44 protein-coding genes are annotated in these 46,362 nt (G+C 60.3%); 14 read left to right on the top strand and 30 right to left on the bottom strand.

What is annotated here, in order from left to right; all coding sequences use genetic code 11:
* Positions 1-157 precede the first annotated feature (157 nt).
* On the top strand, positions 158-1,330 hold the full coding sequence (locus BM036_RS10415) for a PDDEXK family nuclease (protein WP_091851433.1): 1,173 nt from the start codon (positions 158-160) through the stop codon (positions 1,328-1,330).
* A 266-nt stretch (positions 1,331-1,596) separates the two neighbouring features.
* Here the strand turns inward: BM036_RS10415 and BM036_RS10410 are convergent, their stop codons facing one another.
* From BM036_RS10410 to urtA, 15 genes are all read right to left on the bottom strand, one after another.
* Positions 1,597-1,971, bottom strand: coding sequence for a hypothetical protein (locus BM036_RS10410; protein ID WP_091851429.1), 375 nt, complete (start codon positions 1,969-1,971; stop codon positions 1,597-1,599).
* A 38-nt stretch (positions 1,972-2,009) separates the two neighbouring features.
* Positions 2,010-2,792 (bottom strand): nuclease-related domain-containing protein, encoded by a 783-nt coding sequence (locus tag BM036_RS10405; protein ID WP_091851426.1) that lies wholly within the window; start codon positions 2,790-2,792, stop codon positions 2,010-2,012.
* Positions 2,793-2,963: 171 nt separating this feature from the next.
* The gene (locus tag BM036_RS10400; RefSeq protein WP_091851423.1) at positions 2,964-3,545 is read right to left on the bottom strand and encodes a HupE/UreJ family protein; all 582 of its coding nucleotides are present in this window, start codon (positions 3,543-3,545) and stop codon (positions 2,964-2,966) included.
* 39 nt (positions 3,546-3,584) lie between these two features.
* A complete protein-coding gene (gene ureG, locus BM036_RS10395; RefSeq protein ID WP_091851420.1) occupies positions 3,585-4,223 on the bottom strand; it encodes an urease accessory protein UreG in 639 nt (212 codons plus the stop codon).
* 196 nt (positions 4,224-4,419) lie between these two features.
* Complete coding sequence (locus BM036_RS10390; RefSeq protein ID WP_091851417.1) at positions 4,420-5,127, bottom strand: urease accessory protein UreF; 708 nt, start codon at positions 5,125-5,127, stop codon at positions 4,420-4,422.
* Positions 5,111-5,638, bottom strand: coding sequence for an urease accessory protein UreE (gene ureE, locus BM036_RS10385; RefSeq protein ID WP_091851414.1), 528 nt, complete (start codon positions 5,636-5,638; stop codon positions 5,111-5,113). Before ureE ends, BM036_RS10390 begins: the two co-directional genes overlap by 17 nt.
* Before the next feature lie 11 nt (positions 5,639-5,649).
* Entirely contained in the window at positions 5,650-7,353 is a 1,704-nt protein-coding gene (gene ureC, locus BM036_RS10380; RefSeq protein WP_091851411.1) for an urease subunit alpha, read from the bottom strand.
* Between the two features lie 277 nt (positions 7,354-7,630).
* Complete coding sequence (locus BM036_RS10375) at positions 7,631-7,936, bottom strand: urease subunit beta (RefSeq protein ID WP_091851408.1); 306 nt, start codon at positions 7,934-7,936, stop codon at positions 7,631-7,633.
* 174 nt (positions 7,937-8,110) lie between these two features.
* A complete protein-coding gene (gene ureA / locus BM036_RS10370) occupies positions 8,111-8,413 on the bottom strand; it encodes an urease subunit gamma (protein WP_091851405.1) in 303 nt (100 codons plus the stop codon).
* Between the two features lie 195 nt (positions 8,414-8,608).
* Positions 8,609-9,505 (bottom strand): urease accessory protein UreD, encoded by an 897-nt coding sequence (locus BM036_RS10365; protein ID WP_091851402.1) that lies wholly within the window; start codon positions 9,503-9,505, stop codon positions 8,609-8,611.
* Complete coding sequence (urtE, locus tag BM036_RS10360; protein WP_091851399.1) at positions 9,502-10,200, bottom strand: urea ABC transporter ATP-binding subunit UrtE; 699 nt, start codon at positions 10,198-10,200, stop codon at positions 9,502-9,504. Before urtE ends, BM036_RS10365 begins: the two co-directional genes overlap by 4 nt.
* A complete protein-coding gene (gene urtD / locus BM036_RS10355; protein WP_091851396.1) occupies positions 10,201-11,025 on the bottom strand; it encodes an urea ABC transporter ATP-binding protein UrtD in 825 nt (274 codons plus the stop codon).
* Positions 11,022-12,158, bottom strand: a complete 1,137-nt coding sequence (gene urtC / locus BM036_RS10350; protein WP_091851394.1) for an urea ABC transporter permease subunit UrtC — start codon at positions 12,156-12,158, stop codon at positions 11,022-11,024. Before urtC ends, urtD begins: the two co-directional genes overlap by 4 nt.
* Positions 12,159-12,221: 63 nt before the next feature.
* Positions 12,222-13,820, bottom strand: coding sequence for an urea ABC transporter permease subunit UrtB (gene urtB / locus BM036_RS10345; RefSeq protein WP_091851391.1), 1,599 nt, complete (start codon positions 13,818-13,820; stop codon positions 12,222-12,224).
* Between the two features lie 151 nt (positions 13,821-13,971).
* Positions 13,972-15,225: an urea ABC transporter substrate-binding protein gene (gene urtA / locus BM036_RS10340; RefSeq protein WP_091851467.1), complete on the bottom strand. Its 1,254-nt coding sequence runs from the start codon at positions 15,223-15,225 to the stop codon at positions 13,972-13,974.
* 724 nt (positions 15,226-15,949) lie between these two features.
* On the opposite strand from urtA, the gene BM036_RS10335 reads away from it, so the two are divergent.
* The 7 genes from BM036_RS10335 to BM036_RS10305 all read left to right on the top strand — a co-directional run bounded on the left by BM036_RS10335 (position 15,950) and on the right by BM036_RS10305 (position 23,551).
* The gene (locus tag BM036_RS10335) at positions 15,950-18,757 is read left to right on the top strand and encodes a monovalent cation/H+ antiporter subunit A (protein ID WP_091851388.1); all 2,808 of its coding nucleotides are present in this window, start codon (positions 15,950-15,952) and stop codon (positions 18,755-18,757) included.
* Between the two features lie 2 nt (positions 18,758-18,759).
* Positions 18,760-19,140 (top strand): Na+/H+ antiporter subunit C, encoded by a 381-nt coding sequence (locus BM036_RS10330; RefSeq protein ID WP_091851383.1) that lies wholly within the window; start codon positions 18,760-18,762, stop codon positions 19,138-19,140.
* Positions 19,137-20,654 (top strand): monovalent cation/H+ antiporter subunit D, encoded by a 1,518-nt coding sequence (locus BM036_RS10325; RefSeq protein WP_091851380.1) that lies wholly within the window; start codon positions 19,137-19,139, stop codon positions 20,652-20,654. Before BM036_RS10330 ends, BM036_RS10325 begins: the two co-directional genes overlap by 4 nt.
* Positions 20,654-21,145: a Na+/H+ antiporter subunit E gene (locus BM036_RS10320; RefSeq protein ID WP_091851377.1), complete on the top strand. Its 492-nt coding sequence runs from the start codon at positions 20,654-20,656 to the stop codon at positions 21,143-21,145. Before BM036_RS10325 ends, BM036_RS10320 begins: the two co-directional genes overlap by 1 nt.
* Positions 21,142-21,411, top strand: coding sequence for a K+/H+ antiporter subunit F (locus BM036_RS10315; RefSeq protein ID WP_091851374.1), 270 nt, complete (start codon positions 21,142-21,144; stop codon positions 21,409-21,411). Before BM036_RS10320 ends, BM036_RS10315 begins: the two co-directional genes overlap by 4 nt.
* Positions 21,412-21,432: 21 nt before the next feature.
* Complete coding sequence (locus BM036_RS10310; protein ID WP_091851464.1) at positions 21,433-21,765, top strand: Na+/H+ antiporter subunit G; 333 nt, start codon at positions 21,433-21,435, stop codon at positions 21,763-21,765.
* Positions 21,766-21,904: 139 nt separating this feature from the next.
* Complete coding sequence (locus BM036_RS10305; protein WP_091851372.1) at positions 21,905-23,551, top strand: fatty acid--CoA ligase; 1,647 nt, start codon at positions 21,905-21,907, stop codon at positions 23,549-23,551.
* 78 nt (positions 23,552-23,629) lie between these two features.
* Here BM036_RS10305 and BM036_RS10300 read toward each other — a convergent pair whose 3' ends face one another.
* Positions 23,630-24,616, bottom strand: a complete 987-nt coding sequence (locus tag BM036_RS10300; RefSeq protein ID WP_091851369.1) for a glutathione S-transferase family protein — start codon at positions 24,614-24,616, stop codon at positions 23,630-23,632.
* A 326-nt stretch (positions 24,617-24,942) separates the two neighbouring features.
* Between BM036_RS10300 and BM036_RS10295 the strand changes: the two genes are divergently transcribed.
* Positions 24,943-25,872 (top strand): LysR family transcriptional regulator, encoded by a 930-nt coding sequence (locus BM036_RS10295; RefSeq protein WP_091851366.1) that lies wholly within the window; start codon positions 24,943-24,945, stop codon positions 25,870-25,872.
* Here BM036_RS10295 and BM036_RS10290 read toward each other — a convergent pair.
* Together BM036_RS10290 and BM036_RS19880 are read right to left on the bottom strand one after the other, a co-directional pair.
* Positions 25,869-26,585 (bottom strand): DUF2057 family protein, encoded by a 717-nt coding sequence (locus BM036_RS10290; RefSeq protein ID WP_245742566.1) that lies wholly within the window; start codon positions 26,583-26,585, stop codon positions 25,869-25,871. The two genes, BM036_RS10295 and BM036_RS10290, sit on opposite strands and share 4 nt — an antisense overlap.
* A 4-nt stretch (positions 26,586-26,589) precedes the next feature.
* Positions 26,590-26,817, bottom strand: a complete 228-nt coding sequence (locus BM036_RS19880; RefSeq protein ID WP_143066595.1) for a hypothetical protein — start codon at positions 26,815-26,817, stop codon at positions 26,590-26,592.
* Positions 26,818-26,880: 63 nt separating this feature from the next.
* Between BM036_RS19880 and BM036_RS10285 the strand changes: the two genes are divergently transcribed.
* Entirely contained in the window at positions 26,881-27,093 is a 213-nt protein-coding gene (locus tag BM036_RS10285) for a DUF6316 family protein (RefSeq protein WP_091851363.1), read from the top strand.
* A 55-nt stretch (positions 27,094-27,148) separates the two neighbouring features.
* On the opposite strand, the gene BM036_RS10280 is transcribed toward BM036_RS10285, so the two are convergent.
* The 8 genes from BM036_RS10280 to glyA all read right to left on the bottom strand — a co-directional run bounded on the left by BM036_RS10280 (position 27,149) and on the right by glyA (position 33,829).
* Complete coding sequence (locus BM036_RS10280) at positions 27,149-27,673, bottom strand: phosphatidylglycerophosphatase A family protein (protein ID WP_091851360.1); 525 nt, start codon at positions 27,671-27,673, stop codon at positions 27,149-27,151.
* A gap of 12 nt (positions 27,674-27,685) precedes the next feature.
* Entirely contained in the window at positions 27,686-28,633 is a 948-nt protein-coding gene (gene thiL / locus BM036_RS10275; protein ID WP_091851357.1) for a thiamine-phosphate kinase, read from the bottom strand.
* A gap of 9 nt (positions 28,634-28,642) precedes the next feature.
* Complete coding sequence (nusB, locus tag BM036_RS10270) at positions 28,643-29,128, bottom strand: transcription antitermination factor NusB (protein WP_091851355.1); 486 nt, start codon at positions 29,126-29,128, stop codon at positions 28,643-28,645.
* A complete protein-coding gene (gene ribH, locus BM036_RS10265; protein WP_091851352.1) occupies positions 29,128-29,604 on the bottom strand; it encodes a 6,7-dimethyl-8-ribityllumazine synthase in 477 nt (158 codons plus the stop codon). The genes nusB and ribH overlap by 1 nt, the downstream gene beginning before the upstream one ends.
* 60 nt (positions 29,605-29,664) lie before the next feature.
* Positions 29,665-30,783, bottom strand: a complete 1,119-nt coding sequence (ribBA, locus tag BM036_RS10260) for a bifunctional 3,4-dihydroxy-2-butanone-4-phosphate synthase/GTP cyclohydrolase II (RefSeq protein WP_091851349.1) — start codon at positions 30,781-30,783, stop codon at positions 29,665-29,667.
* A 68-nt stretch (positions 30,784-30,851) separates the two neighbouring features.
* On the bottom strand, positions 30,852-31,997 hold the full coding sequence (gene ribD / locus BM036_RS10255) for a bifunctional diaminohydroxyphosphoribosylaminopyrimidine deaminase/5-amino-6-(5-phosphoribosylamino)uracil reductase RibD (protein ID WP_091851346.1): 1,146 nt from the start codon (positions 31,995-31,997) through the stop codon (positions 30,852-30,854).
* The gene (nrdR, locus tag BM036_RS10250; RefSeq protein ID WP_091851343.1) at positions 31,994-32,506 is read right to left on the bottom strand and encodes a transcriptional regulator NrdR; all 513 of its coding nucleotides are present in this window, start codon (positions 32,504-32,506) and stop codon (positions 31,994-31,996) included. The genes ribD and nrdR overlap by 4 nt, the downstream gene beginning before the upstream one ends.
* A gap of 66 nt (positions 32,507-32,572) precedes the next feature.
* Positions 32,573-33,829 (bottom strand): serine hydroxymethyltransferase, encoded by a 1,257-nt coding sequence (gene glyA, locus BM036_RS10245; RefSeq protein ID WP_091851458.1) that lies wholly within the window; start codon positions 33,827-33,829, stop codon positions 32,573-32,575.
* On the opposite strand from glyA, the gene BM036_RS19875 reads away from it, so the two are divergent.
* From BM036_RS19875 to BM036_RS10225, 4 genes are all read left to right on the top strand, one after another.
* The gene (locus tag BM036_RS19875; RefSeq protein ID WP_143066594.1) at positions 33,828-34,418 is read left to right on the top strand and encodes a hypothetical protein; all 591 of its coding nucleotides are present in this window, start codon (positions 33,828-33,830) and stop codon (positions 34,416-34,418) included. The genes glyA and BM036_RS19875 overlap by 2 nt on opposite strands.
* A complete protein-coding gene (gene ettA, locus BM036_RS10235) occupies positions 34,394-36,055 on the top strand; it encodes an energy-dependent translational throttle protein EttA (protein ID WP_091851336.1) in 1,662 nt (553 codons plus the stop codon). Before BM036_RS19875 ends, ettA begins: the two co-directional genes overlap by 25 nt.
* Before the next feature lie 145 nt (positions 36,056-36,200).
* Positions 36,201-37,580: a DNA repair protein RadA gene (gene radA / locus BM036_RS10230; RefSeq protein ID WP_091851333.1), complete on the top strand. Its 1,380-nt coding sequence runs from the start codon at positions 36,201-36,203 to the stop codon at positions 37,578-37,580.
* A 436-nt stretch (positions 37,581-38,016) separates the two neighbouring features.
* A complete protein-coding gene (locus BM036_RS10225; RefSeq protein ID WP_091851330.1) occupies positions 38,017-38,385 on the top strand; it encodes a PilZ domain-containing protein in 369 nt (122 codons plus the stop codon).
* 288 nt (positions 38,386-38,673) lie between these two features.
* Here the strand turns inward: BM036_RS10225 and hemE are convergent, their stop codons facing one another.
* From hemE to BM036_RS20295, 4 genes are all read right to left on the bottom strand, one after another.
* Complete coding sequence (hemE, locus tag BM036_RS10220; RefSeq protein ID WP_091851327.1) at positions 38,674-39,738, bottom strand: uroporphyrinogen decarboxylase; 1,065 nt, start codon at positions 39,736-39,738, stop codon at positions 38,674-38,676.
* Between the two features lie 165 nt (positions 39,739-39,903).
* Entirely contained in the window at positions 39,904-41,322 is a 1,419-nt protein-coding gene (locus BM036_RS10215; RefSeq protein ID WP_091851324.1) for an FAD-dependent oxidoreductase, read from the bottom strand.
* 76 nt (positions 41,323-41,398) lie between these two features.
* Complete coding sequence (gene gltB / locus BM036_RS10210; RefSeq protein WP_091851321.1) at positions 41,399-45,850, bottom strand: glutamate synthase large subunit; 4,452 nt, start codon at positions 45,848-45,850, stop codon at positions 41,399-41,401.
* Positions 45,851-46,026: 176 nt separating this feature from the next.
* Positions 46,027-46,362: SPOR domain-containing protein (locus BM036_RS20295; protein ID WP_245742564.1), on the bottom strand; the 336-nt coding region annotated here is incomplete at its 5' end.

Below are 46,362 nucleotides of genomic sequence, written 5' to 3'. Positions count from 1 at the left end.
AACAACCCATGACCCTGGCAGCTTGAGCCGGGAATACAGCCGGATCAGAGCTTAACTGCACCTTCAGGCTGTCCAACTGATGGGGTCCACCTCACTGTTAAGTCCCTCACCGGTGGACTAGGATAGCAAGCAAACTCAGTTAAACAGGACAGGAATCTTGCGGGCTACCCCCTTTCTCATCAACGGCAATTCCGAAACCCGGCCGCTTCTCCGCCTGGCATTCAACGAAGGTTTTTCCGAGCAGTGGCTACAGAAACAGCTGTTCAGGAATCCGCAAAGCCTTCCCTTTGGCGAGATTAATCCAGGATATCGAGAAGTCGTCCCCCTGTGCATGGAAATGAATACCGCCGCAGGCCCCATCGATATCGTCTACGTAACGCCGCAAGGAAAGTTGGTCATTGTCGAAACCAAACTCTGGAGAAATCCGGAAGCCAGGCGGAAAGTGATTGGGCAGATTCTGGATTACGCGAAGGAGCTACAGAACTGGAGCTACTCGGATCTTCAAAGGGAAGTCTCGCGCAGGACTGGAGAGAAGGGGAACGTCCCTTATGAAGTGGTCCGAAACCAGTATCCGATCACCGAAGAAGCCGAATTCGTTGATGGTGTCAGTAACTCGCTGGCACAAGGCGACTTCATGTTGGTGATCGCCGGCGATGGGATCAGAAGCGACACCCAAGCAATGATCCAGTATCTCGACAACACCGCAAACATGAAATTTACACTGGCGGTGATCGAAACAGCGGTCTATCAAACGGAAGATAAAGATCTGACCTTCATCCAGCCTCGGACACTATTCCAAACCAAAGAGATCCAGAGAACGGTATATATCACTGACTTCGGCGAGTCACCATCACCGGAGGGTGATCGAAGTTCCAGCCAACCCTCGCCGTTAATGACGCAATACCATCAATTCTGGAAAGAGTTTATCAACGACCTCAGGCTCGATGATCCAGACCAGCCAATGGCGAACCCGCTGGCCAAAGGCAATGTGTTTTTCACCATGCCGCCGTCCTCAACAACAGCATGGATAACACTCTATTTTTATAAAGCTAAGTCTGAAATCGGCTGTTTCTTGCGCCTGGCCAGCTCGGAAGAAGGGCTGTCGCTTTACCAGGAACTGAAAGACGATGCAGAGGCTATCAATAGTGAACTGCCGTTGACGGTTGAATGGGACGACAAAAACTGCCGGGTCATCACGCATCGGCGAATTGAGGGAGATTGGCCACCGGTCTCGGACGCAAGCGTAAAAGCATTTTTTTCAGAAACGCTGAATGCATTCGTAAACACTTTCCGACCACGTCTGGAAAGTTTGAGTACGTTCGATAGCTGAGCGAAATGCTTAGTGCTTCTTCAACCCACGGTAGTGATCACAGGCCCGACCCCACTCTCGCGCCAATCTGGGATCACTATTCCCCTTGGCTGCAACCGTCGCCGCATTGCAGGCCTGGCGAGCCTCATCCAAACGAGACATCACTGGGAACAAACCGGGACAAATCTATTTTTCAATCTTTTGGAAAATAGATCTGTCCCAGTTTTCGTGTCCCAGTTTTCGCCGTTTTCGGTCCAGTTTTTGGTCCCTAAACGAGCAGCGAACCCTCAACGCAAAGTAACCAACTCCCCTTCGACTTCAATACAGTTATGAGCTGCAGGAAGTCCAAAGAAGCTACCTGGCTTATTCTTCTGCACCTGATCAATCCGCACGTTCACCAGCAGGTCGCCAGTAACGCCCTGATCCTGCCCGTTCTGAATGGCATCATCCATTGCCCGTTGGAGGCGTGAGTCATTCGGCGGCCGACCCACCTGATGACAATCCTCTCCCTGAACCCGGGTGGCGTTGGTCGAATCATAGTCGAGGTTTCTAACGTTAAAGCTTGATGCTGCTGTAAAATGGCCAAGCCGGTACTCAGGGGTTTGGACTGCACAGCCCACCAACAATGAACTCATGGCAACTGCGATAATACCTTTGTTCACTACGACTCCTTATCCTCGATAATTGACTGTTTTATATATCACTCAGACTGAAGGGACAGGGTTCCACGACATTTCGGAAACGCCCCACAACCCCAAAACTCTTTACCGGCATGCTCCCCACGCTTGGTAACCCGCCGAACCATCTCTCCACCACAGTTCGGACAAGCAACAGCAGTCGCCTTTTTCTCTACGATGGTCTTAACGTGCCCCACGTGCTCACGACTGGTCCGGAGCGAGACCTCCAACCGCCCTGAAGCAACCCGCTCAATCACGTCCTCAATCTGCTCTGAAGTCAGCACCTCGTCCCGGTGCGACTTAATAAACCGAAGATACCCACCACCCTGAGTCACATTTGGGGGCATAGGTGTTTTGAACGTGGAATCCCCGACAAACACCACTAGGGAATGCACCTGCTGATCGCTCAGCCCGAGCAGATCCTCCACCGTTTTCAGGTGCTTGTAGTTCTGGTGCAACGGATTCTGAAACTTCTGCGAATGCCGATAGATCTTCTGCGTCCAATACCGCTGCCTCTCCCCACCATAAATCCACCCCTTCATATTCTTGGTCTCCACCACAAAAACCCCATAGGGAGACACGATCAGGTGATCAATCTGGGTAGTTCCATCCTCAGTCGGCAGGGTCACATTGCGAATCAGGTGGTAGGTCTTGTGGTCGAGAAGGAATCGAGCGGACAGGTTAACAACAGCCTCACCCACCCAGCCCTTGAATCGGGCGGAATTGAGGACAGCGACCAGCAAAAAGAGGGGAGCCAGGAACCAGAGTTTTTCCCACAGGGGCTGCAGGATGACGGTAAAATCCATTTTTTCGTCCAGATTAGCTTTATTACTTTTAGTTCACTCTACTCTAGAACATGACGCCTAACCAGTGTGAAAAAATTTGTTAAAGAGCCCCGCTGTGTCGTTACAAGACAATAAAAAAACCCGCCCCGGCAGAACCAGGACGGGCAAAACCTTAAACCGGTCTTTCAGCGGTCACGCTACCATCAGGTAACCACCCACCGCCGCCAGGCCAGCACCTACACCACGGGCAACCCGGTTATCCGCTTTCATCAGCAGCGCCCCAAGTCCACGTCCGGCAAAGGTAATACCCAGCGTCGCAATGGAGAACCCGGCCAGGTAAGCCGCCAGCACGGCACCAGAAGGCATTTCGGTACCGTGGGCATGGCCGTGGAATACCATGAACGCCATCACCAGCGCCGCTCCGACGGCCGTCGGCAGCTTGGCCATGGCGGCAATCAGGATGCCGGCGACGATGACGGACAGGACTATGCCGGTTTCAACACCTGGCAGGCCGATGCCTGCGAAGGCGAGGCCGGCGCCCAGGATCATGCCGCCTACCACGAACAGCGGGGTTGCGTTCTTCATGACATTTCCCTGGCGCACACTCCAGAAGCCGATGGCGGCCATGGCCAGCAGGTGGTCCAGGCCTAGTAGCGGGTGCAGCAGGCCGCTGGCGAAGCCACTGGTGCCATGGTCGTGGCCTGGGTGTGCGACGGCAGCGGTGGCGGTCAGCAGCAGGGCCGTAGTGGTGAGCAGTTTGGTTGTGAGTTTCATGGTGTACTCCTGGTTGTCTGAATTCGGGTTCCCGGCGGCTTAGGCGCTTTCGGCCTGCTTGTTCGGTCTGCGCTCAGGCAGCATGCCCTTCTCGAGAATGAAGCTGATGATCTCTTCCAGCCCTACGCCGTCGTACAGGTTGGTAAACACAAACGGCCGCTCACCCCGCATTTTCTTGCTGTCCCGGTCCATGACTTCCAGGGAGGCGTGGACCTGTTCGGCGATGTCGATCTTGTTGATGATCAGCAGGTCCGACTTGGTGATGCCGGGGCCGCCCTTGCGGGGGATTTTGTCGCCGGCGGAGACGTCGATGACGTAGAGGGTGAGGTCGCTGAGTTCCGGGCTGAAGGTGGCGGAGAGGTTGTCGCCGCCGGATTCGACCAGCACGAGTTCGAGGTCCGGGTGGCGGCTCTGGAGGTCGTCGATGGCCGCGAGGTTCATGGAGGCGTCTTCGCGGATCGCGGTGTGGGGGCAGCCGCCGGTTTCCACGCCCAGGATGCGGTCGGCTTCGAGGGCTTCGTGGCGGAGGAGGAAGTCGGCGTCTTCCCGGGTGTAGATGTCGTTGGTGACGACGGCGATGTTGTAGTGGTCTCGCAAGGCGAGGCACAGTTGGCGCAGCAGGGCGGTCTTGCCGGAACCTACTGGGCCCCCTACTCCTACTCTCAGACAGTGTTTCATGGTGGTGTCCTCTTATCTGTTAGCTCTGGGCGACAGCATTTCGAGCTTCAGGGAGGGCTGCAGGCTGAGATCCCTTTCCGGGACACGCCGTGAATCCGTCCATGGAGGCTCTTCAAAAACGTCCCTGTTTTTGAAGGTCCCGGAAAGGGATCTCAGCCCACAGCCTTCGTACTCTGTTGCAGTCCGCCCCGTTGTTTTAACTCCGGAATAGCCGGGAGTACTGTGTTTCATGTAAGGCACTGGCCAATGCCAGGCCCGGTAAGATCGGTCCGAGTTCTTCGTCGGTTCGGGTCAATGCGTCGTCCACGGCCACCACCAACTGGGGTCGCAACCGTTCTGTCAGTCGTTGCGCTGCCGTGTGGCCCAGGGGGAGTGCTTTGCAGGCCACCGCCAGCTGGTTTTCCAGCCAGGCCCAGGCGAAGCCGAGCAGGGTCTGGCGGACCGGGACGTTGCGCTTGTGGGCGGCCCAGGCGAACAGGGTGACGTAGCCGGGGGTGGCCGGTAGCAGGTCGTTGGTCGGGGCCAGGTTCAGGCTTTTGAGCAGCGTTAGCAGGGCCGCGCCCAGGCGGGTGTCTTCGTCCACCAGTTCGGCGGTTTCCCGGGTGGCGTGTAGCCACTGGTTCCAATGGTTGACCGTTTCTGCTTCCCCTTCGGCCCAGGCTGCCTGTAAGCGGACGAGCAAAGGCAGTTCGCAGCGGCTCAGGCCGTCGTCGAGGACGCCTTCCAGCCATTCGCCCAGCTCTGCCTCATTGTTGACCCAGCCAAGTTCGAAGGCGCTTTCCAGGCCCTGGGACCAGGCGAAGGCGCCGATGGGCAGGGCCGGGCTGACCAGTTGCATCAGGCCCAGCAGGGCCAGGTCAGCCTGGGGGTTTTGAACGCAAGTACCTTCAGTGTGCGTGGCCATGGCTGTGCCCGTGGTCGTGATCATGGCTGTGGCTATGGCTATGGCCGTTACTGTGTCCCTCGCGACCGGCTTTGTCGTAGGCGCCGGGCTCGGGGTCGAAGGGAGCCCGGTGGTGTTCCAGTGTCGCGCCCAGTCGTTCGGCCAGTTCTTCCAGCACGTGGTCCGGCGGGAAGCGGACCCAGCCTTTGCCCTGCCCTTCCATGCCGATGCTCAGCTGTACGTGGCGGTTGCCCAGGTGGTAGCAGAGCTTGGCCAGGGGCAGGCCTGCGTCGATGTGAGCGGTTACTACCGGCTCATCCGCTGCTTTTATACGGATGATCTCGCCGGTGTTGGCCTGCAGGCAGTCACCGTCGCGCAGCACCGGGCCCCGGTCGAGGAACAGGCCGACGTCGTGGCCGGTGTCGCTTGTGGCCCGCAGGCGGCCGCGGATGCGCAGTTCCAGGGGCAGGGTCAGGGTGTCGTGGATTTCCGCCTGTTCCATGGGCTCGATGCGTTGTGTCAGTTCCAGCATTTGGTCATTCCTCAGAACAGGTGGTAGCGCTGGGCCAGGGGCAATTCGGTGGCCGGTTCGCAGGTGAGCAGTTCGCCGTCGGCGTGCACTTCGTAGGTTTGCGGGTCTACGGTCAGGTGCGGGCAGGCGTCGTTGAGTTTGAGGTCGCCCTTGCGCACGTTTCGCACGTTCTTGCAGGCGGAAAGCGTGCTGCGCAGGCCCAGCTCCTTGCCGATGCCGGCATCGAATGCGGCCTGGCTGACAAAACTGAGCCGGGTCTGGCTGGCTGCGCGGCCGAAGGCGCCGAACATGGGGCGGTAGTGGACGGGCTGCGGTGTGGGTATGGAGGCGTTGGGGTCGCCCATGGGTGCAGCCGCAATCATGCCGCCCTTGATGATGGTGGAGGGCTTGGTGCCGAAGAACGCCGGTTTCCACAGCACCAGGTCGGCCAGCTTGCCCACTTCGACAGAGCCGACATCGTGGGCGATGCCGTGGGTGATGGCGGGGTTGATGGTGTACTTGGCGATGTAGCGCCTGGCGCGGAAGTTGTCGGCGCCCCGCGCTTCGTCTTCCGGCAGCAGGCCGCGCTGGACTTTCATCTTGTGGGCGGTCTGCCAGGTACGGCATACCACTTCGCCCACCCGGCCCATGGCCTGGGAGTCGGAGGCGATCATGGAGATGACGCCCATGTCCTGGAGGATGTCTTCCGCTGCGATGGTCTCGCGACGGATGCGGCTGTCGGCGAAGGCCACGTCTTCCGGGATGTTGGGGTCCAGGTGGTGGCAGACCATGAGCATGTCCAGGTGCTCGTCGATGGTGTTGACGGTGTAGGGTCGTGTGGGGTTGGTGGACGACGGCAGCACATAGTCTTTCGAGCACGCGGTGATGATGTCCGGGGCGTGGCCGCCGCCGGCGCCTTCGGTGTGGTAGGTGTGGATGCACCGTTCCTTGAACGCCGCCAGGGTGTCTTCCACAAAGCCGGACTCGTTGAGGGTGTCGGTGTGGATGGCGATCTGGACGTCGTATTTGTCGGCGACGGTCAGGCAATTGTCAATGGACGCGGGGGTGGTGCCCCAGTCTTCGTGGAGTTTGAGGCCCATGGCGCCGTACTTGAGCTGCAGTTCCAGGGACTCGGGCAGGCTGGCGTTGCCCTTGCCGAGGAAGCCGATGTTCATGGGCATGTCGTCGACGGCCTGGAGCATTTTGCCGATGTGCCAGGGGCCCGGGGTGCAGGTGGTGGCGTTGGTGCCGGTGGCCGGGCCGGTGCCGCCACCGAGCATGGTGGTGATTCCGCTCATAAGGGCTTCGTCCACCTGCTGGGGGCAGATGAAGTGGATGTGGGCGTCGATGCCGCCGGCGGTGAGGATTTTGCCTTCGCCGGCGATGATTTCGGTGCCGGGGCCGATGACGATCTGGACATCGGGTTGGGTGTCGGGGTTGCCGGCTTTGCCGATGGCGGCGATTCTGCCGCCCTGGATGCCGACGTCGGCTTTGACGATGCCCCACCAGTCGAGGATCAGGGCGTTGGTGATGACGGTGTCCATGACGGTGTGGTCGGCCCGCTGGCTCTGGCCCATGCCGTCACGGATGACTTTGCCGCCGCCGAATTTGACTTCGTCGCCGTAGTGGGTGGCGTCGCTTTCGACTTCGATCCACAGTTCGGTGTCGCCCAGGCGGACGCGGTCCCCGGTGGTGGGGCCGTACATGTCGGCGTAGGCCTGTCTGCTTATTTTCATTGGGTGCCTCGCTTTCCTTGGTTGAGCGTAGGTGCCATGTCTGTTCTTTGACTCTGGGGGGCAGGAGCCGCTCGGGTGACCCTTTCCGGGACACGCCGTGGATCCTTCCCTGGAGGCTCTTCGAAAACCTTTTTTGCTAATTGCTCCTGCGTCGCAAAAAAGGTCCAGGCCTGGCCTTCCCTGGCCAGACCGTGGAACGCTGTTCGCGTCCCACCCATGTTTTTGAAGGTCCCGGAAAGGGTCACCCGACCGTCTCCCCGGACCTTGGTTGCAGCCCTCAGAGCTTTCCCATTACTTCTGCTCGAAAACCGTAGATCTCTCTTCCGCCAGTGAACGGTATTAAGGTCACTTCTCTCGTTTGCCCTGGCTCAAACCGGATCGCTGTACCAGCCGCCACGTCGAGGCGGTAACCGCGAGCCTTTTTTCGATCGAACCGCAGCGCCGGGTTGGTTTCGGCGAAGTGGTAGTGGGAGCCGACCTGAATCGGGCGGTCGCCGGTGTTGGCCACTTCGACGGTGATGCGTTCTCGGCCGGCACAGAGTTCGATGTCGCCGTCCTGGATTTGGTATTCGCCGGGAATCATAAGAAAAAGCCTCCGTTAAAGGCGGATGAGAAGCGTTGGCAAGGCAGCCAATGCAAGCGGATCGCCGCCCGGGCCAAAGAAGGCGAAAAAGCGCAGTTTATGCATGTATAAATGAGCATTTTGAGCCTTCTTTTAACGCCGCAGTGGCAACGCAGGTAGCTTCTCATCCGGCTTTCAGACTATGGGGTTGTGGACCGTGACCAGCTTGGTGCCGTCTGGAAAAGTCGCTTCCACCTGGACTTCGTCCACCATTTCCGCCACGCCTTCCATGACGTCGTCACGGGTGAGCACTTCGCGGCCGGCGCTCATCATGTCGGCGACGCTGCGGCCTTCCCGGGCGCCTTCCATGATTTCGGCGCTGATGAGGGCGACGGCTTCGGGGTAGTTGAGCTTCAGGCCCTTGGCCTTGCGTCGTTCCGCCAGCAGGGCGGCGGTGAAGAGCATCAGCTTGTCTTTGTCTCTGGGTGTCAGTTCCATCGTTTTGCTCCGATGTGTCCGGTGTTCGGCTTTAGCCCCTCTCCCTTACGCGGGAGAGGGGTTGGGGAGAGGGGGGGACTACCCGCACGGTGTTTGCGGCCTTGGGCGCCTTTGGCGCCTCCCCCTCACCCCGGCCCTCTCCCTCCAGGGGAGAGGGGGGTTAATGCTTCAATTTTGTGCCAGGTCCGCTAACTGCTAGGTCAGCCAGATTCTTGGTACATGGGCCGGCTGGCCGGTCAGTCTTGGCCTCAGTATTTCCCAGGCCTGTTGGCAAATGGCCCAGGCTTCGTTGCGTTGGTTACCCAGGTAGCGCAGCAGGAGGACGCCGCCCCGCCGGGTGACGGCCCAGCGGGGGTTGTCCGGGAGTTCTGCGCGCAGGTGTTCGATAGCGTCGGCCTCGTTGTCCAGCCCTACGGTCCACAGGGTGGCCTGTACGGTGTGGCCGCCCTGCCCCCATTTGCCTTTAAAGCGGCGGTGTTTGGGGTCGAGGGTCTGGCGTTCCTGCCACACGGGGGTACCGTCGCGGGTCAGGTGGAAGCGCTGTTGCAGCTGGCCGGTGGCGAAGGGCAGTTCGCTGGCTGGGCGGCCGAGGGCGAGCACTTCCCAACCGATGAAGCGGCTGCGGCTGCCCATTTCAATGGTGGTGGTCTGGGTGCCACGGGAACCGTCGAAGGCGAGGGTTTCCTGGGGCAGGTATTCCAGGGTGCCGCCGTCGTCCACAGTCAGCTTTGTATGCTGGGCCCAGGCGACGCCGTGGCTGTCCGCCTTGTAGAGCTTGGCGGCGGCCGGGGTGGTCAGCAGGGCATGGGCACCGGTGCCAACACTGGCATTGATCTGTAACGCATCACCGCTGACCAGTCCCCCCGGTGGGTGCAACAGGTAGACGTGGCAGCAGCCGTGGCGGCCTTCCGGGTAGAAGGGCCGCTGCACCCGCAACGGGCCGCAATGGCGAGCGGTGGTCATGCGGGTCACCGGGCGGCCGTCCTGTTGTCGGCCCTCAAAGCCCAGGGTCAGGCTGGCGGCCCAGCGGCGGCCCTGGTCGAAGCGGTGGCCGGAATCGGCCATCTCCGGTAGTGGCTGATAGATGGTCATACTGTCAGGTACTGCTTGATGAGTTCATCGGACAGCTCGCCGATTTCGCCCTCGGCCATGCGCCGGCCCCGGTCGAGGATGGCGAAGCGGTCGGCGTATTTGCGGGCAAAGGGCAGCTTCTGCTCCACCAGTAACACGGTCAGGCCATCTTCCGCGATCAGCTTGCGGATGACTTCGCCGATCTGGGCGACGATGTTGGGTTGGATGCCCTCCCCCGGCTCGTCCAGGATCAGCAGCCTGGGCTCGATGACCAGCGCGCGGCCGATGGCCAGTTGTTGTTGCTGGCCACCGGAGAGGTCGCCACCGCGACGGTTCTTCATTTCCCTGAGGACCGGGAACAGTTCGTAGATCCGCTCCGGGATGATTTTCTGGCCATCGCCCCGGGCCGCGAGGCCGGTGCGCAGGTTTTCTTCCACGGTGAGCAGCGGAAAGATCTGCCGGCCCTGGGGCACGTAGCCGATGCCCAGCCGGGCCCGCTGTTCCAGGGGTTGCTTGATGAGGTCCAGTTCGTCGGCAAAGCGTATGCTGCCGCTTTCAACCTTTTCCTCGCCCATGATGCATTTCATCAGGGTGGTCTTGCCGACGCCGTTGCGGCCCATCACGCAGGTGCACTGGCCCTGGGGCACGTCCAGGTCCAGGTCCCAGAGGGTGTGGCTCTCGCCGTAGTACTGGTTGAGTTTCTCGATCTGCAACATTCAGGCGTCCTCCCCCAGGTAGACCTTGATCACTTCCGGGTCGTTGGAGACCTGGTCCATGGTGCCTTCTGCCAGCACACTGCCCTGGTGCAGGACGGTGACCTTGCGGGCGATGGAGCGGACAAAACCCATGTCGTGCTCAACCACCACCACGGACTGCTTGCCCGCCAGGCTGGTGAGCAGGTCGGCAGTGCGCTCCATTTCCTGTTCCGTCATGCCGGCCACCGGCTCGTCCACCAGCAGCAGGCGCGGGCGTTGCATCAACAGCATGCCAATCTCCAGCCACTGTTTCTGGCCGTGGGAGAGAATGCCGGCGGGATGATCCCGCAGGTCTTTCAGGTGGATGGTTTCCAGCACGGCATCGATGCGCTCCCGGTGCTCCGGTTTCAGGGTGGCGGTCAGTGTGGGGAATACCCGTTTGTCTGCAGCCATGGCCAGCTCCAGGTTCTCGAAGACGCTCAGGGCCTCAAACACCGTGGGCTTCTGGAACTTTCGGCCGATGCCGAGGCTGGCAATATCCGGCTCGTTCATCTGCAGCAGGTTGTGGCGGCTGCCGAACCAGACAGAACCAGTATCGGGCCGGGTCTTGCCGGTGATGATGTCCATCATGGTGGTCTTGCCGGCGCCGTTGGGGCCGATAATGCAGCGCAGCTCGCCGTCATCGATGGTCAGGTTGAGGTTGTTGATGGCCTTGAAACCGTCAAAGCTGACGTTGACGTCCTCCATATACAGGATCGGGCCGTGGCGCACGTCCACCGGGGAGTCCGTGGGCGTAAGGAAGCTGAAGACCTGATCCCGGTTGGCCAGTTCGGACATGATGCTCATGGCGTGGCCTCCGCGGCAGTGGCGGGTTGCGACGGCCCGGAGCCGACATCGATGGGCTTGCGGCGCTTCTTCAACAGGCCGGCGATCCCCTGGGGCAGGAACACCGTGACCAGCACGAACAACGCCCCCAGGGCAAACAACCAGGCATCCGGCATCACACCGGTGAACACGGTCTTGGCGTAGTTCACCAGGATGGCGCCGATGACCGCACCGTAGAGAGTGGCGCGACCGCCTAGGGCCACCCACACCACGATCTCGATGGAGAACAGCGGCGAAAACTCGCTGGGGTTGATGATGCCCACCTGGGGCACGTAAAGCGCTCCGGCCACACCCGCCAGCATGGCGGAGACCACGAATACGAACAGCTGGACCCGCTCTACCCGGTAACCCAGGAAGCGGGTGCGGGCTTCGGCATCCCGGCAGGCGACGCTGACGCGGCCCAGCTTGCTGGTGACGATAGCCCGGCACACCAGGTAGCCGAGAGCCAGTGCGATACCCGTGGCGATGAACAGTCCCAGCCGAACCTCGTCGGTGCGCAGGTTGAAGCCCAGGATGTCGCGGAAGTCGGTCAGGCCGTTGTTGCCGCCGAAACCCATTTCGTTGCGGAAGAAGGCCAGCATCAGGGCGAAGGTCAGCGCCTGGGTGATGATGGACAGGTAGACGCCGGTCACCCGGGAGCGGAACGCCAGCCAGCCGAAAACCAGCGCCAGGGCCCCGGGCACCAGCAGCACCATGGCGAAGGCAAACCAGGCCATGTCGAAGCCGTACCAGTACCAGGGCAGCTCCTGCCAGTTCAGGAACACCATGAAGTCCGGCAGGACGGGATCACCATAGGTGCCCCGATCGCCGATCTGGCGCATCAGGTACATGCCCATGGCGTAGCCACCCAGGGCGAAGAAGGCGCCATGGCCCAGGCTGAGAATGCCCAGGTAACCCCATACCAGGTCCACAGCCACCGCCAACAGGGCGTAGCACAGGTATTTACCCAGCAGGGTGACGGTGTAGGCACTGACATGCAGGGCATGCCCTTCCGGCAGCGCCACGTGCAGCACGCTGACCACCAGCAGTGCCATGAAGAGGATTCCGAGGAACAACTGAGTCGACCGTTCCTGTAGAGGTCTGGTTAGCCACATAACAGGTGTCCTGTCTTGCTAATTGTTTGATTGGCGCGGATATAAGTGGTCATAAAGGGCATCCTATGCCTCTGCCGCTCGGCCTTTCTGGGGGAAGAGCCCCTTCGGCCGTTTCTGGATAAACAGGATGATGAACACCAGCACGATGATCTTGGCCAGTACCGCACCGGCCCATGGCTCGAGCAACTGGTTGATGGTGCCCAGGGTCAGGCCCGCCACCAGGGTGCCCCAGAGATTGCCCACACCACCGAACACCACCACCATGAAGGAGTCGATGATGTAGTTCTGGCCCAGGTTGGGACCCACGTTGGTGAGCTGGGACAGGGCCACGCCCGCCAGCCCGGCGACGCCGGAACCCAGGGCGAAGGTCATGATGTCGACGCGGGTAGCCCGGATACCCATGGAACGGGCCATGGCGCGGTTCTGGGTGACGGCGCGTACTTCCAGCCCCAGCCGGGTACGGCGCATGATGAGCATGAGCGCTGCGAACACCACCAGGGCGAAACCCAGCACATACATGCGGTTAAGGGTCAGCGACAGGGCATCGTTGATAACCAGTGAGCCACTCATCCATTCCGGGCTGACCACGGTGCGGTTCTGGGGAGAGATCACGGTTCGCACCAGTTGCTGCAGGATCAGGCTGATGCCGAAGGTGGCCAGCAGGGTTTCCAGCGGGCGCCCCTTGAGGAACTGGATCACACTGCGCTCAATTGCGATGCCTGCCAGCGCTGCGACCAGGAAACCGGCCGGGATAGAGAGAATCAATGCCAGGCCCGGCTGGCCTGGCAGCAGTTGCTGCATGCCCCAGGTGGTGTAGGCACCCAGCATGATGAGTTCGCCGTGGGCCATGTTGATGACGCCCATCACGCCGAAGGTGATGGCCAGGCCAATAGCGGCAAGTACGAGTACCGAGCCGAGCGAGAGGCCAAAATAGAGGGTCTCGGCCGTCTTGTTCAGCTTCAGCTTCTGCTCAATGGAGCCCAGCGCCTGTTCGGCAGCGGGCCTGAGGGCCGGGTCTTCCGAGGCCACGGCGTTATTGAGCGCGGCCCGGGCACGGGGGTGAAGGCTGCCCGCCAGCACGCTGATCGCTTCCGCACTGCCCTGCTCTTCAATCTGGTAGATGGCCACAGCCAGTTCCAGGCGACTGCGGATGTCGGCATCCGGCTCTTCTTCGATACGAGCGGTGACATCCCCGACAATGGCCCCATCCACCTTGCCCATCAGGTCGAGGGCTGCGGCCTCTCGCACCCCGACGTCATTCGCGTACAGGTCCATCATCGCCATGACGCCTTCCAGCTGACGGCGGATCGCGTTATTGACCGCGATCCGGTCCAGGTCACGCCGGGACATTTCCCCCAGGTTTTCACCGGTCAATGCATCGGCCACTTCCCAGTCGCGGCCACGGTTGTTGAGTACGACGACGATCTGGCCGGTGTCCTTTACCTGGCTCAGGCGATTGTTGCCGTAGGCGTCCATCCAGTCGCGGGCCCGTTCATGGCCACTGGTGGCGATGGCCTTGATGGCCGTTTCGGTGTCCCGGGGCGAGGCTTCTGCCAACTGTTCCAGTAGTGCCTCGGCAGAGTCCCCCTCCTGGGCTGTCGCCAGGCCGGGGGCTGTCAGCAAGACAATAAGCAAGACGGTGAGCCATCTGGGGATGCTCATGGTGTGGTCCTGTCAGCTTTCTGGTGAATAATTTGCCACTGAATCCACGGCCCTTCGACAAGCTCCCTTCGACAGGCTCAGGGCGAACGGGACACAGAAAAAAGTGGCAAGAGAGACCGGGGCGGTGACGCCACCCCGGTCCGTGGGCCGGTTACTCCGCTGCGGCCGCCTGCTCACCGGCAGACGCACCACACTTGCCTTCCTTGACGTTGAAATTGCCGCAGCGCATGGGGGCACGCCAGTCAGCAATCAGGTCCCGCGAGCCGGGCAGGAAATCCGACCAGGCATCGCCAGCGACGGTGGACGGTGTCTGCCAGACAATGGAGAACTGGCCATTGTCCTGGATCTCACCGATCAGCACCGGCTTGGTGATGTGATGGTTCGGCATCATGGTGGCGTAGCCGCCGGACAGGTTGGGCACGGTGACACCGATGATGGCGTCCTTGACCGCATCCACCTCGGTGGTTTCGGCTTTCTGCACCGCTTCAACCCACATGTTGAAGCCGATGTAGTGGGCTTCCATGGGATCGTTGGTGACCGCTGCCTCGTCGCCGGTGTACTCGATCCACTGGTCGATGAAGTCATAGTTGGCGTCAGAATCCACGCTCATGAAGTAGTTCCACGCGGCCAGGTGGCCCACCAGCGGACCGGTATCAATACCGGAGAGCTCCTGCTCACCCACCGAGAAGGCAACCACCGGGATGTCGGTGGCCGAAATGCCCTGGTTGCCCAGCTCACGGTAGAAAGGCACGTTGGCATCACCGTTGATGGTGGACACCACGGCAGTCTTCTTTCCGGCAGAACCGAAACTCTTGATATCCGAGACGATGTTCTGCCAGTCCGAATGGCCGAAGGGGGTGTAGTTGATCATGATGTCTTCGGCGGCCACGCCCTGGTCCTTGAGGTAGGTCTCAAGGATCTTGTTGGTGGTGCGCGGGTAGACGTAGTCGGTGCCCGCCAGTACCCAGCGCTCAACGCCGAGTTCGTTCATCAGGTAATCAACAGCCGGGATGGCCTGCTGGTTGGGAGCCGCGCCGGTATAGAAGACGTTCTCGGAAGACTCTTCACCTTCGTACTGGACCGGGTAGAACAGCAGGCCGTTGAGTTCCTCCACCACCGGCAACACCGACTTACGGGAGACTGAGGTCCAGTTGCCGAAGATGACGTCCACCTTTTCCTGGGCCAGCAGCTCGCGAGCCTTCTCGGCGAACAGCGGCCAGTTGGAAGCAGGGTCCACCACCACGGCTTCAAGTTCACGGCCCAGCAGACCTCCCTCGGCGTTCTGTTGTTCGATGAGCATTTCCACGGTGTCTTTCAGTACCGTTTCACTGATGGCCATGGTGCCGGAGAGGGAATGCAGGATGCCCACCTTGATGGGATCTTCCTGGGCATGGGCGAGATTCATTCCGGTACCCAGTGCAGTAGCCAGTGCAACGCTGGCCAGACGCTTCTTGAATGTTGTCACGTGCCTATCCTCGTTCTCAGGTTATGGGTGCGCCGTTATGGCGCGGAGCGACATTTCTCCGATCGCTTCATGCACTGGGTTTTGCAACAGGTGTGCCACAGCAAAGTGCCATTTTTTTATTCTTTTAAATCATCAGGATAGGACAACAGCAAAACCTAAAAGCCCATACAGGGATCCCCAATTGGTGCGCCGCGCAACAAGATACGCACCGCAATGAGGCGCCCTGGTAAGGAAAGAGGCGATTATGGTGCAGTGAACTGATCGCGCACCGGCAGAAGGCAGGCAATCGCTGCAGGCAGGTCCGCAAATTCGCAAATCAAACGCCGCTATACAGGCGATAGGCCGCCGCGAAACTTGACCTGCGTCAGTCGCCACGTATGATCAGGATCGTGCACTTTTAAGGGAGTCTTATGATTCTTCAGCCCTGTTCTGCCGACTGTCGGCCCAAGCCAGGCATGAACCCGGCCCTGTCGCACGTGCCCGCCATTCATCTCAGCGGACGCCTGCCCTATTTTCCGGACCCGCCCGTCGCTTCCCGGTAAGCGTCTTGGTGCGGCCACATCCTGGCCGCAATACTGTCCTTTACTGGCAGTAGCAGGATTTCAGGGCGAGGCCCGTTTTACGGCCTCTCCACCGACCAGAAGAATTGAGAAAAGAGGTTGCGATGACACTGTCGCTGGTGGTGTTACTACCATTTCTGGGGGCCATTGCTGCGCCCCTGTTCGCCCAGGGTGGGCGAACCGCGATTGCCATAGCCTCATCGGTGCCGGCACTGCTGGCATTAGCCACGCTGTTCCCCATGTGGGGCACACTGGCGGAAGGCGGCACCATCGTACAGAGCCTGGAGTGGCTGCCTCAGCTCGGCATTAACCTGAGCTTCCGGCTGGACGGACTGTCGCTGATGTTCGCCCTGCTGATCCTGCTGATTGGCCTGCTGATCATCCTCTATGCCCGCTACTACCTGAAACCCCAGGAAAACGTCGGCAAATTCTACGCCCTGCTGCTGTGTTTCAAGGGCTCCATGCTGGGCATTGTCCTGTCCAGCAACCTGCTCCTGATGATGGTGTTCTGGGAGCTCACCAGCCTGACGTCCTTCCTGCTGATCAGCTTCTGGAACCACAAACAGGACGCGCGCCGGGGTGCCCGTATGGCCCTGGCTATCACGGGGGGCGGTGGCCTGGCCCTGCTGGCCGGCATCCTGTTGATCGGCCGCATTGTCGGCTCCTTTGAACTGGACGATGTACTGGCCGCCGGCGACCAGATCAAGGCCCACGCGCTCTACCCGTACGCGCTGACCCTGGTCCTGCTGGGGGCCTTTACCAAGTCTGCCCAGTTCCCGTTCCATTTCTGGCTGCCCCACGCCATGCAGGCACCCACCCCGGTTTCAGCCTACCTGCACTCGGCGACCATGGTGAAAGCGGGTATCTTCCTGATGGCGCGGCTTTACCCGGCCCTGGCCGGTACCGAGCAATGGTTCTTCATGGTCAGTTTTACCGGCATGATCACCCTGCTGATAGGCGCCTATGTCGCCCTCTTCAAGCACGACCTGAAAGGCCTGCTGGCCCACTCAACGGTCAGTCACCTGGGCCTGATCACCCTGCTGCTGGGCATGGGTACCGAGCTGGCGGCGGTGGCGGCGCTGTTCCATATCATCAACCACGCCACCTTCAAGGCGTCCCTGTTTATGGCGGCCGGCATTATCGACCACGAGACCGGTACCAGGGATATGCGACAGATCAACGGCCTGTGGAAATACATGCCCCATACCGCCACCCTGGCGATGGTGGCGGCAGCGTCCATGGCCGGGGTACCACTGCTTAACGGCTTCCTGTCCAAGGAAATGTTCTTTGCCGAAGCCCTGAGCCTGAACCTGCCGGGCATCTGGGCATGGATTCCGCCCATTGTAGCCACGCTGGCCGGCATTTTTGCGGTGGCCTACTCCGCCCGCTTTATCCACGACGTGTTCTTTAACGGAAAACCCCGAAACCTGCCGATCTACCCGCCCCATGAACCACCCAGGTACATGAAGATCCCGGTGGAGATCCTGGTGGTCGCCTGTATCCTGGTGGGTGTATTCCCGGCGTTTTCGGTAGGTCCGCTCCTCAATGCAGCAGCCTCTGCGACCCTGGCCGGCGAGGTACCCGACTACGGGCTGGCTGTATTCCACGGCTTCAACCTGCCGCTGATGATGAGCGTGGCAGCCTTTGTCGGTGGCCTGATCATGTATTCACAGCGCCAGAAGTTCTTTGATTTCCATGCCCGCTTCAAGGAAATCGACGAAAAGGCGGTTTTCGAGGCGGTGGTGTCCTGGCTGGTTGAGCGCGCCAACAGCTTCACCGCGCTACTGGAGAATGGTTCACTACAGCGCTACGCGATGCTGCTGGTGGTCAGCGCCATTGTGGTTGCAGCTGTACCACTGACCGGCATGGACCTGATTGGCAGTAACGGCCTGACGGCCATCGACCCTCCGACGGCCGTGGGTGCCGCTATCCTGATCTTCTGCACACTGGGCACTGTGTATCTCCACCGGGAGCGACTGACCTCGCTGATTATGCTCAGTGTGGTCGGCCTGCTGGTGTCGCTGACCTTTGCCCGGCTATCCGCCCCGGACCTGGCCATGACCCAGATTTCGGTGGAAGTGGTGACCATCATCCTGTTGATGCTGGCCCTCTACTACCTCCCCTCCTGGACGCCGACGGAAGCCTCGGCGGGACGCCGAACCCGCGACCTGGCCATCGCTGGCGTTGCCGGCGTGGGCATGACCCTGGTCACCCTCTCCATGCTGACCAGTCCATTCAGCTCCATCTCCGATTATTTCCTGCAGAACAGTAAACCGGGCGGAGGCGGCACCAACGTGGTCAACGTGATCCTGGTGGACTTCCGGGGCTTTGATACCCTTGGTGAAATCACGGTGCTGGCCATCGCTGCGCTGGGCATCTTCGCCATGCTGCGCAACCGTCAGCTGTCGGCTCCCCCCACTGATGGCCAAGGCCACCCCTGGGCATTTGACGCACATCCCACCATGCTCAAGCAGATGTCGCGTCCCCTGCTGCCACTGGCACTGATGGTGTCGGTATATATCTTCCTTCGGGGCCACAACCTGCCCGGTGGTGGCTTTATCGCCGGGCTGATAACCGCAGTGGCCCTGCTGATCCAGTACATTGCCAGTGGTGTCAACTGGACGCAGGCGCGAATTACCATGGGCTACCACAATGTCATTGCACTGGGGCTGCTCTTCGCCACCATAGCCGGTGCCGGCAGCCTGGCTTATGGCTACCCCTTCCTCACCAGCACATTCACCTACCTGGAATGGCCGGTGGTGGGCAAGTTCGAAGTGGCCTCCGCCCTGGTGTTTGATCTGGGCGTCTACCTGACCGTCGTCGGTGCCACCCTGCTGGCCCTGGTCAGTCTCGGCAAGCTGACCCCTGCCGGCCGGCCGCTGACCCGTACTGAAGCACGGAAGGAGTCATAACTATGGAACTCGCCTTCGCTCTCATTATCGGGTCACTCACCTTCTCCGGCGTCTACCTGGTACTCCGTGCCCGGACATTTCCGGTGGTGGTGGGGCTGACCCTGCTGTCCTACGGCGTCAATCTGTTCCTGTTCTCCACCGGGCGCCTGATGACTGGCGGCCAGCCCATCATCGGCAGTACGGACACCTACTCGGACCCGCTGCCCCAGGCCCTGGTACTGACCGCCATTGTTATCGGCTTTGCCATGACGGCGTTCGTGGTGGTGTTGTCGCTCCGCTCCCGGGCAGATACCGGGGATGACCATGTGGATGGCAATATCCCGAGAGAGGAACCCGAAGATCACCAGAGTATCGAGCAACCCCGGGAGGAGACCGGCCAATGAATCACTGGCTTACTGCGCCTGTCCTGATCCCCCTGATTGGCGGCTTCCTGCAGGTCTTCATGGGGTACGCTCCACTGAGTCTGCGCCGAACCCTGGGCCTGGCCACCACTGGCCTGCTGCTGGTCAGCACCGTGATCCTGCTGATGTTGGCCGATGACGGCAGCTATCGGGCCTACGCCTTTGGCAACTGGGCACCACCGTTCGGTATTGTGCTGGTGCTGGACCGACTGGCGGCATTGATGCTGTTCATTACTGCCCTGCTGGCCCTGTTCTGCCACCTGTTCTCACTGGGGCGGACCGATGTCAGCAGCCGCCAGTTCCACGCCCTTTTCCTGTTCCAGCTGATGGGGCTGAACATAGCCTTCCTGACTGGCGACCTGTTCAACCTGTTTGTTGCATTCGAGGTTTTGCTGATCGCATCCTACGGCCTGTTGCTCCATGGCGAGGGTACTGCACGCACGGTTCCCAGCCTGCACTATGTGGTCCTGAACCTGGCAGGTTCTGCGCTGTTCCTGATCAGCGTGGGGATGATCTACAGCGTTACCGGCACGCTCAATATGGCAGACCTGGCCCGGATCATTCCGGAGCTTGGGGCCGCGGACCTGCCCCTGGTTGAGGCCGGCGGCATGATCCTGCTGGTGGTATTCGCCCTCAAGGCGGCCCTGCTGCCCCTGACCTTCTGGCTACCCCGGGCCTACGCCAGCGCCACTGCCCCCGTGGCAGCACTGTTCGCGGTCATGACCAAAGTGGGCGTCTACGCCATTATCCGCGTCTATACCCTGCTTTTCGGCGAAAATGCCGGGGCGCTGGCCAACCTGGGTATGGACTGGGTGTTCCCACTGGCCCTGCTGACCATGATTGTAGGCGTGATCGGGATGATGGGCTCCGGTGGGCTTCGTACCATGGTGGCCTGGCAGGTAGTGGTATCGGTAGGCACCATTCTGGCGGCCTTTTCCCTGGTCAGCAAAGAAGGCCTGTCATCGGCCCTGTTCTATATGGTGCACACCACCTGGGTGGCCGCGGGGCTGTTCCTGGTGGTGGACCTGATCGCCGGCCAGCGGGGTTCCGCGGGCGACAAGATCGTCACAGCCCCCCGGATGCGTAACCGCACGTTTATCAGTGTCATGTTCATGCTGGGCGCTGTTTCAGCGGCGGGGCTACCTCCCCTGAGCGGGTTCTTTGCCAAACTGCTGATCATGAGTGCCGCGGTTCCCGGGCTTCAAATGGCAGCGCTCTGGGCGGTTATCCTGTTCGCCGGCTTCCTGTCGCTGGTCGCCTACAGCCGGGCGGGGAGTATCGTTTTCTGGCGCAACGTGGACGGTCACATTGATCAACCGGAACGACTGAACTTTCCCCACACCGTAGGCGCAGGTGCACTGGTTGCCATGAGCGTTGTGATCGTGTTCGGCGCCGGGCCGCTCAGTGACTATACCGATGCCGCCGCCGAGCAGTTGCGGGACACATCCGCCTACACGAGCATCCTGGACACTGCTATGGTCGGGGAGGACGAATAATGACAGCTGCACGTTTTGGTTTTCCGCAACCCTGGCTGTCGGTTGCGCTGTTTATTGTCTGGCAGTTCCTGGCCGATGGTGTGACCGGGGCCAGTGTCGTCATGGGACTGATCCTGGGTATCGTGATTCCCCAGATCACCCGCCAATTCTGGCCCGACAGCCCACGCATGCAAAAGCCCTGGGTACTGGTGCGCTACCTGGTCGTGGTGTTGTATGACATTGTGGTGGCAAGCGTAACTGTCACCATCCTGATTCTCAGCCCGCGACAGCCACGGTCGGCGTTCGTTTCCTACCCGCTCAAGCTGGAACATCCGCTGGGGATCACCATCCTGGCCAGCACCATATCCCTGACCCCGGGCACGGTCAGTGCGGACGTCAGTGATGACGGCACTCTTCTGCTGATCCATGCCCTGGACGTGGATGACGATGCGGAGTTGATCCGCTCCATCCACCAGCGTTACGAGAAGCCCCTGCTGGAGATGTTCCGATGATGACCATCGCGCTCTACATCACGCTGGCCCTCGTTGGCGTGGCAGTCCTGCTGAACGTGTACCGACTGGTCCAGGGCCCGGATGCCCCCGACCGCATCCTCGCCCTGGATACCCTGTACATCAATGGCATCGCCCTGGTTATCCTGCTGGACCTGGTGCTCGGCACCCGGCTTTACCTGGAGGTCGCCCTGCTGATGGCCGTTATGGGCTTTGTCGGCACCGTGGCCATGGCCAAGTACCTCAAGCGCGGCAGCGTTATTGAATAAGGAGTCACGATCATGGAATCCCTGCCTTTCGTTGCCGAACTGATCATCAGCGCCCTGCTGGTTTCCGGCGGGTTCTTCAGCCTGGTAGGTGCCCTGGGGCTGTCCCGGCTGCCAGACTTCTATGCCCGCCTTCACGGCCCCACCAAGGCCACTACCCTGGGTGTTGGCAGTGTGGTGATCGCCTCGATGATGTACTTCACCCTGAAAACCGGTGAGGTCGCCATTGCAGAAGTACTGGTCACCCTGTTCCTGTTCCTTACTGCACCGGTCAGCGCCAATATCCTGGCCAAGGCCGCCATGCACCAGCAGGTCAAGTGCATGAAGGACACCCGGGGCCAACCCTGGAGCCAATAATGGCCCAGGGCGTTGTACCCCACTCTCACCGGGCCATATAACACCAAAAAATTGACATAAATGGTTCCCGTCAAGGTGCTGTTGTGTCAGATTATTGCGCCCTGATTTCCACAATAATGCCAAGCAAGAGGTCGAATCGATGGCAAATACAAAGATAATTCCCTCCGCCCAGAATGCTTACGAGTACCCGCTGCTGATCAAGAACCTGCTGGTATCCGGCCCACGCTATAACCCGGACCAGGAGATCGTCTATGCCAACCGCAGCAAGTACACCTACACCGACCTGGTAGACCGGATTCACCGGCTCGCCAATGCGCTGACAGACGCCGGCGTTGGTCCTGGTGACGTGGTCGCCGTGATGGACTGGGATACCCCCCGGTACCTGGAGTGTTTCTTCGCCATCCCCATGATTGGTGCAGTACTGCATACCGTGAACGTGCGCCTGTCGCCGGAACAGATCGTCTACACCATGAACCACGCGGAAGATCACACCGTGCTGGTACATGACGATTTCGTACCGCTGCTGGAGCAGGTCAGTGACCAGCTCACCACCGTCAAGGGCTATGTCCAGCTGACGGATGAGAGCGAGGCCCGGTCCACGTCCCTGAACACCATTGGCGAGTACGAAGCCCTGCTGGCGAAGGCCGACAACCACTTCGACTTCCCGGACTTTGACGAGAACAGCGTCGCCACGACGTTCTACACCACCGGTACCACCGGCAATCCCAAGGGCGTGTTCTTCAGCCACCGCCAGCTGGTGCTGCATACCATGGCCCAGCTTGGCAGCCTGGCTGCCAGCGATGAAATGCCCTTCATGCGGTCCAATACCGTGTATATGCCGGTCACCCCCATGTTCCACGTGCACGCCTGGGGTGTGCCCTACGCCGCCACCATGCTGGGCATCAAGCAGGTCTACCCGGGCCGCTACGAGCCGGAACTGCTTGTCGACCTGATCAAGGAACACAAGGTTACCTTCTCCCACTGCGTGCCCACCATCATGCAGATGATGCTGGCCACCGAGTCCATCAAGACCGCCGACCTGAGCAACTGGCACGTACTGATCGGTGGCAGCGCCATGACCGAAGGCCTGTGCCGCACCGGCGCCAAGTTGGGCATTCGCATGTACACCGGCTACGGCATGTCCGAGACCTGCCCGCTGCTGGCCTCCACCCGTCTGAAACCGGAAGACCTGGAGCTGCCCCTGGAAGAGCAGGCACCCCGGCGCATCCGCACCGGCGTGGCGGTACCCATGGTGCACATCGAGATCGTGGACCCGGAAGGCAACCCCCTGCCCCACGATGGCGAAACCAAGGGTGAGCTGGTATGCCGTGCGCCCTGGCTGACCCAGGGCTACTTCAAGGAGCCGGAAAAGGGCGAGGCCCTGTGGGAAGGCGGCTGGCTGCACACCGGCGATGTAGCCAGTATCGACCCGGACTCCACCATCCAGATCAGGGACCGCATCAAGGATGTGATCAAGACCGGTGGTGAGTGGCTGTCGTCCCTGGACCTGGAGAACATGATCAGCCAGCATCCGGCGGTGAACGCCACTGCCGTGGTCGGGGTACCGGACGAGAAATGGGGTGAGCGCCCCCACGCCCTGGTACAACTGATTCCCGGGCAGGAAGCCAGCCTTGAGGACCTGCAGAATCACCTGAAGCAGTTCGTCGATTCAGGCGAGATCAACAAGTGGGCCATTCCGGAGCAGATTGACTTTGTCGACGACATTCCGAAAACCAGTGTCGGCAAGATCAACAAGAAGCTGATCCGGGATCAGCTGGAATCCTGATCATTCAGGATAGCCAGTAAGAACAAAGCCCGCCCCCGGAATCGAGGGCGGGCTTTTTTGTCCTGGTCCGATGGCGTTTTAGTCCAGAAGATCCCGCCCGTGCGGGCCGTCGAAGGACAGTTCGGGGCCCACCGGTACGACCTGGGTGGGATTGATGGTGCGTTGGCTCACGTAGTAATGACGCTTGATCTGGTCAATATCCACCGTCTCCGCCACACCCGGTACCTGGTAAAGGTCCTTCAGGAAGTCTGAAAGCACCGGGAAGTCCGCAATGCGCTGCCGGTTGCACTTGAAGTGGCTGAAGTACACGGCGTCAAACCGGATCAGTGTAGTGAACAGGCGCCAGTCCGCCTCGGTCAGCTGGCTTCCTGTCAGGTAACGCTGGCCAGTCAACCGTTCCTCCAGCCAGTCAAGCGAATCAAACAGCTCGCCATAGGCCTGCTCGTACTTGTCCTGTGCCGTGGCAAACCCGGCCTTGTACACACCGTTGTTTACCGTGTGATAGACCCGCTCGTTGACCCCATCGATTTCCTCTCTAAGCCCTTCCGGGTAGAAATCCAGGTCTGCTCGCACGCCATCGAGATGATCAAACGCGCTGTTGAACATACGGATGATGTCTGCCGACTCGTTGCTGACAATGGTTTCCCGCTGGCGATCCCACAGGGTGGGAACCGTTACCCGACCACTGTAGTCGGGAGCCGCACGGGTGTAGACCTCATGGAGAAAGCGGGCACCGTGAACATGATCCCTGTGTTGTTCACTTTCGGGGCGGAACTCCCAGCCGTTTTCCACCATGTCCGGATGTACTACGGAGACCGAAATATGCTTCTCCAGCCCCTTCAGTTTACGGAAGATCAGGGTCCTGTGCGCCCACGGACAGGCCATGGACACATACAGATGATAGCGACCGGATTCCGCCGGGAACCCGCCTTCGCCGTCAGCCCCGGCCGAACCGTCGGAAGTGACCCAATTACGGAACCGCGCCGCTTCCCGCTCGAACTTGCCACCAGTCTTGTCGGTGTCGTACCACTGGTCGTGCCATTTGCCGTCTACCAGTAATCCCATCGTTGCTACCCCTATTTCGGTTTTAGCCACGGAACCCACGGAAGAACACGGAAAAACAAAAAGATAAGGAAAATATCGGCCACGAAATCCACTAAACCCACGAAATAAAACCAGCAACTCAAAGTCTTACGGGAAGCTCCGGGCCTGTCGTTTCGTGGATTTAGTGGATTTCGTGGCTAAAATCCTTTCATTCTTTCTTTTTCTTTCCGTGTCCTTCCGTGGATTCCGTGGCTGAAAAAGTCATTAACCAATAGCAGACAGCTTAGCCACCACCCTGCTACGCTCCAAGCAAGCAATTCTGGCCATCACCTTCAGATAATTCGATCATGCATACAGCCATTACCATCGACGCCCTGAAAGTCCTCGACGCCATTGACCGCAAAGGCAGCTTTGCCGGCGCTGCCGGTGAACTGTTCCGGGTGCCTTCCGCCATCAGCTATACCGTCCAGAAGCTGGAAGAGGACCTGGACGTGGAAATCTTTGACCGCAGCGGTCATCGTGCCACCCTGACACCAGCGGGGCGCTATCTGCTCAATGAGGGACGGGCGTTACTGGAAGCTACCGAGACCCTGGCTCACACCACGCGCCAGGTCGCCCAGGGCTGGGAAACCCGGCTACGAATAGGATTCAACTCGTTGTTGCCCGCGGAAGCCCTGTTTCCCACAATCCGTGAGTTCTACGAGTTGGGTTTGCCGGTGGAAGTGCAGCTGGTCGAAGAGGTGTTTGCTGGCACCTGGGACGCCCTGCAAAGCCGCAGGATAGACCTGGCCATTGGCGCCGACCAGGTGAGCCGGCCAGCCGGGGCCTTTACCACCCGAAGCCTGGGGCGGGTCCCCTTCGTGTTCGCCGTTTCAGCACACCACCCGCTGGTCAGCCAGCAGGGAACGCTCAGCGAACGGGACATCGCCCGCTATCCAGCCGCCGTGGCAGCGGACAGCTCACGGAACCTGCCGCCAGGCAGTGCCGGTATCTTCCGGCGCCAGCAGACCCTGACGGTGTCAAATATCGATCAGAAGATCGCACTGCAGGAAGCAGGTCTAGGAGTGGGCTGGCTGCCACGACACCGGATCCGTAGACAGCTGGAAGAAGGCTCGCTGGTGATCTGTGAGGTGGAGCTGCCCAGGGATCCGATACCGGTGCATATTGCACGGCGAAACGACGAACAGGGCAAGGCACTGGAATGGTTCTGGGAGAGGCTCAGCCAGCCCGGGGTGTACCGGGACTGGCTGGATACCGGGGAAACGCCAGAGGGTTAGTCAAACGCCCAACGCAGGAACTCACGCTTTTCATCACCGCTGGCGCGCTCCCAGAGCATCTTGAGGGCTTCCAGGGTTTCAACACGGGAACCCGGACCACTCTGGCCACCCTGATAGACCGGCGCCGGCTGACCGGCCTGGGGAGAATATGGCTGCGACGGAGTCACCACCTGGGCAGGCCCGGCCATTTGCGGCTGTTGTGGATAACCTTCGAATGGCTGTGACCGGGCCACGGTGCCGCCACCGGCGGCAAGGACTGCAACACTGAAGTCAGCAGCCAAACGCTCGGCTTCCCGGCGATTATTCACCTCAGGGATATCGAAGCGGTACTCCTGGCCAGCACGGGCATCAATCACTACCTGCTGCGGCCCGGTCTCCACCACATGGACAGCCGATTCACCGTCCTGGACCACGCCGCTCTTGGCCCATATGGTCTTGTGGGTAAACACGACGATGTTTTGCCCCGGTTGCAACTCATAGTCCAGCGCCAGGTCTTCCAGCAGGAAATTACCCACTTCACGACCGTTCACCTCCTGGACCTTGATGGTGGATGGCGCTTTCAGTACCGCGACACCGCCAATCGACGAACCGCCGTCGTAGGTTTTGACCCGTGACACCCCGGTAGAGCTACAGCCAGCGATAGCGAAGATTGCCAGCACGACGGTGAGCTGTCTCAGCCCGACAGGGGAAAGCTTTTTCAGCCTTGCAAACATTCGGTCATTCTCCATGGGTGGCTTTCAGGCAAGGGTCACCGGTGGCCTTTCCGGTGCCCACAATGTCAATGCAGGCATTCTGACCACTGCTCCGGCCTTGCGCAAGTGTGTGATCCAAAACGCTGGACTGGTCGAATTGTAAAAAAGTGTTGAATTCGGCAGAAAATGGGTTAGCTTTATGCAATGCGCCTTCAAAAAGCTGTTTGCCAAGGCTATTGGTGGCTCGGGTCACGAACAGGGTAATTTCTCCGGCGCATGGCTAAACCTGTCCACAGGCAAGTAGTAGGAGGCAACGATGGATACCAACATTCGCACAGGCGAATCCGGCCCAACGCCGTTCCGCAGCAGCCGTTTCTTCTGTGTGGGCGGCAAATGGTACTTTACCACCCGGGAAGGGTTCGACAGTGGCCCCTTTGCAACACGGGAAAGGGCGGAAATCGGCCTCAAGCGGTTCCTTCATGTCATCAACATGCTACCGGCAGAGTCGCGCGAAATGCGGATTCACTGAGATAGCTCAGGACATAAACCTTGGCCAGGGACGAGCCAGGTCCTCCCCTCTTTCACTATAACAGCCCGGGCATCAGCCAGAGTTCGGCTGCCCAGACAACAGCCAGCGCCATCACTGCCGCCAGCACATCGTCGACCATGATTCCGAACCCGCCGGGGGCCCGCTCGTCCACCCAGCTGATGGGCCATGGCTTCCAGACATCAAACAGGCGGAACGCGACAAAGCACAGTAAAACCCCGTACCAGGTCTCCGGGAAGAACCCCAGCACGACCCACATACCCACAAACTCGTCCCAGACGATACCGCCATGGTCGTGCACTTTCAGCGACCGTGACGTGTAACCGCACAGCCAGACACCCGCCAGGAACGCCGCCAGTACGACACTCCAGTAAACCGGTTCAGGCAGCTGGGCGATGGGATACCACATGGGTATGGCTGCCAGGCTTCCCCATGTGCCCGGCGCCCGGGGTACGGCACCACTACCGAAGCCAAAGGCAGCAAGGTGCGCCGGATTGCGCAAAAAGCCCGGCGGCAGGATAAGAACCGGTTCCTCGGTCGACTCCTGGTAATTCTCGCTCATGGAAGCGTCCGTTTATTCTGTCTTGAAGTGATCGTAACCGGTGCCGGTGGTTAACAATTCCCTGGCGCCATCGGGGTGTTGCAGGTAAAGGCCCTCAGCACTGCGGATCTCCCCGATAACGTGGAGACTCTTTGAAACGTCGCCCGGTAGCATGGGCAGGGCCGGGGATGGCAGGGTGACGCAAAGCTGATAGTCATCCCCACCATACAACGCCTGTTCGAGGCTGGCTTCGGCAATCCCATAGCGCCGGGGTATTGCTGCGGCCTCCAGCCAGGCGCCCACCCCGGAAGCTTCCAGGATATGCCCCAGGTCTGCCGCCAGGCCATCCGAAATATCAATGGCTGCAGAGGCAACGCCGCGAAGGCGACGGCCTGTATCGATCTTCGGTACGGGACGATGGTAACAATCCAGGAGAGGGCTTACCGAACTGGGCGGTTGCGGATCATCCAGCCATTCCAGCGCTGCTGCTGCGCCACCAAGGGGGCCGGTTACAGCCACCAGGTCGCCCGGGCGCGCACCACTACGCAGAATACCCTGCCCTTCCGGCACAACACCATGGACCTGCAACGTAAGGGTCAATGGTCCGCGGGTGATGTCGCCCCCCGCCAGGGCAACTCCAAATGCCAGGGAGGCCTCCCGCAGCCCGGATACCAGGGCAGCAACCCAGGCTTCGTCCGCGTCAGGCAGCGTCAGGGCCAGGGTGTAACATACCGGGTCAGCCCCCATGGCCGCCAGGTCACTGACTGCAACAGCCAGCGCCCGCCAGCCAAGGCGGGCGGGATCGTATTGACCGGGAAAATGCACCCCCTCGACAAGGGTATCTACCGAGAACACCAGGTCATGCCCGGCGGGCACCCGTTGGATGGCGCAATCATCACCGGGGCCGAGCAGCACGCCTTCTTGTCGGGTGATCTCAGCCAGCGGCCGGAACAGACGGCCGATCAGCTCGAACTCACCCATCGCAGACGATCAACCCTGCCGCGAACGGGTTTCCGCCAGGCGCAGACGCTGGCTGAGCTTGTCCAGCAGGCTGTTGACGAACTTGTGTCCCTCAGTACCGCCGAAACGCTTGGCCAGTTCAATGCCCTCGTTGATGACCACCCGGTAGGGCACATCAATACGGCTCTTGAGCTCATAGGCACCCAGGCGAACGATCGCCAGTTCGATCGGGTCCACCTCCGCCAGTGAGCGATCCAGGAACGGCTCAATCAGGCGGTCCAGCTCGGCCTGTTCCCGGTGCACACCGCGAATGAGGTCCCGGAAGTAGGCTGAATCCACCTTGCTCATGTCATTGTCGACCATGAACTCGGCTTCAATATCGCTGATCGGGCTCTTGCTGAAATGCCTGTGGTACAGGGCCTGCAGTGCAAGGGCCCGGGCCCGCCGGCGATCGCCGGCCCTGGGCTGACCGGAGGGGGCCGGCTCAGACGGGTTGGCAGTATCCTGTTCGCTCATCACTCACCCAGCTTGTTGAACAGGCTGACCATCTCCAGCGCGGTGATGGCGGCTTCTGCGCCCTTGTTGCCGGCCTTGGTGCCGGAGCGCTCAATAGCCTGCTCGATGGAGTCCACCGTCAGTACACCGAAGGTCACCGGTACATCGGTTTCCAGGCTGACGGCGCCCAGGCCACTGGAGGCCTCACCGGCCACATAGTCAAAGTGCGGTGTTCCACCACGGATGACCGCGCCCAGGGCGATGATCGCGCTGTAATCACCGGTTTCGGCTACCCGCTTCACCGCCAGTGGCATTTCATAGGCACCCGGCACACGGACGATGGTAATGTCATCGTCGGCGATGCCGTGACGCCGCAGTGTATCCACCGCGCCTTCTACCAGGCTTTCCACTACAAAACCGTTGAACCGGCCCACTACCAGCGCATAGCGCCCGCTGCACTGCCGGAAATCACCTTCAATTACCTTGATATCTGCCATTCTCTATCCCGTACCGGGGCCTGTGCCCCGCTGTCTGTGGATTCGTGATTCCGACGACACTCAGTCGCCGGTATAGGGTACGTATTCCACCACTTCCAGGTCGAACCCGGAAATGGCGGAGAACTTGATCGGTGCGCTCAACAGGCGCATCTGGCCAACGCCGCAATCCCGCAGGATCTGCGAGCCCGTGCCAACGGTGAAGTAGACGCCGGAGCTGCCACCCTTGCCCGCCTTGGCGGGGCCTTCCCCGAAGAACTCGTGAATGCGGTCTTCAAGGTTGTAGCTGTCTTCGGCGCTGTTAAGCAGCACCACCACACCCTTGCCCTCTTCTGCCACCTTTTCCATGGCGTGGTGCAGGGGCCAGCTGTGGGAGCCCTTACGCCGGGCACCCAGAAGGTCGCGAAGGGTGTCAGTGACGTGGACCCGCACCAGGGTGGGCTCGTCGGCCTTCACATCACCCATTACCAGGGCCAGGTGCGTGGCACCCTGGATGCTGTCCTTGTAGGTACGCAGGCTGAACACGCCGTATTCGGTGTCCAGGTCGTACTCTTCCACGCACTCGATGGTACGCTCGTTCATGGTGCGGTAGTGGATCAGGTCGGCGATGGTACCGATCTTGAGGCCATGCTGCTGCGCGAACTTTTCCAGGTCCTGGCGGCGGGCCATGGAACCATCATCGTTCATGATCTCACAGATCACACCGGCCGGCTCGCAACCTGCCAGGGCTGCCAGGTCGCAGGAAGCCTCGGTATGGCCAGCCCGGCTCAATACACCACCCGGATCCGACATCAACGGGAAGATATGGCCAGGTTGCACCAGGTCGGAGGCCTTCGCGTTACGGGCTACAGCCGCCTGAACGGTGCGGGCACGGTCCGCAGCGGAGATACCGGTGGTCACACCGACGGCCGCCTCGATAGACAGGGTGAACTTGGTGCCGAAACCGGAATGATTGCTCTGGACCATGAGCGGCAGCCCCAGCTGCTCGCAACGCTGCCGGGTCATAGGCATACAGATCAGGCCACGGCCGAAACGGGCCATGAAGTTGATGGCTTCCGGCGTGCAGTGCTCTGCCGCCATCACCAGGTCGCCCTCGTTTTCCCGGTCTTCATCATCCATCAGGATCACCATCTTGCCCTGACGAATATCCTCGATGATCTCTTCAACGCTGTTCAGTGCCATAGTTTCCACAACCTCCCGGCAAATCGGTCAGATCGCCGCGGTGTTAATGCATGGGTCTGCCGAAGAGTTCAGTCAACGGCAGAGAGATTCGGCGCGAGCACCTTGGGCGTCAGTATTAGCCGGGTATCCACCCCCAACTGGCGACGATCGGTGACCAGCCATTCAATTTTTTCACACATGTCGTTAAAGGGCAGCCTTGCGGTAGGCCGGCCTTCACTGCCCAGGAAAATGGGCGCCTGGTAGAGCCAGAGTTCGTCCACCAGTCCTTCCACGATAAAGCCCCCCGCCAGGGTCGGCCCCGCTTCCACCAGCAATTCATTAACGCCAAGCTCGCCCAGCCGGTCCAGCAACTGCCCGAGGTTGACCCCGCTGTCCTGCCAGCCTACGCCATTCAGTGTTACACCAAGGGCCGACAGATCCTGTGCCGGACCCGTGGACAAGGCCTCCTCAGAACAGAACAGATGTACATCACCACCCTGGAGGATTTTCGCCGTCGGGGGCGTGCGGGCGTCCCGGTCGGCAATCAATCGCAGGGGCTGCCGCGATGGCTCGGTGGCCTGACCAATATTCCCCAGCTCATTGCGTCGCACGGTCAGGGAGGGGTCATCCACCAACACCGTGTTGACCCCGGTAAGGATCGCATCACTCATGGCCCGCAGCCGTTGTACATCGCTGCGGGACTCCGCCCCGGTGATCCACTTGCTCTCGCCCGAGGCCATGGCGGTGCGGCCATCCAGGCTTGAGGCAATCTTGAGTCGAACCCAGGGCCGCCCGGAGCGCATGCGCTTGAGAAAACCCGGGTTCAGCTTTGCCGCCTCTTCCCGCAGCACCCCGTCCTTGACCCGGATACCGGCGTCCCGCAACTGCTGCAGGCCCCGCCCGGAGACGGTGGGATTGGGGTCTTCACTGGCCACCACTACCCGGGCCACGCCGGCATCAATCAGCGCCCGGGAACAGGGCGGCGTTCGACCGAAGTGGCTGCAGGGTTCCAGGGTCACATAGGCGGTCGCGCCCCGGGCATCCGGGCCCGCCTGGCTCAGGGCCCGCACTTCAGCATGGGCCTCTCCGGCGCGTTCGTGCCAACCCTCTCCCAGCACCAGGTCGCCACGGGCGATCACGCAGCCTACGCGGGGATTGGGATGGGTCGAATAACGACCGCGCCAGGCCAGTTGTATGGCCCGGGCCATCAGAGCGGTGTCCTGAACGGGTGTCATGAAGAACCTTTCGATGTATCCCGGTCAGCCAGGGCCCTGGCCACATCCGCCGGGTCGGCGCCATCCGACAGCCGCTCGATTTCCTCCTTGAATTCGTTGACGTCCTGGAAGCTGCGATAAACCGATGCAAAGCGTACGTAGGCCACCTTGTCCAACTGACGCAACTCGGTCATCACCTCTTCCCCGAGGGTCATGGACTTCACTTCCCGCTCGCCGGTTGCCCTCAGTCGATATTTGATACGGTTAAGGGCGGCGTCAATCTGCTCGATACCGACCGGACGCTTTTCCAGTGCCTTCATCAAACCGGCCCGCAGCTTCTCCTCGTCGAAGGGCTGACGGGTGCCGTCCTGCTTGACCACCCGGGGCATTACCAGCTCGGCACTCTCGAAGGTAGTGAACCGCTCACGACAGGACAGGCACTCCCTGCGGCGACGTACCTGATCACCCTCGGCCACCAGCCGGGAGTCGATCACCTTGGTATCGGCTTCACCACAGAAAGGACAATGCATAATCGGACGCTCCGAAAGAAACAGGCCGCCGGATCAACCAGCGGCCGGGCAGGTTTCCTGCCGTTGTTAGCCGGCGTAGACCGGGAACCGGGCACACACCGCTTCAACCTGTCCACGAACCCGCTCAATGGTGGCCTCGTCTTCCAGGTTGTCGAGGATATCGCACATCCAGCCTGCCAGGTGCCGGCATTCGCTCTCACCGAAGCCGCGGGTGGTTACCGCCGGGGTACCGATCCGCAGACCGGAAGTCACGAATGGTGAACGCGGGTCGTTGGGAACCGCGTTCTTGTTGACGGTGATATGGGCGCGACCCAGGGCGGCGTCTGCGTCCTTACCGGTAATGTCCTGCTTGATCAGGCTGACCAGGAACAGGTGGTTTTTGGTGCCACCGGAAACCACGTCATAGCCGCGCTCGATGAACACCTCAGCCATGGCGGCGGCGTTCTTGACCACCTGCTGCTGGTAAGTCTTGAAGTCATCACTCATGGCTTCCTTGAAGCACACAGCCTTGGCCGCAATGACGTGCATCAGCGGACCGCCCTGACCACCCGGGAACACGGCCGAGTTCAGCTTTTTCTGCAGGTCTTCATCATCGCAGGCCAGGATCAGGCCACCACGGGGACCGCGCAGTGTCTTGTGGGTAGTGGTCGCCACCACATGTGCATGGGGAACCGGGTCCGGATAGACGCCGGCGGCTACCAGGCCAGCCACATGGGCCATGTCCACAAACAGGTAGGCACCCACCTTGTCGGCGATCTCACGGAAGCGGGCAAAGTCCAGCTCCTGCGAGTAGGCGGAGAAGCCGGCAATGATCATCTTCGGCTTGTGCTCAACCGCCATCGCTTCAACCTCATCGTAATCGATCAGGCCGGTCTCGTTATTGATGCCATACTGCACGGCGTTGTAGATCTTGCCGGAGAAGTTGACGGTAGCACCGTGGGTCAGGTGACCGCCGTGGGCCAGGCTCATACCCAGTACCGTGTCACCCGGCTTGAGCAGTGCCATGAATACGGCAGAGTTGGCCTGGGATCCGGAATGGGGCTGCACGTTGGCGTAAGCCGCGCCGAACAGCTCTTTGGCACGGGAGATGGCCAGTTCCTCGGCGATATCGACAAACTCGCAGCCACCGTAGTAGCGCTTGCCGGGGTAACCTTCGGCGTATTTGTTGGTCAGCACACTACCCTGGGCTTCCATCACCCGCGGGCTGGTGTAGTTTTCAGACGCGATCAGCTCGATGTGCGCTTCCTGGCGCTGCTCTTCTGCCTGCATGGCGTTCCACAGTTCGTCATCGAAACCGGCGATTTTCATATCACGATTAAACATGGATGTGCTGCCCCTGTCTGTATGGCTGGCCCTGAAGCGCATCCGCGCCACCGGAACCCCTGAAAAATTGGGCCGCTATTCTATCCCGAAAGCGGGTGGAAAATCATCCTTTATACCGTCCGCAGATACCGGCACACGGGGCTATTCCGCTCTGCCTCAATTGCTATCCCCAATAGGTTTAGATACCTTACGGGGTTCTGATTTCCAGCAGGCGACGTTCTGGCCTGCATTAAAGCTTTTTGCCACCGAAGAACACGCCCTTCGACAGGCTCAGGGCGAACGCAAAGATCGACAGGCTCAGGGCGAACACAAAAACCTGGATGTGGTTTTCCCACGAAATCCACGAAATCCACGAAATCCACGAAATCCACGAAATCCACGAAATCCACGAAAGGATGCGAAAGGGAAAGACGAAACAGTCGCGTCTTTCAGTCAATCAACGGACTATTTCGTGTTCTTTCGTGGATTTCGTGGCAAAAGAGTCTTTGAGTTGCCCGCTCGCCCTGAGCCTGTCGAAGGGCCGTGGATTCCGTGGCAAACCAGTATAAAGAGGACACAGCCGACATGGCCCAATACGTTTATACCATGAACCGCGTGGGCAAGGTGGTTCCGCCCAAGCGCGAGATTCTCAAAGACATTTCCCTGAGCTTCTTCCCCGGCGCCAAGATCGGTGTACTGGGCCTGAACGGCGCCGGTAAGTCTACCCTGCTGCGTATTATGGCCGGCGTAGACCAGGATTACATCGGCGAAGCCCGCCCCCAGCCCGGTATCAAGGTGGGTTACCTGCCCCAGGAGCCTGAGCTGGACGAAGAGAAAACCGTCAAGGAAATCGTGGACGAGTCCGTTTCCCATGTTCATGAAGCCCTGGCGGAACTGGACAAGGTATACGCCGCCTACGCCGAGCCGGATGCGGATTTCGACGAGCTGGCCAAAAAGCAGGGTGAACTTGAAGCCATTGTGCAGGCCACCGACGGCCACGACATCGAGCGCAAGATGGAAGTGGCGGCCGACGCCCTGCGTCTTCCGCCGTGGGACCAGAAGGTCAAGGTGCTCTCCGGTGGTGAGCGTCGCCGGGTAGCCCTGTGCCGCCTGCTGCTCTCTGGCCCGGATATGCTGCTGCTGGACGAGCCCACCAACCACCTGGACGCGGAATCCGTGGCCTGGCTGGAGCGCTTCCTGCACGATTACGATGGCACTGTCGTGGCTATTACCCACGACCGCTACTTCCTCGACAACGTGGCCGGCTGGATCCTGGAACTGGACCGCGGCCACGGTATTCCGTTCGAAGGCAACTACAGCCAGTGGCTGGAGAACAAGGAAAAGCGCCTGGAGATGGAATCCAAGCAGGAGGCCTCCCACCAGAAGGCCATCAAGCAGGAACTGGAGTGGGTTCGCAGCAATGCCAAGGGCCGTCAGTCCAAGAGCAAGGCCCGCCTGGCCCGCTTCGAGGAGATGAGTTCCCAGGAATTCCAGAAACGCAACGAAACCAACGAACTGTACATTCCACCGGGTCCCCGCCTGGGCAACAAGGTCATTGAGGTGAATGGCATCAGCAAGTCCTTCGGTGATCGCCTTCTTTACGAGGACGTGTCCTTCAGCGTTCCACCGGGTGCCATTGTCGGCATCATCGGTGGTAACGGTGCCGGCAAATCCACCCTGTTCAAGATGATTGGCGGTTACGACAAGCCAGATTCCGGTGAGATCGAGATTGGCGAAACCGTGGAACTGGCCTACGTGGACCAGATGCGTGACCTGGACGGCAGCAACACTGTGTGGGAAGAGCTGTCCGACGGCCAGGACATCATCAAGGTGGGCAACTACGAGACTCCGTCCCGGGCCTATGTTGGCCGCTTTAACTTCAAGGGTACCGACCAGCAGAAGCGGGTTGGCGACCTTTCCGGTGGTGAGCGTAACCGCCTGCACCTTGCCAAGCTGCTGAAACAGGGCGGTAACGTACTGCTGCTGGACGAACCCACCAACGACCTGGACGTGGAAACCCTGCGCGCCCTGGAAGAAGCGCTGCTGAACTTCCCCGGCTCCGCGCTGGTCATCTCCCACGACCGCTGGTTCCTGGACCGGGTAGCCACCCACATCCTGGCGTTCGAAGATGACGGCGATGTGGTGTACTTCGAAGGCAACTTCACCGAGTACGACGAAGACTTCAAGAAGCGCAAGGGGGACTCTGCCATGCAGCCCAAGCGCATGAAGTACAAGAAGCTGGCGTAAGCTCAAACTTCATAGCTGCCTGCCCCACCCTCATCCCCTCTCCCCTCAAGGGAGAGCGGAGTCTGAAAGACACTCCGGAGTGAGCCCCTCTCCCCCTGGCGGGAGAGGGGTTGGGGTGAGGGGGCGATCCAGTAAGGATTCACCCATGGCAAAATCCAAGACAGCCTTCGTATGCACCGAGTGCGGTGCTGACTATTCCAAGTGGCAGGGCCAGTGCGGCGCCTGCCATGGCTGGAACACCATCAGCGAAGTGCGCGGCGTGGGCGGCAGCAGCACCAAGGGTGCCCGCGGCGCCCGCTTCGAAGGCTTCGCCGGCAGCCTGTCGGCGGTGCAAAGCCTTGATAAAGTGAGCCTTGCGGAACAGCCCCGAATCAGCACCGGCATGCAGGAGTTCGACCGGGTGCTGGGCGGCGGCCTGGTGGAAGGCTCTGCCGTGCTGATGGGCGGCCACCCTGGCGCTGGTAAAAGTACGTTGCTGCTGCAGGCGGTATGCCACTTGGCCGAGAAGACTCCGGCACTGTATGTCACCGGCGAGGAATCCCTGCAACAGGTGGCCATGCGTGCCAAGCGCCTTGGGGTTCCCACCGGGGACCTGAAAATGCTGTCGGAAACCAGCGTGGAGCGACTCCTGCAGGTAGCGGAAGCCGAGAAGCCGAAGATCCTGGTAGTGGACAGTATCCAGGTGATGCACGTAGCCGATATCGAGTCGGCACCGGGCTCTGTCTCTCAGGTGCGGGAAAGCGCCGCTTACCTGACCCGCTTCGCCAAGCAGACCGGCACCATCCTGTTCCTGGTGGGCCATGTCACCAAGGATGGCAGCCTGGCCGGCCCCAAGGTGCTGGAGCATATGATCGACTGTTCCATCCTTCTGGAAGGCTCCAGCGACAGCCGCTACCGCACCCTGCGGGGCATCAAGAACCGCTTCGGCGCAGTCAATGAGCTGGGTGTGTTCGCCATGCTGGAACAGGGCCTGAAAGAGGTGAAGAACCCCAGCGCCATTTTCCTGAACCGTGGCGAGGAGGCGGCACCGGGCAGCGTGGTGATGGTAGTCTGGGAAGGCACCCGACCCATGCTGGTGGAAATCCAGGCACTGTTGGACATGGCCCAGGGCAGCTACCCGCGCCGGGTAGCCGTGGGCCTTGACCAGAACCGGCTGGCCATGCTGCTGGCGGTGCTGCACCGTCATGGCGGCATGCATGTGGCGGATCAGGATGTGTTTGTGAATGTGGTGGGCGGCGTCAAGGTCGCCGAGACCAGCGCTGACCTGGCCCTGCTGGCGGCAATAGTTTCGTCCTTCCGCGACCGCGCCCTGCCTCAGGACCTGGTAATTTTTGGTGAGGTGGGCTTGTCTGGGGAGATTCGTCCGGTGCCTTCCGGACAGGAACGCATCTACGAAGCCGCCAAGCACGGGTTTACCCGGGCACTGGTTCCCAAGGCCAATGCACCCCGCAAGGCCATTGAGGGGATGAAGGTGATTCCGGTTACCAAACTCAGTGAGGCATTGTCGGCTCTTGAGGAGCTTTGATTGGTCCTGGCACCCCAGCCTTGGATGTGGGGTGTACTGGATCGGTCAGGCGTCCCCAGACGCGCTGTGAACACTTCCGCTTGGAACTCGACTGCGTAAGTAGCCTGAATGGCTTGGTGCCTGGGTGCCAGGCCGATAATCTCTGCCCGGACGACCTCTTTGCAGGTCTCGGCAGGATCAGTAGCCTAAAAGGCGCGGTGCCGGGGCCACCGGGCAGAGAACACTTTTCCGGACACGCCGTGAATCCATCCATGGAGGCTCTTCAAAAACGTCCCTGTTTTTGAAGGTCCGGAAAAGTGTTCTCAACCCGATGTCCCTCTAACCTCTGGCGTTATCGCCAACCATGGCTACTCATTGCTGGTAAGGACCTCAGTGGATTCAGTAGCTCCGGAGGTCTATAGTCGAGAAGACAACAACGATGGCCCGGAGTGATGGCATGGCCGAGAAAGAACCAGAGAAACGCCGTTTTCAACGAATTTCGTTCGATGCACCATGCGAGCTTTACTGGCAGGACGATGTTCAAACTGCAGAGGTTTTGGATATTTCGCTGAAGGGTGCCCTGGTGAGTCGGCCGCCGGGCTGGGCAGCATCTGAAGGTGAACCCTGCGAATTGACGGTCCACCTGAACGACCATGAAAGCGCCATTGTGATGGCGGTTACCCTGCGCCATATCGAGCCAGATCGGCTAGGCTTCAAGATCGAATATATAGACCTGGAGAGCGCTGCCCACCTCAAACGCTTGGTCGAATTGAATCTGGGAGACCAAGCCTTGTTGGATCGCGAACTAAACCACCTCATGGAATAATTTCGCGATATCTCCGACGTTAGAGGGACATCGGGTTGAGAACACTTTTCCGGACCTTCAAAAACAGGGACGTTTTTGAAGAGCCTCCATGGATGGATCCACGGCGTGTCCGGAAAAGTGTTATCGGCCCGGTGGCCCAAGCACCCCACCTTCAGGCTACTAACACTGGTGAAATCTGCAAAGAGGTACATGCAGACCTGTCCAGCAAAAGGGTTACCGCCCAGACACCAAGCCATTCAGGCTACTAACCACACCCAGGCCAGGGTACAAAGAGTCGAACACAAACCCCTAGCGATGATACTCCCCACTCAACTCGACAACCGCCTCAATAAACGCCCCGGCATGCTCCGGATCCACATCCGGTGTAATACCGTGGCCGAGATTGAAGATGTGACCAGGCCCTGAGCCGTAGCGCTTCAGGATATCGGCCACCTCCTGGCGAATCCGCTCCTTCGGCGCATACAACATTGCCGGGTCCATGTTGCCCTGCAGGGCTACCCGGTCGCCGACACGGGCGCGGGCGTTGCCGATATCCGTGGTCCAGTCCAGCCCCAGGGCATCGGCCCCGGACTCCGCCATGGACTCCAGCCACTGACCGCCGTTCTTGGTAAAGATAATCAGCGGCACCCGGCGACCGTCGTTCTCGCGGATCAGGCCATCGGCGATCTTCTTCATATAGGCCAGAGAGAACTCCTGGTAGGCCCAACTGCTGAGCACCCCACCCCAGGTATCGAAAATCTGCACCGCCTGGGCGCCCGCCCGGATCTGGCCGTTCAAATAATCGATCACCGAGTCCGCCAGGTGGTCCAGCAACCGGTGCATGACGTCAGGCTGGCCGTACATCAGCTTCTTCGCTTCCGAGAAGGTCTTGGAAGAGCCACCCTCGATCATGTACGTCGCCAGGGTCCACGGACTGCCGGAGAAGCCAATCAGGGGCACGCGGCCGTTCAGTGCGCCACGAATGGTGGAAACCGCGTTCATGACGTAGTCCAGGTCTACTTCGGCCTTCAAATTCGGCAAAGCGGCAACGTCGGCTTCGGAGCGGATCACATTACGGAACTTGGGGCCTTCGCCGGTTTCGAAGTACAGCCCAAGACCCAGGGCGTCAGGGATCGTCAGGATGTCCGAGAACAGGATCGCCGCATCCAGCGGAAAACGCTCAAGGGGCTGCAGGGTGACTTCGCAGGCCAGCGGTGTGTTCTTGCACAGGCTGAGGAAGTCCCCGGCCTTGGCCCGGGTCGCGCGGTATTCCGGAAGGTAACGACCGGCCTGGCGCATCATCCAGACGGGGGTGCGGTCTACGGGCTGGCGCATGAGGGCGCGGAGGAAGCGGTCGTTCTGCAGTTCGCTCATATCGGGTCCTGATCTTCGGAGTCTGACTGGCCAGAAGGAAAGGGACCTGCCCGTTTTCCACTGGTCATGATGCGCGCAATGATAACGCGTTTGCGACAATAAAAAAGGGCAGCCACCGGAATGGTGCTGCCCTTTTGATACGGATCAGCCGTTAATTGGACTGTCTTACAGGTCCAGGTAATCCAGGATACCCTCGGCAGCCTGGCGGCCTTCCCAGATCGCGGTGACCACGAGGTCAGAACCTCTCACCATATCGCCGCCGGCGAAGATCTTGGGATTGGAGGTCTGAAAAGCAAACTCTGACTCTTCCGGTGCGTTGACCCGTCCGGAATCGTCCGTGTCCACTTTCAGCTCGCTGAACCAGTCCGCCGGGCTCGGGCGGAAACCGAATGCCACCAGCACCGCGTCAGCGGGAATAACTTCCTCACTACCTGGCACCACTTCCGGGCGACGACGGCCATTTTCGTCTGGCTCGCCCAGCTGGGTCTGGACCACCTTCACGCCCTCCACCCGGTCTTCACCGATGATGGCAATAGGCTGACGGTTGAACAGGAACTTCACACCCTCTTCCTTGGCATTGGCCACCTCCCGGCGGGAACCAGGCATGTTAGCCTCGTCCCGACGATAGGCGCAGGTAACGCTGGCGGCTTGCTGGCGAATGGAAGTTCGGTTGCAGTCCATAGCGGTGTCGCCACCACCGAGGACAACCACCCGCTTGCCTTTCATATCGATAAATTCGCCGGCGTCCTTTTCGAAACCCAGGCGACGGTTCACGTTGGAGACCAGGAAAGGCAGGGCATCGTAAACCCCCGGCAGGTCTTCACCGGGAAAGCCACCCTTCATATAGGTGTAGGTGCCCATGCCCATGAATACGGCATCGTATTCATCGATGATGTCCTGAAGCTGGACGTCCTTGCCCACCTCGGTTTCAAGCCGGAACTCCACGCCCATTTCCTCGAACACCTTGCGGCGACGGGTCATGACCGTCTTTTCCAGCTTGAATTCGGGGATGCCGAAGGTCAGCAGGCCGCCGATTTCCGGGTACCGGTCAAATACCACGGGCTTGACGCCATTGCGCACGAGGATATCAGCACAGCCCAGTCCCGCCGGGCCAGCACCGATCACGGCCACCTTTTTGTCGGTCCACTTGACGTCAGACAGGTCTGGCTTCCAACCGAGGGCAAAGGCCGTGTCGGTGATGTACTTTTCCACCGAGCCGATGGTCACGGCGCCATAACCGTCGTTCAGGGTACAGGCGCCCTCACACAGACGATCCTGGGGGCAGACGCGGCCACAGACTTCCGGCAGAGAGTTGGTCTGATGACACAGCTCCACCGCCCGCATGATGTTGCCTTCCGACACAAGCTTGAGCCAGTTCGGGATGTAGTTGTGGACCGGGCACTTCCACTCGCAATACGGGTTGCCGCACTCCAGGCAACGGTGTGCCTGGCTGCTGGCGTCCGCCGACTCGAACTGATAGTAGATCTCGCCGAAGTTCTTGCGGCGCTTGCTGGCGGGCACCTTCTTCGGGTCAACCCGCCCAACCTGGACAAACTGGAAATCGTTGTTCAGTCGTTCATTCATGGTGATGCTCTCATCATCTTAATTTCGACGCGCCGACCCGACTTGGACGGGTCGGCGAAAAACCTTGTCCCGGCGCTTACTCCGGGCGGGCCCTGGTGCTGGCCAGCAGGGTCTTCAGGCTGGCAGCCTTTGGCTTGACCAGCCAGAAACGGCCTACGTAGTCGTCGAAATTCTCCAGAAGGTGGCTTGCCCACTCGCTTGCCGTTTCCGTCACGTGCTCGCGGATCACACTCCGCAGGTAGTTACGGTAGGGCTCCATGTCTTCCCGGGAGATACGCTGGATCTCTACTAGCTCATGGTTATATTTATCCACGAAGGTGTTGGACTGGTCCAGCACATAGGCAAAGCCACCGGTCATACCGGCACCGAAGTTATACCCGGTATTGCCAAGTACCGCGACCATGCCGCCGGTCATATACTCACAACCGTGATCACCAACGCCTTCCACTACCGCATGGGCACCGGAGTTACGAACACCAAACCGTTCACCTGCGGTACCGGCAGCAAACAGCTTGCCGCCGGTAGCACCGTACAGGCAGGTGTTACCGATGATGGCGGTTTCCTGGGACTGGAAGGTGCTCACCCGCGGCGGGCGCACCACCAGCTTGCCGCCGGTCATGCCCTTGCCCACATAGTCGTTGGCATCGCCTTCCAGCACCAGGTTCAGGCCTGCGACGTTCCACACACCGAAGCTCTGGCCAGCGGTGCCTTTCAGGTCCAGGGTGATGGGTGCATCGGCCATGCCCTGGTTGCCATGAAGAGCGGCGATCTCACCAGACAAGCGGGCACCAATGGAACGGTCACAGTTGGTGACCTTGTAGCTCCATGCACCGCCGGATTTCTCCACAATGGCATTACGGATATCCTTGACCATCTGCTCTGCCAGCGCGCCCTCGTCAAACGGGGTGTTACGCTCCACCTGGCAGGTTTGCGGCTTGTCGGCCGGGATATGGTCATTACTGACCAGGCGACTCAGGTCCAGGCGCTTCTGGCGCTCGGTGTCGCCCGGCAGGCGCTCCAGCAGGTCAACGCGACCCACCAGTTCCTCCAGGCTGCGAACGCCCAGCTTCGCCATCCATTCGCGAGTTTCCTCCGCCACGAAGCGGAAGAAGTTCATGGCCATTTCCACGGTACCCTTGAAGTGCTCCTCCCGCAGGTAGTCGTCCTGGGTGGCCACACCGGTGGCGCAGTTGTTCAGATGACAGATACGTAGGTACTTGCAGCCCAGTGCGACCATGGGGGTGGTCCCGAAACCAAAGCTCTCGGCACCGAGAATGGCGCCTTTGACCACGTCCAGGCCAGTTTTGATGCCACCATCAGTCTGCAGGCGGATCTTGCCCCGCAAATCATTGGCCCGGAGGGCCTGCTGGGTTTCGCTCAGGCCCAGTTCCCAGGGGGAACCTGCGTAACGGATGGAGGTCAGCGGACTGGCCGCAGTACCGCCGTCGTAGCCGGATACCGTGATCAGGTCCGCATAGGCCTTGGCAACGCCCGCCGCGATCGTACCAACACCGGGTTCCGACACCAGCTTGACTGACACCAGCGCCTCCGGGTTCACCTGCTTGAGATCAAAGATCAGCTGCGCCAGGTCCTCGATGGAGTAGATGTCGTGATGCGGCGGCGGTGAAATCAGAGTCACCCCGGGCACCGAGTAGCGCAACCGTGCGATCAGGGCGTTCACCTTGCCACCGGGCAACTGCCCGCCTTCACCAGGCTTGGCGCCCTGGGCCACCTTGATCTGCATGACATCGGCGCTGCGGAGGTACTCTGCGGTGACGCCGAAGCGGCCAGAAGCCACCTGCTTGATCTTGGAGCGGCGCTCGGTGCCGTAACGGGCCGGGTCTTCGCCGCCCTCACCGGAGTTGGAACGACCACCCAGGGTGTTCATGGCCACGGCCAGGGCTTCGTGGGCCTCTGGCGACAGGGCACCCAGGGACATGGCGGCGGAGTCAAAACGGGGGAAGATCTTTTCCACCGGCTCCACTTCCGAAAGGTCTATGGGTTTAATGCCGTCCCGGAATCCGAACAGGTCCCGCAGGGTCGCTACGGGTCGGTTATTCACCAGGCCGGCGTACTCCTGGTACTGGCCGTAATCACCGCTGGTTACTGCATCCTGCAGGGTACGGACCACGTCCGGGTTGAAGGCATGGTATTCCTGGCCGTGCACATACTTGAGCAGGCCGCCCTGGGTGATGGGCTTGCGACGTTTCCAGGCGGTGGCCGCCAGTTGCTCCTGGTCCTGCTGGAAGTCGTAGAAGGTTGCACCCTGGATACGGCTGGGTACGCCCCGGAAACACAGGTCGACCACCTCATCGGCAATACCGATGGCCTCGAACAGCTGGGCGCCCCGGTAAGAGGTAATGGTGGAGATCCCCATCTTGGAGAGGATCTTCAGCAGGCCCTTGTTGATGCCCTTGCGGTAGTTATTCTTGGCGTCAATGGGATCCACCAACATTTCGCCGGTGCGGATCAGGTCATTGATCACCTGGTAGGCGAGGTATGGGTAGACGGCGGTGGCGCCAAAGCCCAGCAACACGGCAAAGTGGTGTGGATCTCGGGCCCAGCCGGTTTCGACGATAATGTTGGAGTCACAGCGCAGCCCCTGGCGCACCAGGTGATGGTGGACCGCACCAGTGGCCATGAGGCTGTTGACGGGCAACTCACCCTGTTTCAGATCCTTGTCGGACAGGATCAGCAGCACCTTGCCATCATCACGCACCGCTTTCTCGGCAGCGTCACAGATATCACGGATCCCGTTCTCCAGCCCACGCTCGGGGCTGTAGCTGAGAGGAATTTTCGCCACTTCGAAACCAGGCCGGTCATTACCTTCAATGCGGAGAAACTTGGCCGGCGACAGCACCGGCGTCGTCAGGATCACCCGGTTTGCATGCTCCGGGCCTTCCTCAAAGACGTTTCGCTCGGCACCCAGACAGGTTTCCAGGGACATGACCACGGCTTCCCGCAGCGGGTCGATGGCCGGGTTGGTCACCTGGGCGAACTTCTGCCGGAAGTAATCTGCCACATGGCGAACCTTGCTCGAGAGCACCGCCATCGGCGTGTCATCCCCCATGGAGCCAACCGCTTCCTGACCGCTTTCGGCCAGCGGACGCAGCACCTGGTCACGCTCTTCGTAGGTCACCATGTAAATCTTCTGGTGCACCTGCAATTCGTCGTTGTCCATCAGGCGGAACTCCGGTGTATCGGAGTTCAGTGTGGACTCAACCCGCAGGGCATTTTCCCGCAGCCACTTCTTGTAGGGCTGGGCGCTCTTGAGGCGCTTGTCGATATCCTGGGTATGCAGTACTTCGCCGCTTTCGGTGTCCACGGCCAGCATCTGACCCGGCCCGACACGGCCCTTTGCGACGACGTCTTCCGGCTCGTAATGGTAGGTACCGATCTCGGAAGCCAGGGTGATGAAATCATCCTTTGTGACAACCCAGCGGGCCGGCCGCAGACCATTACGGTCCAGCATACAGACCGCATAGCGACCATCGGACAATACCAGGCCAGCCGGGCCATCCCAGGGTTCCATGTGCATGGAGTTGTATTCGTAGAAGGCCCGCAGCTCCGAGTCCATGGTGTCCACGTTCTGCCAGGCAGGCGGAATCATCATCCGCGCCGCCCGGAACAAGTCCACACCTCCAGCCAGCAACACTTCCAGCATGTTGTCCATAGAGGACGAATCCGAGCCAGTCAGGTTGACCAGTGGTTGCAGGGTCTGCAGGTCCGGCAGTTCGGGCGAGCTGAACTTGGCCGCCCGGGCAATGGCCCAGTTACGGTTGCCATCGATAGTGTTGATCTCGCCATTATGGGCCAGCAGGCGGAACGGCTGGGCCAGGGGCCACCTGGGCATGGTGTTGGTGGAAAAGCGCTGATGGAACACACAGATGGCGGTTTCCAGGTCCGGGTCACCAAGGTCCGGGTAAAAGTTGGCCAGGTCGGCGGGCATCATCAGGCCCTTGTAGGCCAAGGTCCGGTGAGACAGGCTGCAGATGTAGAACTCATCGTCATCAGCCATATCACGCTCGGCATGGCGCCGGCCGACGAACAGGCTGATATCGAAATCCCGTTCGTTCTTGCCACCCGGTTCAACGAAGACCTGCTCAATGCGTGGCAGGCAATCCAGGGCCATGGGACCGAGGCAACTGTCGTCTACCGGCACCTCTCGCCAGCCCATAATTTCCAGGCCCTGTTCAACCAGGTGCTTCTCGACAGCCTGGCGTCCGGCCGCAGCACGGGCTTCGTCCGGGGCTAAAAAAACCTGGCCAACTGCAAATAGGTCGCCAGGTTTTTTTCCGAACGCTGCTTGGGCAGCTTTTTGAAGGAAGGTCTTGGGGCTCTGGATGAGGAGCCCACAACCATCGCCGGTCTTGCCATCTGCTGCGATGCCCCCCCGATGCGTCATGCAGGTAAGGGACTCGATAGCGGTCTGCAACAGTTTATGGCTTGCCTCGCCCTTCATGTGGGCGATCAGGCCGAAACCACAGTTGTCCCGGAACTCGCCGGGATGATACAAGCCTGTTGTCATAAGCGTTCTCTCGCATGTAAAAGCTTTCTTATCAGCCCCTTGCGCACCAATATAGTGCAAAAAATGAGCCGACACCGAAAAAAAGGGGGAAGGGATTCTACACACGTAGAAATACGTAGACAACTTTTTCCTGGGTTAGTGGATTTTCGGCCGCAATGCTGCACCAACTCAGTGCATCAGAAGCTCTCGAAAGCCCTTACCCAGGAATCACTCAGCCCCAGGCTGTCCGGTAATCGGTTGGCCGCCGACCGGGCGGCCTCGCGGGTAGGATACTGACCATAAACCAGCATAAACCATGGCTGGCCATTCCGCTCGCCCAGGGTATAGGAGAGTTGTTCATCAGCCGGGGCACGGGCAATGACGTTTAAAATGGTCTGTTCCAGGTTGCCAGCCACCAACTGCAAGGTCCAGCCATCACGCGCCCTCAGAGACTCGATGGTGACAAATCGCTGGGGAAGTCCCGGTGAAAATGCTGGCTCTGGCTCTGGCTCTGGCTCTGGCTCTGGCTCTGG

It is taken from the genome of Marinobacter segnicrescens, assembly GCF_900111555.1.
Lineage (GTDB): Bacteria > Pseudomonadota > Gammaproteobacteria > Pseudomonadales > Oleiphilaceae > Marinobacter > Marinobacter segnicrescens.
The sequence above is the reverse complement of the archived record's forward strand: the minus strand, read 5'-3'. Positions and strand labels throughout refer to the sequence as shown.

Excerpts from the sequence above, each read along its gene's own strand:
- BM036_RS10405 (WP_091851426.1), bottom strand. The coding sequence starts at position 2,792 with ATGGATTTTACCGTCATCCTGCAGCCCCTGTGGGAAAAACTCTGGTTC.
- BM036_RS10400 (WP_091851423.1), bottom strand. The coding sequence starts at position 3,545 with ATGAAACTCACAACCAAACTGCTCACCACTACGGCCCTGCTGCTGACC.
- ureG (WP_091851420.1), bottom strand. The coding sequence starts at position 4,223 with ATGAAACACTGTCTGAGAGTAGGAGTAGGGGGCCCAGTAGGTTCCGGC.
- BM036_RS10390 (WP_091851417.1), bottom strand. The coding sequence starts at position 5,127 with ATGGCCACGCACACTGAAGGTACTTGCGTTCAAAACCCCCAGGCTGAC.
- ureE (WP_091851414.1), bottom strand. The coding sequence starts at position 5,638 with ATGCTGGAACTGACACAACGCATCGAGCCCATGGAACAGGCGGAAATC.
- ureC (WP_091851411.1), bottom strand. The coding sequence starts at position 7,353 with ATGAAAATAAGCAGACAGGCCTACGCCGACATGTACGGCCCCACCACC.
- BM036_RS10375 (WP_091851408.1), bottom strand. The coding sequence starts at position 7,936 with ATGATTCCCGGCGAATACCAAATCCAGGACGGCGACATCGAACTCTGT.
- ureA (WP_091851405.1), bottom strand. The coding sequence starts at position 8,413 with ATGGAACTGACACCCAGAGACAAAGACAAGCTGATGCTCTTCACCGCC.
- BM036_RS10365 (WP_091851402.1), bottom strand. The coding sequence starts at position 9,505 with ATGACCATCTATCAGCCACTACCGGAGATGGCCGATTCCGGCCACCGC.
- urtE (WP_091851399.1), bottom strand. The coding sequence starts at position 10,200 with ATGTTGCAGATCGAGAAACTCAACCAGTACTACGGCGAGAGCCACACC.
- urtD (WP_091851396.1), bottom strand. The coding sequence starts at position 11,025 with ATGAGCATCATGTCCGAACTGGCCAACCGGGATCAGGTCTTCAGCTTC.
- urtC (WP_091851394.1), bottom strand. The coding sequence starts at position 12,158 with ATGTGGCTAACCAGACCTCTACAGGAACGGTCGACTCAGTTGTTCCTC.
- urtB (WP_091851391.1), bottom strand. The coding sequence starts at position 13,820 with ATGAGCATCCCCAGATGGCTCACCGTCTTGCTTATTGTCTTGCTGACA.
- urtA (WP_091851467.1), bottom strand. The coding sequence starts at position 15,225 with ATGAATCTCGCCCATGCCCAGGAAGATCCCATCAAGGTGGGCATCCTG.
- BM036_RS10335 (WP_091851388.1), top strand. The coding sequence starts at position 15,950 with ATGACACTGTCGCTGGTGGTGTTACTACCATTTCTGGGGGCCATTGCT.
- BM036_RS10330 (WP_091851383.1), top strand. The coding sequence starts at position 18,760 with ATGGAACTCGCCTTCGCTCTCATTATCGGGTCACTCACCTTCTCCGGC.
- BM036_RS10325 (WP_091851380.1), top strand. The coding sequence starts at position 19,137 with ATGAATCACTGGCTTACTGCGCCTGTCCTGATCCCCCTGATTGGCGGC.
- BM036_RS10320 (WP_091851377.1), top strand. The coding sequence starts at position 20,654 with ATGACAGCTGCACGTTTTGGTTTTCCGCAACCCTGGCTGTCGGTTGCG.
- BM036_RS10315 (WP_091851374.1), top strand. The coding sequence starts at position 21,142 with ATGATGACCATCGCGCTCTACATCACGCTGGCCCTCGTTGGCGTGGCA.
- BM036_RS10305 (WP_091851372.1), top strand. The coding sequence starts at position 21,905 with ATGGCAAATACAAAGATAATTCCCTCCGCCCAGAATGCTTACGAGTAC.
- BM036_RS10300 (WP_091851369.1), bottom strand. The coding sequence starts at position 24,616 with ATGGGATTACTGGTAGACGGCAAATGGCACGACCAGTGGTACGACACC.
- BM036_RS10295 (WP_091851366.1), top strand. The coding sequence starts at position 24,943 with ATGCATACAGCCATTACCATCGACGCCCTGAAAGTCCTCGACGCCATT.
- BM036_RS10290 (WP_245742566.1), bottom strand. The coding sequence starts at position 26,585 with ATGTTTGCAAGGCTGAAAAAGCTTTCCCCTGTCGGGCTGAGACAGCTC.
- BM036_RS10285 (WP_091851363.1), top strand. The coding sequence starts at position 26,881 with ATGGATACCAACATTCGCACAGGCGAATCCGGCCCAACGCCGTTCCGC.
- BM036_RS10280 (WP_091851360.1), bottom strand. The coding sequence starts at position 27,673 with ATGAGCGAGAATTACCAGGAGTCGACCGAGGAACCGGTTCTTATCCTG.
- thiL (WP_091851357.1), bottom strand. The coding sequence starts at position 28,633 with ATGGGTGAGTTCGAGCTGATCGGCCGTCTGTTCCGGCCGCTGGCTGAG.
- nusB (WP_091851355.1), bottom strand. The coding sequence starts at position 29,128 with ATGAGCGAACAGGATACTGCCAACCCGTCTGAGCCGGCCCCCTCCGGT.
- ribH (WP_091851352.1), bottom strand. The coding sequence starts at position 29,604 with ATGGCAGATATCAAGGTAATTGAAGGTGATTTCCGGCAGTGCAGCGGG.
- ribBA (WP_091851349.1), bottom strand. The coding sequence starts at position 30,783 with ATGGCACTGAACAGCGTTGAAGAGATCATCGAGGATATTCGTCAGGGC.
- ribD (WP_091851346.1), bottom strand. The coding sequence starts at position 31,997 with ATGACACCCGTTCAGGACACCGCTCTGATGGCCCGGGCCATACAACTG.
- nrdR (WP_091851343.1), bottom strand. The coding sequence starts at position 32,506 with ATGCATTGTCCTTTCTGTGGTGAAGCCGATACCAAGGTGATCGACTCC.
- BM036_RS19875 (WP_143066594.1), top strand. The coding sequence starts at position 33,828 with ATGGATGTGCTGCCCCTGTCTGTATGGCTGGCCCTGAAGCGCATCCGC.
- glyA (WP_091851458.1), bottom strand. The coding sequence starts at position 33,829 with ATGTTTAATCGTGATATGAAAATCGCCGGTTTCGATGACGAACTGTGG.
- ettA (WP_091851336.1), top strand. The coding sequence starts at position 34,394 with ATGGCCCAATACGTTTATACCATGAACCGCGTGGGCAAGGTGGTTCCG.
- radA (WP_091851333.1), top strand. The coding sequence starts at position 36,201 with ATGGCAAAATCCAAGACAGCCTTCGTATGCACCGAGTGCGGTGCTGAC.
- BM036_RS10225 (WP_091851330.1), top strand. The coding sequence starts at position 38,017 with ATGGCCGAGAAAGAACCAGAGAAACGCCGTTTTCAACGAATTTCGTTC.
- hemE (WP_091851327.1), bottom strand. The coding sequence starts at position 39,738 with ATGAGCGAACTGCAGAACGACCGCTTCCTCCGCGCCCTCATGCGCCAG.
- BM036_RS10215 (WP_091851324.1), bottom strand. The coding sequence starts at position 41,322 with ATGAATGAACGACTGAACAACGATTTCCAGTTTGTCCAGGTTGGGCGG.
- gltB (WP_091851321.1), bottom strand. The coding sequence starts at position 45,850 with ATGACAACAGGCTTGTATCATCCCGGCGAGTTCCGGGACAACTGTGGT.